The sequence below is a fragment of the Tepidibacillus infernus genome, from assembly GCF_048898065.1.
Classification (GTDB): Bacteria; Bacillota; Bacilli; order Tepidibacillales; family Tepidibacillaceae; genus Tepidibacillus_B; species Tepidibacillus_B infernus.
On sequence record NZ_JBLWFI010000001.1, the window covers coordinates 1585266 to 1642936 of the forward strand.

Annotated in this window: 62 protein-coding genes and 1 other annotated feature (1 of these 63 only partly in view); of the genes, 15 read left to right on the forward strand and 47 right to left on the reverse strand. The window is 35.3% G+C overall.

The window, feature by feature from the left end:
* Positions 1-289: 289 nt before the first annotated feature.
* The 3 genes from TEPIDINF_RS07975 to TEPIDINF_RS07985 all read right to left on the reverse strand — a co-directional run bounded on the left by TEPIDINF_RS07975 (position 290) and on the right by TEPIDINF_RS07985 (position 1612).
* Positions 290-577, reverse strand: coding sequence for a magnetosome magnetite crystal formation protein family (locus TEPIDINF_RS07975; protein WP_421691714.1), 288 nt, complete (start codon positions 575-577; stop codon positions 290-292).
* Positions 578-656: 79 nt separating this feature from the next.
* A complete protein-coding gene (locus TEPIDINF_RS07980; RefSeq protein ID WP_161937318.1) occupies positions 657-1112 on the reverse strand; it encodes a CBS domain-containing protein in 456 nt (151 codons plus the stop codon).
* 110 nt (positions 1113-1222) lie between these two features.
* The gene (locus tag TEPIDINF_RS07985; RefSeq protein WP_421691715.1) at positions 1223-1612 is read right to left on the reverse strand and encodes a hypothetical protein; all 390 of its coding nucleotides are present in this window, start codon (positions 1610-1612) and stop codon (positions 1223-1225) included.
* A 205-nt stretch (positions 1613-1817) separates the two neighbouring features.
* On the opposite strand from TEPIDINF_RS07985, the gene TEPIDINF_RS07990 reads away from it, so the two are divergent.
* Positions 1818-3392, forward strand: coding sequence for a hypothetical protein (locus TEPIDINF_RS07990; protein WP_421691716.1), 1575 nt, complete (start codon positions 1818-1820; stop codon positions 3390-3392).
* 50 nt (positions 3393-3442) lie between these two features.
* Here TEPIDINF_RS07990 and TEPIDINF_RS07995 read toward each other — a convergent pair whose 3' ends face one another.
* Together TEPIDINF_RS07995 and TEPIDINF_RS08000 are read right to left on the reverse strand one after the other, a co-directional pair.
* Positions 3443-5128 carry a glycoside hydrolase family 13 protein gene (locus TEPIDINF_RS07995; protein ID WP_421691717.1) on the reverse strand — a complete coding sequence of 562 codons (1686 nt, stop codon included), beginning with the start codon at positions 5126-5128 and terminating at the stop codon, positions 3443-3445.
* Between the two features lie 140 nt (positions 5129-5268).
* On the reverse strand, positions 5269-5547 hold the full coding sequence (locus TEPIDINF_RS08000) for a hypothetical protein (protein WP_201024173.1): 279 nt from the start codon (positions 5545-5547) through the stop codon (positions 5269-5271).
* 163 nt (positions 5548-5710) lie between these two features.
* On the opposite strand from TEPIDINF_RS08000, the gene TEPIDINF_RS08005 reads away from it, so the two are divergent.
* On the forward strand, positions 5711-6778 hold the full coding sequence (locus TEPIDINF_RS08005) for a type III polyketide synthase (RefSeq protein ID WP_068725507.1): 1068 nt from the start codon (positions 5711-5713) through the stop codon (positions 6776-6778).
* Positions 6779-6792: 14 nt separating this feature from the next.
* Positions 6793-7353, forward strand: coding sequence for an isoprenylcysteine carboxyl methyltransferase family protein (locus tag TEPIDINF_RS08010; protein WP_068725510.1), 561 nt, complete (start codon positions 6793-6795; stop codon positions 7351-7353).
* A gap of 97 nt (positions 7354-7450) precedes the next feature.
* On the opposite strand, the gene TEPIDINF_RS08015 is transcribed toward TEPIDINF_RS08010, so the two are convergent.
* The 12 genes from TEPIDINF_RS08015 to TEPIDINF_RS08070 all read right to left on the reverse strand — a co-directional run bounded on the left by TEPIDINF_RS08015 (position 7451) and on the right by TEPIDINF_RS08070 (position 21021).
* Positions 7451-8743, reverse strand: a complete 1293-nt coding sequence (locus TEPIDINF_RS08015; protein WP_068725512.1) for a Na+/H+ antiporter family protein — start codon at positions 8741-8743, stop codon at positions 7451-7453.
* Between the two features lie 177 nt (positions 8744-8920).
* Positions 8921-9247 (reverse strand): ArsR/SmtB family transcription factor, encoded by a 327-nt coding sequence (locus TEPIDINF_RS08020; RefSeq protein WP_068725514.1) that lies wholly within the window; start codon positions 9245-9247, stop codon positions 8921-8923.
* A 48-nt stretch (positions 9248-9295) separates the two neighbouring features.
* Entirely contained in the window at positions 9296-9775 is a 480-nt protein-coding gene (locus tag TEPIDINF_RS08025) for an NADH-quinone oxidoreductase subunit B family protein (RefSeq protein WP_421691718.1), read from the reverse strand.
* A 16-nt stretch (positions 9776-9791) separates the two neighbouring features.
* Positions 9792-11366, reverse strand: coding sequence for a hydrogenase large subunit (locus tag TEPIDINF_RS08030; protein WP_082732464.1), 1575 nt, complete (start codon positions 11364-11366; stop codon positions 9792-9794).
* Entirely contained in the window at positions 11363-12844 is a 1482-nt protein-coding gene (locus TEPIDINF_RS08035) for a hydrogenase 4 subunit F (RefSeq protein WP_421691719.1), read from the reverse strand. The genes TEPIDINF_RS08030 and TEPIDINF_RS08035 overlap by 4 nt, the downstream gene beginning before the upstream one ends.
* A gap of 5 nt (positions 12845-12849) precedes the next feature.
* Positions 12850-13485: a hypothetical protein gene (locus TEPIDINF_RS08040; RefSeq protein ID WP_068725519.1), complete on the reverse strand. Its 636-nt coding sequence runs from the start codon at positions 13483-13485 to the stop codon at positions 12850-12852.
* A gap of 15 nt (positions 13486-13500) precedes the next feature.
* A complete protein-coding gene (locus TEPIDINF_RS08045) occupies positions 13501-14445 on the reverse strand; it encodes a respiratory chain complex I subunit 1 family protein (RefSeq protein WP_068725521.1) in 945 nt (314 codons plus the stop codon).
* 13 nt (positions 14446-14458) lie between these two features.
* Positions 14459-16486 (reverse strand): proton-conducting transporter transmembrane domain-containing protein, encoded by a 2028-nt coding sequence (locus TEPIDINF_RS08050; protein ID WP_421691720.1) that lies wholly within the window; start codon positions 16484-16486, stop codon positions 14459-14461.
* A gap of 162 nt (positions 16487-16648) precedes the next feature.
* Positions 16649-18007, reverse strand: coding sequence for a sodium-dependent transporter (locus TEPIDINF_RS08055; protein WP_421691721.1), 1359 nt, complete (start codon positions 18005-18007; stop codon positions 16649-16651).
* A gap of 205 nt (positions 18008-18212) precedes the next feature.
* Positions 18213-19718: a leucyl aminopeptidase gene (locus tag TEPIDINF_RS08060; protein ID WP_068725525.1), complete on the reverse strand. Its 1506-nt coding sequence runs from the start codon at positions 19716-19718 to the stop codon at positions 18213-18215.
* Positions 19719-19812: 94 nt separating this feature from the next.
* Complete coding sequence (locus TEPIDINF_RS08065; RefSeq protein ID WP_421691722.1) at positions 19813-20193, reverse strand: DUF309 domain-containing protein; 381 nt, start codon at positions 20191-20193, stop codon at positions 19813-19815.
* Positions 20194-20325: 132 nt separating this feature from the next.
* Positions 20326-21021, reverse strand: coding sequence for a 3D domain-containing protein (locus TEPIDINF_RS08070; RefSeq protein WP_068725529.1), 696 nt, complete (start codon positions 21019-21021; stop codon positions 20326-20328).
* A gap of 177 nt (positions 21022-21198) precedes the next feature.
* Between TEPIDINF_RS08070 and TEPIDINF_RS08075 the strand changes: the two genes are divergently transcribed.
* Positions 21199-21897, forward strand: a complete 699-nt coding sequence (locus tag TEPIDINF_RS08075; protein WP_421691723.1) for a chlorite dismutase family protein — start codon at positions 21199-21201, stop codon at positions 21895-21897.
* A 99-nt stretch (positions 21898-21996) separates the two neighbouring features.
* Here TEPIDINF_RS08075 and TEPIDINF_RS08080 read toward each other — a convergent pair whose 3' ends face one another.
* The 4 genes from TEPIDINF_RS08080 to TEPIDINF_RS08095 all read right to left on the reverse strand — a co-directional run bounded on the left by TEPIDINF_RS08080 (position 21997) and on the right by TEPIDINF_RS08095 (position 24787).
* A complete protein-coding gene (locus TEPIDINF_RS08080; protein ID WP_235589094.1) occupies positions 21997-22128 on the reverse strand; it encodes a YuiA family protein in 132 nt (43 codons plus the stop codon).
* 128 nt (positions 22129-22256) lie between these two features.
* The gene (locus tag TEPIDINF_RS08085) at positions 22257-22733 is read right to left on the reverse strand and encodes an NUDIX domain-containing protein (RefSeq protein ID WP_068725531.1); all 477 of its coding nucleotides are present in this window, start codon (positions 22731-22733) and stop codon (positions 22257-22259) included.
* A gap of 107 nt (positions 22734-22840) precedes the next feature.
* Positions 22841-24043, reverse strand: a complete 1203-nt coding sequence (locus TEPIDINF_RS08090; RefSeq protein ID WP_421691724.1) for an NAD(P)/FAD-dependent oxidoreductase — start codon at positions 24041-24043, stop codon at positions 22841-22843.
* A 312-nt stretch (positions 24044-24355) separates the two neighbouring features.
* Complete coding sequence (locus tag TEPIDINF_RS08095) at positions 24356-24787, reverse strand: RrF2 family transcriptional regulator (RefSeq protein ID WP_068725536.1); 432 nt, start codon at positions 24785-24787, stop codon at positions 24356-24358.
* Positions 24788-25017: 230 nt separating this feature from the next.
* Here TEPIDINF_RS08095 and TEPIDINF_RS08100 point away from each other — a divergent pair, with 230 nt between their 5' ends.
* The 3 genes from TEPIDINF_RS08100 (at position 25018) to TEPIDINF_RS08110 (ending at position 26737) form a co-directional block, all read left to right on the forward strand.
* The gene (locus TEPIDINF_RS08100) at positions 25018-26007 is read left to right on the forward strand and encodes an NAD(P)/FAD-dependent oxidoreductase (protein WP_068725539.1); all 990 of its coding nucleotides are present in this window, start codon (positions 25018-25020) and stop codon (positions 26005-26007) included.
* Between the two features lie 265 nt (positions 26008-26272).
* A complete protein-coding gene (locus tag TEPIDINF_RS08105) occupies positions 26273-26464 on the forward strand; it encodes a hypothetical protein (protein ID WP_068725541.1) in 192 nt (63 codons plus the stop codon).
* Positions 26465-26479: 15 nt separating this feature from the next.
* On the forward strand, positions 26480-26737 hold the full coding sequence (locus TEPIDINF_RS08110; protein ID WP_068725543.1) for a hypothetical protein: 258 nt from the start codon (positions 26480-26482) through the stop codon (positions 26735-26737).
* Here the strand turns inward: TEPIDINF_RS08110 and TEPIDINF_RS15240 are convergent.
* Complete coding sequence (locus TEPIDINF_RS15240; protein ID WP_476471654.1) at positions 26706-26888, reverse strand: hypothetical protein; 183 nt, start codon at positions 26886-26888, stop codon at positions 26706-26708. The genes TEPIDINF_RS08110 and TEPIDINF_RS15240 overlap by 32 nt on opposite strands.
* A 382-nt stretch (positions 26889-27270) precedes the next feature.
* Between TEPIDINF_RS15240 and TEPIDINF_RS08115 the strand changes: the two genes are divergently transcribed.
* Positions 27271-28113 (forward strand): helix-turn-helix domain-containing protein, encoded by an 843-nt coding sequence (locus TEPIDINF_RS08115; protein WP_421691725.1) that lies wholly within the window; start codon positions 27271-27273, stop codon positions 28111-28113.
* A gap of 587 nt (positions 28114-28700) precedes the next feature.
* Here the strand turns inward: TEPIDINF_RS08115 and TEPIDINF_RS08120 are convergent.
* On the reverse strand, positions 28701-29438 hold the full coding sequence (locus tag TEPIDINF_RS08120; protein ID WP_068725545.1) for a hypothetical protein: 738 nt from the start codon (positions 29436-29438) through the stop codon (positions 28701-28703).
* A 76-nt stretch (positions 29439-29514) separates the two neighbouring features.
* The gene (locus TEPIDINF_RS08125; protein WP_161937320.1) at positions 29515-29652 is read right to left on the reverse strand and encodes a hypothetical protein; all 138 of its coding nucleotides are present in this window, start codon (positions 29650-29652) and stop codon (positions 29515-29517) included.
* A 388-nt stretch (positions 29653-30040) separates the two neighbouring features.
* Here TEPIDINF_RS08125 and TEPIDINF_RS08130 point away from each other — a divergent pair, with 388 nt between their 5' ends.
* Positions 30041-30937 carry a helix-turn-helix domain-containing protein gene (locus TEPIDINF_RS08130; protein WP_421691726.1) on the forward strand — a complete coding sequence of 299 codons (897 nt, stop codon included), beginning with the start codon at positions 30041-30043 and terminating at the stop codon, positions 30935-30937.
* Between the two features lie 218 nt (positions 30938-31155).
* On the opposite strand, the gene TEPIDINF_RS08135 is transcribed toward TEPIDINF_RS08130, so the two are convergent.
* From TEPIDINF_RS08135 to TEPIDINF_RS08145, 3 genes are all read right to left on the reverse strand, one after another.
* Positions 31156-31794: a hypothetical protein gene (locus tag TEPIDINF_RS08135; protein WP_068725547.1), complete on the reverse strand. Its 639-nt coding sequence runs from the start codon at positions 31792-31794 to the stop codon at positions 31156-31158.
* A 336-nt stretch (positions 31795-32130) separates the two neighbouring features.
* A complete protein-coding gene (locus tag TEPIDINF_RS08140; protein WP_421691727.1) occupies positions 32131-32751 on the reverse strand; it encodes a VanZ family protein in 621 nt (206 codons plus the stop codon).
* Positions 32752-32843: 92 nt separating this feature from the next.
* Positions 32844-33179: a hypothetical protein gene (locus TEPIDINF_RS08145; protein ID WP_068725555.1), complete on the reverse strand. Its 336-nt coding sequence runs from the start codon at positions 33177-33179 to the stop codon at positions 32844-32846.
* A 198-nt stretch (positions 33180-33377) separates the two neighbouring features.
* Between TEPIDINF_RS08145 and TEPIDINF_RS08150 the strand changes: the two genes are divergently transcribed.
* Positions 33378-34235, forward strand: coding sequence for an alpha/beta hydrolase (locus TEPIDINF_RS08150; RefSeq protein ID WP_068725557.1), 858 nt, complete (start codon positions 33378-33380; stop codon positions 34233-34235).
* On the opposite strand, the gene proC is transcribed toward TEPIDINF_RS08150, so the two are convergent.
* The 6 genes from proC to TEPIDINF_RS08180 all read right to left on the reverse strand — a co-directional run bounded on the left by proC (position 34226) and on the right by TEPIDINF_RS08180 (position 41582).
* A complete protein-coding gene (gene proC, locus TEPIDINF_RS08155; RefSeq protein WP_068725560.1) occupies positions 34226-35062 on the reverse strand; it encodes a pyrroline-5-carboxylate reductase in 837 nt (278 codons plus the stop codon). The genes TEPIDINF_RS08150 and proC overlap by 10 nt on opposite strands.
* An 11-nt stretch (positions 35063-35073) precedes the next feature.
* Positions 35074-36318: a glutamate-5-semialdehyde dehydrogenase gene (locus TEPIDINF_RS08160; protein WP_421691728.1), complete on the reverse strand. Its 1245-nt coding sequence runs from the start codon at positions 36316-36318 to the stop codon at positions 35074-35076.
* Positions 36315-37448: a glutamate 5-kinase gene (proB, locus tag TEPIDINF_RS08165; RefSeq protein WP_068727597.1), complete on the reverse strand. Its 1134-nt coding sequence runs from the start codon at positions 37446-37448 to the stop codon at positions 36315-36317. Before proB ends, TEPIDINF_RS08160 begins: the two co-directional genes overlap by 4 nt.
* Positions 37449-37533: 85 nt before the next feature.
* Positions 37534-37747: a binding site (T-box leader), on the reverse strand.
* A gap of 213 nt (positions 37748-37960) precedes the next feature.
* Positions 37961-38665 carry a formate dehydrogenase subunit gamma gene (locus TEPIDINF_RS08170; protein ID WP_421691729.1) on the reverse strand — a complete coding sequence of 235 codons (705 nt, stop codon included), beginning with the start codon at positions 38663-38665 and terminating at the stop codon, positions 37961-37963.
* Positions 38658-39389 carry a 4Fe-4S dicluster domain-containing protein gene (locus tag TEPIDINF_RS08175; RefSeq protein ID WP_068725566.1) on the reverse strand — a complete coding sequence of 244 codons (732 nt, stop codon included), beginning with the start codon at positions 39387-39389 and terminating at the stop codon, positions 38658-38660. The genes TEPIDINF_RS08170 and TEPIDINF_RS08175 overlap by 8 nt, the downstream gene beginning before the upstream one ends.
* Before the next feature lie 3 nt (positions 39390-39392).
* Positions 39393-41582: a molybdopterin-dependent oxidoreductase gene (locus TEPIDINF_RS08180; protein WP_421691730.1), complete on the reverse strand. Its 2190-nt coding sequence runs from the start codon at positions 41580-41582 to the stop codon at positions 39393-39395.
* Between the two features lie 370 nt (positions 41583-41952).
* Between TEPIDINF_RS08180 and TEPIDINF_RS08185 the strand changes: the two genes are divergently transcribed.
* Positions 41953-42855, forward strand: coding sequence for a LysR family transcriptional regulator (locus tag TEPIDINF_RS08185; RefSeq protein ID WP_068725570.1), 903 nt, complete (start codon positions 41953-41955; stop codon positions 42853-42855).
* Between the two features lie 57 nt (positions 42856-42912).
* On the opposite strand, the gene TEPIDINF_RS08190 is transcribed toward TEPIDINF_RS08185, so the two are convergent.
* Both TEPIDINF_RS08190 and TEPIDINF_RS08195 read right to left on the reverse strand, forming a co-directional pair.
* Positions 42913-43170, reverse strand: coding sequence for a DUF1450 domain-containing protein (locus TEPIDINF_RS08190; RefSeq protein ID WP_421691731.1), 258 nt, complete (start codon positions 43168-43170; stop codon positions 42913-42915).
* 5 nt (positions 43171-43175) lie between these two features.
* On the reverse strand, positions 43176-43514 hold the full coding sequence (locus TEPIDINF_RS08195; protein ID WP_068725576.1) for a DUF1462 family protein: 339 nt from the start codon (positions 43512-43514) through the stop codon (positions 43176-43178).
* A 261-nt stretch (positions 43515-43775) separates the two neighbouring features.
* On the opposite strand from TEPIDINF_RS08195, the gene TEPIDINF_RS08200 reads away from it, so the two are divergent.
* Positions 43776-44006 carry a NifU family protein gene (locus TEPIDINF_RS08200; RefSeq protein ID WP_068725577.1) on the forward strand — a complete coding sequence of 77 codons (231 nt, stop codon included), beginning with the start codon at positions 43776-43778 and terminating at the stop codon, positions 44004-44006.
* A 78-nt stretch (positions 44007-44084) separates the two neighbouring features.
* On the opposite strand, the gene TEPIDINF_RS08205 is transcribed toward TEPIDINF_RS08200, so the two are convergent.
* Genes TEPIDINF_RS08205 through TEPIDINF_RS08215 form a run of 3 tightly spaced genes read right to left on the reverse strand, consistent with a single transcriptional unit; the run spans position 44085 to position 46137 of the window.
* Positions 44085-44318, reverse strand: coding sequence for a DUF1450 domain-containing protein (locus TEPIDINF_RS08205; protein WP_421691732.1), 234 nt, complete (start codon positions 44316-44318; stop codon positions 44085-44087).
* On the reverse strand, positions 44302-45294 hold the full coding sequence (locus TEPIDINF_RS08210) for a 2-hydroxyacid dehydrogenase (protein WP_421691733.1): 993 nt from the start codon (positions 45292-45294) through the stop codon (positions 44302-44304). The genes TEPIDINF_RS08205 and TEPIDINF_RS08210 overlap by 17 nt, the downstream gene beginning before the upstream one ends.
* A gap of 51 nt (positions 45295-45345) precedes the next feature.
* Positions 45346-46137, reverse strand: coding sequence for an SDR family oxidoreductase (locus tag TEPIDINF_RS08215; protein WP_068725582.1), 792 nt, complete (start codon positions 46135-46137; stop codon positions 45346-45348).
* Between the two features lie 144 nt (positions 46138-46281).
* Between TEPIDINF_RS08215 and TEPIDINF_RS08220 the strand changes: the two genes are divergently transcribed.
* Positions 46282-46785, forward strand: a complete 504-nt coding sequence (locus tag TEPIDINF_RS08220) for a phosphatidylglycerophosphatase A family protein (protein WP_068725584.1) — start codon at positions 46282-46284, stop codon at positions 46783-46785.
* 150 nt (positions 46786-46935) lie between these two features.
* Positions 46936-49017 carry an HD domain-containing phosphohydrolase gene (locus tag TEPIDINF_RS08225; RefSeq protein ID WP_421691734.1) on the forward strand — a complete coding sequence of 694 codons (2082 nt, stop codon included), beginning with the start codon at positions 46936-46938 and terminating at the stop codon, positions 49015-49017.
* Positions 49018-49036: 19 nt separating this feature from the next.
* Here the strand turns inward: TEPIDINF_RS08225 and TEPIDINF_RS08230 are convergent, their stop codons facing one another.
* Together TEPIDINF_RS08230 and TEPIDINF_RS08235 are read right to left on the reverse strand one after the other, a co-directional pair.
* Positions 49037-49672, reverse strand: coding sequence for a helix-turn-helix transcriptional regulator (locus TEPIDINF_RS08230; protein WP_069800530.1), 636 nt, complete (start codon positions 49670-49672; stop codon positions 49037-49039).
* Between the two features lie 109 nt (positions 49673-49781).
* Positions 49782-50219: a DUF86 domain-containing protein gene (locus TEPIDINF_RS08235; RefSeq protein WP_068725591.1), complete on the reverse strand. Its 438-nt coding sequence runs from the start codon at positions 50217-50219 to the stop codon at positions 49782-49784.
* A 156-nt stretch (positions 50220-50375) separates the two neighbouring features.
* Here TEPIDINF_RS08235 and glpX point away from each other — a divergent pair, with 156 nt between their 5' ends.
* Complete coding sequence (gene glpX / locus TEPIDINF_RS08240) at positions 50376-51344, forward strand: class II fructose-bisphosphatase (protein ID WP_068725593.1); 969 nt, start codon at positions 50376-50378, stop codon at positions 51342-51344.
* A 42-nt stretch (positions 51345-51386) separates the two neighbouring features.
* Here the strand turns inward: glpX and rbsB are convergent, their stop codons facing one another.
* From rbsB to TEPIDINF_RS08275, 7 genes are all read right to left on the reverse strand, one after another.
* Positions 51387-52325 carry a ribose ABC transporter substrate-binding protein RbsB gene (gene rbsB, locus TEPIDINF_RS08245; protein WP_068725596.1) on the reverse strand — a complete coding sequence of 313 codons (939 nt, stop codon included), beginning with the start codon at positions 52323-52325 and terminating at the stop codon, positions 51387-51389.
* Between the two features lie 48 nt (positions 52326-52373).
* On the reverse strand, positions 52374-53315 hold the full coding sequence (gene rbsC / locus TEPIDINF_RS08250) for a ribose ABC transporter permease (protein ID WP_068725599.1): 942 nt from the start codon (positions 53313-53315) through the stop codon (positions 52374-52376).
* Between the two features lies 1 nt (position 53316).
* Complete coding sequence (locus tag TEPIDINF_RS08255) at positions 53317-54819, reverse strand: sugar ABC transporter ATP-binding protein (RefSeq protein ID WP_068725601.1); 1503 nt, start codon at positions 54817-54819, stop codon at positions 53317-53319.
* 14 nt (positions 54820-54833) lie between these two features.
* The gene (gene rbsD, locus TEPIDINF_RS08260) at positions 54834-55229 is read right to left on the reverse strand and encodes a D-ribose pyranase (RefSeq protein ID WP_068725604.1); all 396 of its coding nucleotides are present in this window, start codon (positions 55227-55229) and stop codon (positions 54834-54836) included.
* Positions 55226-56140, reverse strand: a complete 915-nt coding sequence (gene rbsK / locus TEPIDINF_RS08265) for a ribokinase (protein WP_068725606.1) — start codon at positions 56138-56140, stop codon at positions 55226-55228. Before rbsK ends, rbsD begins: the two co-directional genes overlap by 4 nt.
* 17 nt (positions 56141-56157) lie before the next feature.
* Positions 56158-57141, reverse strand: coding sequence for a LacI family DNA-binding transcriptional regulator (locus tag TEPIDINF_RS08270; protein WP_068725608.1), 984 nt, complete (start codon positions 57139-57141; stop codon positions 56158-56160).
* Between the two features lie 193 nt (positions 57142-57334).
* Positions 57335-57671, reverse strand: partial view of a M20 family metallopeptidase gene (locus TEPIDINF_RS08275; protein ID WP_068725611.1) — the 3' end only. 866 nt of this gene lie beyond the right edge of the window; the window shows 337 of its 1203 coding nt (coding positions 867-1203); its start codon lies off the right edge, out of view; its stop codon occupies positions 57335-57337.

The following is a 57671-nucleotide window of genomic DNA, read 5'->3' on the forward strand; positions in this document are numbered from 1 at the left end:
CTTCAATGGGCGCACCACCCGTTGTGAGTAAGCAAAAGCTTCTCAACATCGTGATTCCATTCTACTAAGGAAATATTGTAATTTTCACCCAGTCTAATTTCATTGATATATCAGCCTTTCATTTATATAAGACTGATTATATCATGCAAAAAAAGACAACTTTAGGCTACGCCTAACCGAAATTCATCTCCTACTTTCACTGGTGCTGGCACACCTTCACGTTTAGAAGTGGGAGACTTCTTTCGGAGGGAAGTTAAAATTTTCCACTTTTTTTAATGAAAAAAAGAGATTACATCAATACTTTTATTCCTTGAATCACATTCCAAATGACAATAAAAAAGTTTAAAATCATAAATAAAATCATTGAGCCAATCACAGAACCAGTGGAACCACTTATCATGCCAAAGACAACAATGATAAACGTTAAAAAAGGTAATATATGAGAAATCAATGCTCTCTTAGCATGATGTTTGACTTCATCATCTTGAACAATAAAATATACGGCTAGCGGAAAAATAAATCCAGCAAAAAAGATACTAAAATAACTTAAAGCTGCAAAAATTCGATAATCCTTCATGTAGTCCCCCTTAATACTTTTTCTTAATTATAAATACGTGTAAACATTTAAAAAGTTACACTTTTTTGGAGGGTTCCTCTTACTCATTTACTTCTTCATAAAACACTTTTAATAAATAATCCAAAACGGATCTTCGAGTAAGAATTCCACTAAATTTCTTCTGTTTGTTAACAATAGGCAAATATGGCCAATCAACCAATAATTCAATTCCATAACGTAAAAGGGTATCTTCACTTAAAGTAGGAACGTGACTTTGCATTGAATCATGAACTAATTTTCTTTGAAAATCATGGTAAAAAGGTACTCTTTCTAATCTAGCGTGTTCTAAGATTAACGTTTTACTTATAGTCCCTTCTACTTCGTTTTGATCATTTAATACAGGAACAGAAGACCAACCTGATTCAATTAATTTATTCAGCGCCTGTTCCAAATTCCATTTAGAACGAATCACAATTACATTTTTTTTCGGGATAATCAATGTCCCTATTTCTTTTGACATGATTTCATCTCTAAATTGATTTACTTGTTGTAGCATAATCATCTCCCCTATCTATATACATTTTATGTTTTTTACGAAAAATAATGAAGAGCAAAATAAAGGAGGATGAAAGATGGGGGAAGTGAGAAAGAAACCCGCAAAAGTAATCAGAATAAGCTATACCAGGGTTTTTGATCTGCGGGATCTTCTTCTAATACATACAACCCACCAATTTCCAAATAACAAAATAATTCCTGTTGATTCTGGAGGTTTTGTAGCTGTATTTCTAATAATTCTAGTGACAAAGCCGCATTTTGCAAGCGTTCAATTCTTTGTTGAAAGATATTAAATTGGGGTAGTGGTTTTTGTTCCGGTAACTTTAAAATTCTATAGGTTAGAAAATACCTCGCATATTTTTGCGGTTTGAACCGCTCATCTAAATGAATATCTCGGATCATGATCATTTTGGCTTTTGCAACAGCTTGTTTAAAAACAGCTAGATCTCTAGATGAATATTTGATAAAAAGGTCAACTGCTAATTTTTCTTTATTTTCCATCCTCTCTCACCTTTCAATGCTACATACCTGTTTTTCTTTTTTATTTTATCATGATTCCAAAACGTGTATCAAATTAAGTCTATATTGTTTATATAATCGAGGAAATCATACTTTTCTAGATAAAATATCTTAAAAGGATTTTTAACTTGAAATGTAGAATTTTTTACATTGACTGAAAATTCGTTAGATAGGAAGTTGGGGAAACGTGACAAAAGACAAACAACATAAACAATTAAAGCCTTGGTTTATACCAATCTTGGTAACTATTGCACTATTATTATTACTTTTTGCACAAAACTTACAAGAAGAAAAAGCTTTACCAAGTGATGGATGGAGCCGTTCTATTTCTTTACCTCTTACTACAGCAAATGCAAAACCTTTTTGGGTTAAAACAACAGATGGCTATCACATCTATGCCACTACTGGAGAACATATCAATCAAGTTGTAATCAATGATCAACTGAAAGTAAGCAACCAATCAACAATTCCTATTAAAATCCCAACCTTAGAACCCTTTTGGATAGACAGACAAAACGTCATTTATATCAAAGAGGGAAAATTAGTACACGTTAACGGAGAAAAGGAAAAAGAATTAGCACCTGATGTGGATGGAATGATAGCCAATCAGGATCTGATTTTATATTGGCAAGGAAAACAACTGTTTTCAGTGGATAGGAATGACTTCTCTATTGTTTCTGTTGGCCAAACTCAATACAAGATTGAATCGATTATTTTAAACGAAGATTCTTCTTTCATTACCGTAGAAAATATCAATGCCAATGATTTGCAATTAGAACTATTTAATCCTTCCAAGCAGAAAAAGGGTTACGAGATCATTTCTTTGTTTTCTTTATCTGAGTATGCTGGGGAATCGATTGCGGATGTTCAATATGTATATAATCAGCAAGAAAATAAACTTCATTTTATTTACTCGATCTCAAGTACAAAACAAGGTGTTACTACTTATAGGGCATTCTATACAACAATGTTACTAGATGCAATTGCAGAAAAGCCACAGTTTGAACAGGTCAAAATTAAAGAAGAATTAAGCCAAATTCCTATAGAGAATCCGCAGTATCTTAATTTATCCTTAAAAGAAAATCAACCTGTTCTTTTATTTTCAGCTGAAGGGTTGATCGCCCCAAAGAAAAGTGCCGTAAATATTTATGAAGCAAAGTATGAAAATAAACAATGGTTAACAAATAAAAGAAGTACGACTTCTGAACTATCTGTTCAACCCTTTTGGATTGATGATGGTTTAATTTTGTGGTTAGACTATCTTACAAAAAACAAGTATGAACTGATGGGAACGACAACAGACCCAACTATCTTACAAGAGAGTCAAAAATTAAATACAAATGACTGGATCAATGCGTTATCTGATTCATTATTAGCTTTCGCAGTCTCTTTACTCGTAATATTTAATGGTATGCTATGGGTTGTTCCACCTACTATCTTTCTCGTCGTCTTACTCTTCTACAATTTTAATCTTGTAGAAAAAGGTGTGAGCTGGGTTAAATTAACAAGTATTTTGTTGTATTTAGGAACACAACTATTGTTTATCCAAAAGATCTTTAACTCATCCTTTTATACGTATGCACCAAACTATTTAACCTTCACAGGAAGTTCTTTCATCATCCCACTTCTTTTAGCATTGTTTACATGGTTTGCTGTAAAAATAGGTAAAAACAAAGAGTGGTCTGGGTTACAAGAAATTTCCTACTATATTGGTATCAATCTATGGTTGATTATTATCCTCTTAGGGCCATATATTATTTAGCAAAAAATATAGCACCTCTTTATTGAGGTGCCTCTTTATTGTTGATTAACTTAACTTACTAAATATACCCTTGCTTCATAGGGTTGTAACGAAAACTGTTTGATCTCTTGAGCTTCATTTACTGAATAGTTGCTGATAAGTAATTCTTTGCTGTTAAATTGAACTTCTTCTGGCAAATGGAATGGAACCTGATCTTTACTGAAGTTCAGAATCACTAACAGCTTTTGCTTACCAAAGCTTCTCGTATAAGCATAGATTTTTTCATCATCCTCTAGCAGAAGCTTATAATCTCCATAAACGATAATAGGATGTTCTTTCCTTAATTGAATTAACTTTTTGTAGTACTGAAAAATAGAATCTGGATCCTCTAATGCTTTTTTAGCGTTAATCTCTTTGTAGTTAGGGTTGACAGCAATCCACGGCGTTCCCGTTGTAAAGCCTGCATGTTCACTCTCATCCCATTGCATTGGTGTTCTTGCATTGTCTCTACCTTTTACATAGATACTCTCCATGACTTTTTGTGGATCGATGTGACGTTCATTTACATACTCTTTATACATGTTTAAGGTTTCAATGTCTCGATAGTCATCAATCGTGTCAAAACGAACGTTGGTCATCCCGATTTCTTCCCCTTGATAAATATAGGGGGTTCCTTGTAAAGTATGTAAAAAGGTGGCTAACATTTTAGCAGATGGTATGCGATATGTCGTATCATTGCCAAAACGAGAGACCATTCTCGGTTGGTCATGGTTGTTCATGTATAGACTGTTCCAGCCTTTTCCGTTTAGTTCATTTTGCCATTTGGACATGATACGCTTGATCTCTGTCAATTTCCAAGACTTTAAGTCCCATTTCCCATTTGGGCCACTATCTACATCCATTAGCTCAAATTGAAAGACCATATTAAGTTCATGACGGTCTTCTCCTGTATAAAGGACAGCATCTTGCGGAGTAACACCTGGCGTCTCTCCAACCGTCATAATATCGTATTTGGATAATACTTCTCGATTCATTTCTTGTAAAAATTCATGGATTCTTGGACCATTTACGAAAAATTGTCCACCCGATTGGTAAGGTTTGTTTGGATTTTGAATCGGTGCACTAGGTAGATCTTCAACCTTTGAGATAAAGTTAATCACATCCATACGGAAGCCATCAATTCCTTTATCTAACCACCAGGTCATCATTTCATATACTTCTTGACGAACTTTTGGATTTTCCCAGTTGAGGTCTGGCTGTTTCTTAGAAAAAAGATGTAAGTAATATTCATCTGTTTTCTCATCATATTGCCAAGCAGATCCACTAAACGCGGATTCCCAGTTGTTTGGTTCTTTACCATTTTTACCTGAACGCCAAATATAATAATCACGATAGGGATTATCTTTAGAAGACCTAGATTCAATAAACCAAGGATGTTCATCAGATGTATGGTTGACAACAAGATCCATAATCAACTTCATTTCTCGGGAATGTAAGCCATCGAGAAGTTGTTCCCAATCCTCCATGGTACCAAACTCATCCATAATCTCTTGATAATTGCTAATATCGTAACCGTTATCGTCATTTGGTGATTGATAAACAGGAGAAAGCCAAATTACATCTACACCCAGCTCTTTTAGATAATCTAGTTTGGAGATGATTCCTTGTAAGTCCCCAATTCCATCTCCATTGCTATCCATGAAACTACGTGGATAGATCTGATAAATAACGCTTTCTTTCCACCACTTTCTTTCCATTTGTATCCTCCTCAAACTTGATTGGTTTTGTCTACTTTTTCTTACTTTTTCTATTCTATCATGTTTTTATGATAAATGTTAACGTTTGCATAATAAAAAAGGCACCCATTTTAGGATGCCTTTGCGAGGAATTAAAATTTTTAGGCTTGGTTTTGGCTCTGTTGAACAGATTGGGTAGCCTGCTGTAATTGCTGTGTCGCTTGTTGTAATTGCTGTTGAGCCTGTTGCAATTGTTGTTGATTTTGGCCCGCCATACTGCTTACAGCTGACTGAACCTGTTGAGTTGCCTGTTGTAATTGTTGCTGGGCTTGCTGCAACTGTACAGGATCATTTTTACTCGATGCTTGTTGAACCGCTTGTTGAGCCTGTTGAACTGCTTGCATGGCTTGTTGTAATTGTTGTTGCTGTTGTTGAGCCACTAATAAACCCCTCCTAAAAATTTTGTGATGTAAGCCAATCGCTTACTTTTTCATTTTGCTCTTTTTTCTTTTCGCCATACGAGTTAAATTCTGGTTTATAGCCTTACATATCTTTTTATTTTTTTGGGAATAATTAGGAAAAATAGGTTTTGGAGATGATGATGTGTCATATATAATTTCTGTTGGAACAGCCGTTCCTCCTTACGAAATTAGCCAAGAAACAGCTAAGAATTTTTCCAAAATATTATTTAAAGATCATTTTAAAGATATAGATCGATTATTACACATTTTTGACCATACTCAGATTACAAAGCGACACTTTTGTGTCCCCATCGAATGGTTTGAAGTAGAACACACATTTGAAGAAAAAAACATGATTTATGTAAAAAATGCGATTGAGTTATCTAAACAAGCTATTTTTCACTGTCTAAAGAACACCCCTTTTGGTACTGAAGATATCGATCACATTCTATTTATTTCTAGCACTGGACTATCTACGCCAAGTATCGATGCCTATTTGTTTAATGATCCAGACATTCATTTTAATCCTCATATCAAACGAACACCCATTTGGGGGTTGGGTTGTGCAGGGGGGGCTGCAGGTCTATCAAGAGCAATGGAATATTCCAGAGCTTTTCCTAATGATAAAGTTTTAGTCGTTTCCCTAGAGATTGGTGAACTCGCTTTTTTACGAAACGATCTTTCAAAGAGTAACTTAGTGGCCACTTCATTATTTGGGGATGGTGCTGCTGCGGTATTAATTGTAGGTGATGAGGTTTTACAAACAGACGCAGGATTGAAAATGATTGACTCACAAAGTACGATCTGGAAAAATAGTTTAGATGTAATGGGATGGGATGTAAGAAATAATGGACTTAAGGTGATTTTTTCAAAGGATATTCCAAGCATCGTACAAAACGAATTGAAGCCAAATGTGGATCAATTCTTATTAAACCACCATTTAACTCTATCCGATCTTCAGTTTTTTATTTTGCATCCTGGTGGAACCAAAGTAATTGAGGCCTATGAAAATGCCTTTCAGATTACTGAGCAAGAAACGATGATCACTAGACAGATATTAAACCAATATGGCAATATGTCTAGTCCAACCGTGCTTTTTGTTTTACAAGCGTTGCTTAAAAATCATCCACCTAAGAATGGGCATGGTATCTTAATTGCCTTGGGTCCCGGATTTAGTTCCGAAATCATTCTATTAGAATGGATGAAATAAAGGAGTGATTTCTAATGACCTTTTTATCTCTTTTTCTTACTTTTGTCATCCTACAACGCATTTTTGAATTGTATATTGCAAAGAAAAACGCTGTCTATATTGAATCGCTTGGTGGGTTCGAAGTAGGGCAAAAACACTACCCATTTATCGTCATGCTACACATTACTTTTTTATTAAGTGTCTATATTGAGAGCTCGGATCTTACTTTCCTTCCTACGTGGTGGCCAATTCCTTTCACGATTTTTGTATTGGCTCAAGGGATGAGGTTTTGGACGATGGCTTCCTTAGGGCGTTTTTGGAACACAAGAATCTATATTCTTCCCAACAGCAAACCTATCCATAAAGGTCCATATCAATTTATCAGACATCCTAATTATTTGATCGTAATGGTAGAGATAATTACGATTCCACTTATCTTTGGAGCTTATTACTCCGCTATCCTGTTTCCTATTTTAAATACCTTGCTATTAACTATACGAATTAAAGTGGAAGAAAAGGCACTTTCCGCTTGTACTTCATATAAAGAAGAGATGGAAACCATCCCTCGATTTTTTCCACAAAAAAATAATCAGTAAAATAGGTTTGTATATGGCAAGTGAAAGAAAGTTATATTTTCTTATTTTTAAAAAAGCAGGAGTTTAATCCCCTGCTTTACTCATCACTATATCGACTTTATAAAATCATTGCAGCAATCCAACCAAAGATGATGATCGGAATGTTAAAGTGGATAAACGTTGGAACCGTTGTATCCCAAATATGATTATGCTGGCCATCAGCATTTAAACCGGAAGAAGGACCTAATGTGGAGTCAGACGCAGGTGAACCCGCATCACCTAATGCTCCTGCTGTTCCAATGATAGCAACGGTAGCCAATGGACTAAAACCTAATGCCGCTGCTAAAGGTACATAAATAGGAGCTAAGATAGGAACTGTTCCAAAGGAGGTGCCAATTCCCATCGTCACAAGTAAACCAACTAGAAGCATCATAAAGGAACCTAGTAATTTATTTTGGCCAATTAAATCAACACTTGCTTTTACAAGGCTGTCAACTTGACCAGTAGCATTGATCACTTCAGCATATCCGCCAGCGACCAACATGATAAATCCAATAAAGGCCATCATCTTTACACCATTTGTGAATAACTCGTCAGATTCTTTTATTTTTATCGCGCCAAGAACATACATCACTACTAATCCAGATAATCCACCAAGAACCATTGATTCTGTTTGCAACTGCACAACAAGAGCAATAAGAATAGCAATAATAGCAGCTAAATGTTTAAAGTTAAAACGAATCGTTTCTTGATGTTTGGTTTGATCAATCTCGATCTCCTGATATTCTCTAGGTTTACGATAGGTAATAAAAATTGCAACAAATAGTCCAACAACCATTCCTAACGTTGGAAGTAGCATGGCAAATGGTAACTGGTTAAGTTCAATACTTAGTCCGTACTTCTCCACATTTTCTTGGACAATCTTATGAAAGACTAAGCCAAATCCCGCTGGAATAAGCATGTAAGGTGCTTGCAAACCAAATGTCAAAGCAACTGCAACAGCACGACGGTCAATTTTTAATCGATTGAACAATGCTAATAAAGGGGGGATCAAAATCGGAATAAAGGCGATATGCACAGGTATTAAGTTTTGTGAAAAAGAAGAGATCACCGCTATGACGACCAAAAGAAATCCCCTTGCCCCTTTTAACACTCTAGATAAAGATTGAACAAATAATTGCATTAATCCTGTATGGGCGATTGCCACTGCCAAAGCACCAAGTAATGCATAGCTTAAAGCAATTTCAGCATTTGAACCAATCGCACCAATAAATGTATCTAATGTCCCTTGCCAACCAAGGCCACCTAGCAATCCTCCAGTAAATGCTGCAATTATAAGGGCCAAAATCACGTTTACTCTTAGTAAACTAAGCCCTAACATGACTAATACGGAAACAACAACTGCGTTCATTCATATCCTCCTCATATTATTTTATCTTTAATTTATTACCAATTTACCAAACTAAAGCAAGCAAAAACGGGCTTTTATATTTTAAAATGTTTTTCGACATTCGTCAACAAATTTTTTGAATAGAAAAAGAGAGGTTTGTCAGTCAAGCCTCCCTTTTCTCTAAATTTCATTTAATGATTAGCTATTTTTCATTTTTTTTAATAAAGAGATCGTATCAACAAGATGATTGTTAAATACTTTTTTGGCTACCTCTAACAATTCATAGATGGCAGGGTCTTTAACCGAATACGTGACTTTATTTCCTTCTTTGATACCAATTACAATATTCTTCCTTCTCAATATAGCCAATTGCTGGGATACTACAGCACTATCCACTTGCATATGTTCTTGTAACTCATGGACATATTTATCACCATCTCGAAGCAATTCTAGTATTTGGATTCTTAATGGATGTGCTAAAGCTTTAAAAAATTCCGCTTTAAACTCTTGTAATTCTAAATCCAAAAACTTCCCTCCTAACATAACGAACAAGCTATTTCTTTCCTTACTTTATCATACTTTAGATTTTTTTGACATTTTTCTTACAATCGTATCAATAATCTTTTTAGGTGACGGAGGACAACCTGGTATTTCGATATCTACTGGTAGAACTTCATTTACAGATGAATATTGAGCATAATTACTGCCGATTATTCCTTTTCCACAAGCACAATCCCCTACAGCGATTACTTTTTTAGGCTCAGGAACTGCTTCATAGGTTTTTTTGATCGCTTCATAAAGGTTATGTGTTACACTTCCTGTGACCAATACTCCATCCGCATGTCTAGGTGAAGCGACAATATCTAACCCATATTGTTGAATATCATAGATCGGATTGCTTAAGTGTGCAATTTCGAAATCACAACCGTTACAAGAACCAGCATCTAAATGGCGTAAATGAAGGGATAGCTTTTCTCCTTGACTTATCTTCTGAAGATGTTCATCTGTTTCTGTTACTTTTCCCGTTTTCCAAATCTTATTGAACATTCCCATTTTATCACTCCCTTCTTTAACGGTCACAACATGCATAACAAAGCTCAAAACTTTTATTAATGAGTGGGAAATCTGGAATAATATTGCCTGGTACTGTTAAAGGTACGGCTGGCCAATTCATATAAGGAGCTGAACGAATCCGATAACGTTCAATGGTTTGGTTAGGTCCAACCATAACCCAGTGAACATTTTCACCTCTTGCTGATTCAGTTACTCCTAAAGCCCATTGGTAAGAAGGCAATTCCCCATACGCTATTTGGATCTCTCCTTCGGGGATAGATTTCACCCATTGCTTAATTAAAGAAAAGCTTTCTTTGATTTCATCCACTCTAATCATTGCTCTAGCAAAGACATCCCCCTCATTATAAATAGAAACGTTAAAATCGATGTCCTTATACATGTCATGCGGGTAATCTCTGCGTACATCAAGGTTTCTTCCTGAGGCTCTTGCAGCAATTCCTACTGTTTCTAAATCATTCGCCTCTTTCAATCGTAAAATTCCCGTATTCTTCATTCGATTAAGGACGATTTCATGTTTCATCATCACATCGGCCATTTCTCTAAAGTCTTGTAAAAGAAAACCTATCTCATGAACCATCTGTTCCAATGCTTGATTTGAAATATCCTTTTTCACTCCACCAATAGCAATCAAATCTCTTAGATAACGATGGCCTAAATACCTTTCATTTAAACGTAATAGCTCTTCCTTTATTCTTAATCCCTGGCTAACTGCAAAAGCAAAACCAACACCAGCCCCTAAATTCCCTACATCACCTACATGATTATATAAACGTTCTAATTCAAGATAAATACTTCGTAAGTATTGAGCACGTTTTGGAATTTCAATCTTCCCTATTTTTTCGATTGCTTGTGAGAATGAGATTGCATGAGAAATTACATCTACTCCACAAATTCTTTCTGCTAATTGTAATGCTTCTTCAACAGATAATCCTTCACTCGTCTTTTCTATCCCGCGATGGGTGTAAAATAATTGTGCATCCAAGTGAAGCACTGAATCTCCAATCGCCCCAAAACGAAAATGTCCTGGTTCAATAACGCCTGCATGAATAGGGCCTACAGGAACTTGAACAACATCATCACTCTCATATTTAGTAAACTGTAGCGGAAGATTTGCATAGGTGATGGCTGCATCTTTTGCTGTATCCTTTCGTAAAGGATAGCCTTTTTTTAAATCGAAACCATGCAGTACAAGTGGGCTTGGATTCGGATGACCTATTGCCTTTAGTCCAAATAAATCTTGAATCTCCCTTTCAAACCAATTTGCTGCAGGAAGATAAGGTGTAATCGATGGAAAATGTTCTTCTTTTTCATCAATCCGATAAGCTAGAACAAGATGTTCCTGTGCTGCGTCTATACCAAAAACATAATAAATCATAAAACCTTTATCTCGTAAACGTTGATCTGTTCCTACAATGGTGATTAAACGGCCAAATAGATTTTCTTTAATCACCTTGACAATTTCGATTAAATCCGATTCGGTGATTTCAATATAATAACAATGTTCCCTTATTTCATTTCCTTGCTTTGCTTTTGACCAATAGGAAGATAATTCTGCTAACCAATCAATCATGATAATCCTCCCCCTTGTAGAATTCTAATCGTACGTTGAATAAATTGATCAATAGGTGCTGGAATATAAGTTCCAAATAAAATAACTAAAAATCCAAGAATGAGCATAGGAGAAACCATCCATCTATTTTCTTTCCTTATCTGTTTATTCAGGTTTTCTTCTTGATTTTTACCTAAGATCATTTTACTGCCATAATAAAACATACCTGCAAAGATTAGAATAATGCTAAAAAAGACGATAATGGTCCAAAGAGCTAAACCAGAGTCAATTCCTCCTAGTAAAATATGATATTCACTAATAAATGCATTAAATGGTGGAGAACCAGTAATTGCAAAGATACCAATTAAAAATAGAACTCCTGAAATAGGCAAGTTGTGATAAACCCCTCTGATTCTATTCATCCATTTGCTACGATATCTTACTACCATATGTCCTGCTGAGAAAAATAACATCGACTTGATCAACGTATGATTTAACATATGTAGAATTGCACCATACCAAGCAAATGGTGTTGCTATCCCTAACCCAAAGAAAATAATTCCAATATGTTCAACACTAGAATAAGCAAGTAATCGTTTTATATCTTTTTGGATTAAAAGAAAAGGAACTGAAATAACAACAGTAAACACCCCAAAAAGGATTAACCACCATTGAACAGGATGATAAACTTGATAAAGAATAGAATAGACTCGCAATACGCCAAAAATCGCTGTATTGAGTAATACCCCTGATAATAAAGCACTAATCGGCGTTGGAGCCTGACTATGTGCATCAGGTAACCAAAAATGCATAGGTGCCAGTCCAGCTTTGGTACCAAAACCAATCAATATAAATAAAAAAGCATATTTTAAATAATTTGGATTTAAGATATTGGCCATTTCATATAAATTAGTCCAGTGAAGCGCACTAGCGGTTCCACCTAATTGATTGACTGCAGCACCATATAGGAAAATAACCCCAATCAGAGCAAAGGAAATCCCTACACTGCCAATGATTAAGTATTTCCAAGCTGCTTCTAACGATGTTCCTGAACGATCATGTGCGACAAGTAACGCAGAAACAAGGGTTGTTAATTCAATTGCCACCCACATAATCCCTATATTATTACTTACCACAGCCAAAACCATTGTCATCAAAAATAAATGAAAAAATAAATAGTACCTTTGATATTGTTTTTCATTTAAGGAGTGTCTTTCTTGCTCCTCACGTATATAGCCTATTGAATAGATGGAAGATAAAAAACCAATAACGACAATCATCATCATAATCCAAGAGCTTAATTCATCCACATAAAAATATTGGTTTTGACTAATCATAGGTCCCTTTTGATAGACTTGATAGATGATTCGTATCCCAACAAAAAAGAATAGGATCGACCCCCAAAAATGGATTCTTTCTGTTTCCTTTAAATTTGGAGATATCCATGAAAAAATCCCTATTATTAACGGTAGTAATAAAACGAGATAAACCCAAAACATGTTGATCATCCCTTCAATTTCTGCAGTTCCTCAACATTCATACTAGAAAAGGTGAGGTGAATCCGATAGGAAAATATGCCAATAATGACTACTGAAACGAGAACATCAAAAAAAATGCCTAATTCGATCATAAAAGGAATTCCATTCGTTATAGCGATAGAACTAAGAAAAATGGCATTTTCAATCGTCATCAGCCCAATTCCTTGCATCATCGCATTTTGGTGGATCACCATCATATATGCACCGAAGAACAACATATCGATCGCTAATTGAATCGTTTCAAAACTTGAATGATCTTGTTGAATATTCATTCGGTGAACCACAATAGATCCAACCATTAATAAGGCAATACCGATAACAAAAGAATAAAAACTCCTTAACCGACTACAGGCATTGCTATTATTGTTTGCTTTGGAAACCGTAATAGATAAGATAAATGGAATAACAACCACTTTGATCACTATCGTTAATAAAGCAACCCAAAATAAATGAAAATCTTTATCTTCTATTCCAATTTGAAAGACTATCCCTGCGATAAATAAAGATTGCATCGCGAGAAACCATACAGCTGAATGTAATTGGCGTATTACCAATAACAGTAGCGTACTCGTTAATAACCCCAATGATAACCATGTAATCATGTGTTTCTCACCTCGTTAAATAACATACTGTGATAAGAAGGTAAAAATAGAAAGAATCATAGACATCCCCAATAAACGCGGAATTCGATAAAAGCGCATTTTTGCTAAAGCTGTTTCTACCACACCAAGAAGAATAGCAAGTCCTATTATTTTGGCAAAATAAATGATGAAACTAGTAAAGATTCCTAGAAAAGTGTAGTTGAATGAAATATATGGAAAGAAGAAACTAGCAATGATACTTAATAAAATCATTTGTTTGATCCATTGTGCCCAAGTCATCAGTGCCAAGTGTCTACCTGTAAACTCTAATAACATCCCTTCGTGAATCATCGTTAACTCTAAATGAGTATCCGGATTATCTACAGGGATCCTACCTGTTTCCGTAAGCAGAATGATGAATAACGCTAAAAATGAAAAGAGAATCGTAGGATTTAACCATTCGATGTTTGAACTGTTTAATTGTCGTACCACTTCGTCAAAAGAAGTAACTTTAAGCGGATAGACATAAGTAAAAACAGCTAAAATGAAGGCTGGTTCAGCTAATGCTGAAACTGCTAATTCTCTGCTAGAACCCATTCCACCAAAAGAGCTCCCTGCATCCAATCCTACCAATGTTAAGAAAAAGCGTGCCAATGTAAATAGATAGATAATCACCAAAATATCACCAATTTCCCCACGGGTAGGAGAATAGAAAAAAGTAACGACCAAAATCGAACTCAACCCAATAGCAGTAAAAACGACATAGGGTGTAATCTTCGTGATCCAAGATGCATCCTCAGATAATACGATAGATTTATGAAAATACTTCTTTAAATCATAGTATCCTTGCCAAATCGATGGCCCTTTTCTAGATTGTAGCCTTGCTTTCGTTTTTTTAATGATCCCTTGGATAAAAGGCGAAACGATTAAAAATAGAGCAAATTGGATAAATATCCATACAAATTCAGAGAATAAGTTCATTTTAGTTCGCCTCCTATTTCACGAATAATAAAAACAAGATCAGTGTGACAAACATAAATGTTAAATAGGTTTGAATGTTCCCATTCTGTATCTTTTTGATCTTAGAAGCTAGCCATAATAATCCTTGTAAAATAGGTCGATAAATCATCACATCAAGCATTTGTTTTACAAGGAGCTTATACTGAACGTGATGAGGAAAATATCCCTCTCTACTATGCTGAACCATTTGACTAGAGGGAATCACCTTTTTAAAAATATATAAAAATGGATGCGTAAAGGAAGATGCAGTATATTCCATTTTCTCATCAAGTTGAATGCCACATCCCCAAGTAGGACTGATTCTTACCGTTGGACGATGAAAGAAGAAATGAATCAATCCATATCCCAATAACAACCCAATCAATAGCAAAACACCAAGAGACAAAGGTTGAATCGTAAATGAATGTGCTGTATCCTTAAGCGTTAAAACAGGCAGTTTTGAACCAATAATAGAACCATTAAAAATTAAACTTTGAGCATGAAGAAATAACCACTGACCTATCCATTTTGAGCCAAGCCCCAATATAAGAATCAAACTAGCCAAGATGCCCATTGCCCATCTCATTGATAAAGGTACCTCTTGTGCTTCTTTTGCATGTGAAGAACGGGGGCGTCCCAAAAATGAAAGACCAAATAGATTAACGACTCCTGCAACGGTTAAAGCCCCTACCATCCCTAAAACCGCTAAAAGTACTAGTCCCACCAAGGCATAAAGAGTTTGAGAATTCGACATCAAATATATGAAGCTTTTCAACATCATCCATTCACTGATAAATCCGTTAAATGGTGGTATTGCAGCCATTCCCATAACTCCAATTAAAACCATAACACTTGTCCAAGGCATTCGATGAATGAGTCCACCCATATGGTTCATATTTTTTGTATGTATGGAATAATCAATTGATCCAGCACCTAAAAATAATAAACTCTTAAAAACAGCATGGTTCAGTAAATGAAATAGTAACGCTGTAAAGGCAAAAATTCCCCACACCCATTCTTGCTGCTGAATCAAAAGCATAGAAACACCAAGTATCATCCACATTAATCCCATATTTTCAGAAGAGCTATAAGCCAAATAGCGTTTGATATCTTTTTCTACAACACCGAATAAAACTCCATAAATGGCCGATAAGATGCCTAAAATAATTATTACCCATGCCCACCAGGTCTCTCCAAATGAAAAATCTTGAATAAGAAAGCGCAAAATTCCATATAATGCTGTTTTTATCATAATTCCTGACATCAAGGCTGAGATATGGGAGGGAGCGATTGGATGCGCTCTTGGTAGCCAAACATGTAAAGGAAAAATACCAGCTTTTGTTCCAAAACCAATAATAAAAAGGAAAAATAACAGATTTTTATAAAAGTCCGAAATCTGTTTTGCTTGTTCATAAAGCAAAGAAATCTGTTGAGTTCCAGTCCAACGATATAAATAGAAGAACCCTAGAATAATAAAGAATGTCCCAATATGGGTCATGACCAAATAAACGTAACCTGCCCTTTGAACAGGGGTATATTCATATTCAGTCACAACGAGTAGATAGGATAAAATCGACATGCTTTCCCATGCAATTAAAAAAGTAATAAAATGATCAGCAGTAACAACGGCAATCATCATCAAAACAAAACTATTTGCCAATGCCCCCATAAAATCCAATCTTTTTTTACCTATAAATTTTTGTGTATATCCAAATCCATAGATAAAGGAAACAAAACTAATAAGTGAAATGACCAAAACGAAAATAGCCGATAACTGATCCATGCGAATGAGCATGTTAAGGTTCGGAGTAATGTTCCAACCTTCTATGTAAATTGAACGTTGTGTCGTTAAAACCCACAACGAACTTAATAATGCAAATAAACTGCCTAAACCACCAGTAAAAAGAGTGATCCATCTTGCAAATTGTTGTTTTTTGCTCCAAAAAATAACCCCTACACTACCAAGGAAAAGGAAGGTAAAGGCTAATAATAATAAATCCTCACCAAACATTGACAAACTCATTTTTTCTCCCCCAATGAAGTATATTAAAATATATGAATTTTAATATATAGCAATATAGATATATTTTAAGTTTGACATTATCTCTTTGCAATCATTTTTTTAAAAAAATTTGTATAAAAAAAAGCCGGGGCATCTATCCCCAGCTTTGAACAGTTAATTCATCTAATATATACCCAGTGCTTTAAAAACCCCAGTGACTTGAAGCAAAACAAAGAACACGATAATTGGAGCAATATATTGAAGAGAAATTCCCCAAGCTTTTGCAAGTTTGTCTTGTGGTGTAAAACCAACACTTGCCATTGCCTTCTTCATCCCCCAGACAAAGCCCACATAAAGCGCTAGAAGAATTCCACCAAGAGGCAACGAAATATTTGAGGCGAAGAAATCCATCAATTCAAAGATGGATAGACCAAATAGCTTTACTTGACCTAATGCTCCAAAAGATAAGGAGCTTGGAATACCAAAGATTAAAATAAGAATACTTAAGATGGCTCCACTCTTGATTCGACTATATCCTTTCCGATCGACAAATGTAGCTAAAGCAATCTCAAGGATATTAATTGCTGAAGTTAATGCTGCCACAGTGACCAATGCAAAGAATAAAGTAGCAAAAAACGATCCAAATGGAATCTTCGTAAAAATGGCTGGTAAGGTAATGAATACAAGGGGTGGCCCAGCTGCCGGTTCAAAATTAAAGGAAAAGATCGCTGGAAAAATAACTAGGCTGGTCAATAATGAAAAAATCGTATCGTAAAGTGCAATTTGTACGACTGTTTTCTTAATTGGCATTTCTTTAGGCAAATAACTTCCATAGGTAAGCATTCCCCCCATTCCTAAACTCAAAGAGAAAAATGCCTGACCCAATGCTGCTAAGATCATTAAAGGTGTCAACTTAGATAAATCAAAGTTAAATAAGAAATCTAAACCTTTCGTTGCTCCAGGTAAAGTTAAACTGCGGAACATGAGAATCACTAATAATAGTGTTAATAACGGCATTAATATCTTATTAGATTTTTCTATTCCCTTTTCTACTCCTCTTACCGCAATGAATACAGTTAGGAGTAAAAAGATGATTTGAAAGATAATGGGCTGAAAGGATTGTGAAATAAAGGAACCAAAATATTGGCCAAATTGATCTGGAGTCAACCCTGTAAAATCACCCTTAATCGCAGCGAACATGTAAAAAATCGACCATCCACCAACCATGGTGTAAAAACCTAATACAACAATGGAAGTAAAGACACCTAAATAGCCGACACCCTTCCAACGCTTCTTTTTAGAAAACGCCTCAAATGCCCCAACAATGCCGGTTCTCGTTTCTTTGCCTAATGAAATTTCTGCTAATAATAATGGAATTCCCAAAATAACAACACTGATTAAATAAACAAGCAAAAAAGCTGACCCTCCGTATTGCCCTGCCATATAGGGGAATTTCCATATATTCCCCAATCCAGCAGCAGCACCTACAGCAGCCAGCAGAAATCCTATTTTTGACGTAAAACTACCCCGTTCATGATTCATTTTCTCTCCTCCGCTCTTCTCATTCTCATCAAGCTGTTCTCTACTAAAATTCTAAAACTTAATCCATTCGTCTACTATTTTATAGTATATAGTTTAACGACAAAAAGTGTTCCAGTAAAGAAGTTTTTTCATTTATCCATTTATAGCCGGAGTAACTTGATTCAAAGAAAGACATGTACGACGGAGCATGTTATAAAATTCAAATTTATCTCATTCCATATTTACCATAATGTTTTGCGATTTGGACTAAAGAACGCACCATCACACCTGTTCCACCTTTTTGCGTTGTGGCGGTTTCTTTATTCGACCATGCAGTTCCAGCAATATCAAGATGAATCCATGGCGTCTCTTCTGCAAATGCTCCGACAAACAATGCAGCGGTGATACTTCCGGCTAAACGGCCACCCGTATTTTTCAAATCAGCAATTTGGCTCTTAATTTGTTCCTTATATTCATCAAAGGTAGGTAATTGCCAAACTTTTTCTCCTGCCTTTTTCGCCGATTTCATAAAGTCCGCTAAAAATTCTTCATTATTCGTCATTGCGGCAGTGGTTACATCGCCTAGAGCAATTAAGACCGCACCTGTTAAAGTTGCCAAATCGATAATTCGTGAAGCACCTAAGTGTTTCGCATATGTGATTCCATCAGATAGGATTAAACGACCTTCTGCATCTGTATTTAGCACTTCAATCGTTTTTCCACTCATTGTCTTAATGACATCACCGGGCTTATAAGCTTTTCCAGAAGGCATATTTTCTGTTGAAGGAATAACCGCAACAACATTAACTTTTGGTCTTAAACGGCCAATCGCTTCCATCGCTCCAAGAACAGCAGCGCCACCACCCATATCCATTTTCATTTCATCCATATTGGCTCCTGGTTTTAATGAGATGCCCCCCGTATCAAAAGTAAGTCCTTTACCAACAAAACCAAGAACATCATCCCATTGTTCCCTACCACGATATTTCAATACGATCATCTTTGGTGGTTGTTCTGAGCCTTGAGCCACGGCTAATAAACCACCCATACCTAAACGCTCCATTTCATCACGCTCAAGGATTTCATATTCCATCCCATAGCGGCGGGCAATTTCAATCGCTTTTTCAGCCATATGGGTTGGAGTCATCTTATTGCCAGGTGTATTAACAAGATCCCTAGCTAAATTTGTTCCTAATGCGTAAGCTGTTCCACATTCAATCCCATATTTAAGTTCATCAGAAACTTCTTCAGCGATCAGTTGAATCAGTTCAACCTGATGTTGCTCTTCCTTTTTTGAACTATATCCATCAAAACGATAATGAGCAAGATGAGCTCCTTCTGCAAATGAATGTGTCACATGATGCTCATGTATATTTGGATGCTTGATTCCAAATGGGCAAGAGGCTACTTTTTTAGCTTTGACTTTAATCGCTGTTTTTACAGCTACGGCAGCAATTTCGCGAACCATATCTTGGTCAAACGCATCTTTCTCACCCAAACCAATGACCAAAATCCGTTTTGCAGAAATTTTACCAAAGGTATGTATCAATGTTGTTTCTTTAGCCTTTCCAGTAATTTCTCCTTGTTGAATGAGATCAGAAATAGCTCCATCTAGTGCTTGATCCACATCAGCCAATTTACCTTGTGGCTTCGTATTTTCACTATAATGTCCTAATACAAGAAGATCTGTTTGAATCGATGTAACTGGTTGATTTAAAAATTCGATTTTCATTTCAGCACCCCCAAAATTTTTATTTTTAAACCTTACTGTTGCCCATTATACCTCGTTTACAATGAAAAATAAATTATTTCGATTATCTAAGTTTTCACTCCCCTTCGTCTAAGTGTAATTTTACAAGAGGGAAATTGATTTTTTTCACTTCCTCAATCGTGATGCGTTTCTCTTCTGGTAAATAAGTTAATGCTTTTTCAATGTAGGCAATGACTGGTTCTAAATCTAAATCCCAGTATTTAGGACGATAAGGTTGTAAGTATTTATAGGCAGAATGAAAAAGTAGTCGAGAGCCGGAGATATTACCTGTTTGAAAATGATAAATGGCAACAGCTACTTGTAACAACCCCTGTAAAAATTTATTCTGTTTGTCTATCATCCAAATCTCTTCAAGAAGATCATGGCATTCGTAATATTCGCCTTCATTGAATTTTTTAAAAAATTGATAGTATTCCTCTGGATATTTGCGTTGCATTTCGTTCACACTCCAAGCTCGCTCAATTTTGACTATATCTTTAATGTAGTAATATGATCATATCAAAGGAACCTGAGCCATGATAAGCAGAGAAGTGCAAAGAAAAAAAGAAGCAAGGAGATTCCTTACTTCTTACATTTCAGCATTAACCATTGCGACACGGTCGTACTGTTCTAATACTTTTTCCGTGACTTTTCCATTACCACGTTTGATCACATATACATCGACTCGTTTTTTGCCCCACTGATCATAAACATCTTGAACGGTTTCAAAGTATAAATCAATCCGGTTTCCTTTTATTGCAGAACCTTTATCTGCTACGATTCCGTAACCATATCCATCAATATATAGAATTGTTCCTAATGGAAACACTTTTAAATCTGCGGCAATGGTTGAAATCCCCTCTGGATTTCTTCTTACTTTAACACCAGAGTAAGTAATTCCATATTCAGGATGGGAAATATCTTTTCCTGTTGATTCTACACCCGCTGTGTAGCCAGTCGCAACAACAGTAATTTTCTCATACTGTTTTTCCATTTTTGAAACCATGACAGCTTGTTTAGATCTTATAACTGATATTGAACGAGTTTCATTTTGATTAATTGTACTTATTTGGTTTTTTCGATTTTCGATTTGTAATTGTCTGATTTCATCTATATCAGTTGTAATTGCTTCCATTTTTGCTGGCTGTTCTTGTTGATTTAATTCTAACACATTAATTTGTTTTACTTCATTTTCACCAAACATCAATCCCATCGTTACAATGGGTGATATGACGAGTAACAGCAGTAATGCTATTTTTACTCGTCGATTTATATAGGTAGACATTTTGTTATCTACCTCCTCTCCTAGTCTCATCTTTTCCTAGAAAAAAATTTTTTATACTTGTTTGATGAAAAAATAGGAAAGAAAGTAAATAAAACACTATAAAAAAAGTTAATATATTGTTAAATGATTCAATATTGTCTACAATAAAAATAGCTATTAAAAAAGGAGGAATCATTTATGCAACAAACATTACCCACCCAATTTGTTAGTTTTATTTTTTTTAAATTAGACCCAGCCTTTCGACGTTTGCCAATAGAAGAACAACAAAAACGTAAAGAAGAATTTCGGAATGTTGTAGAGGAGTATAATCATCATCCTGAGATGATGGTACTGACATATTCTTTAGTTGGACTTCGAGGGGATACAGACTTTTTGCTTTGGAGAATCTCCTATCAATTAGATTTATTTCAGGAAATGACTACAAAATTATTACATACAGGTCTAGGACAATACCTTACCATTGCTTATTCTTATTTGTCCCTAACAAAGAGAAGCATCTATGTCGATAAAGCCAATCCAGAACATCAAAATTCAAGAGCTCATATCGTGCCTGGACAAGGTAAATATTTATTCGTTTACCCCTTTATTAAAACAAGAGATTGGTATCACCTAACCTTTGCGACAAGACAGGGAATGATGGATGAACATATTAAGGTAGGAATGAAATATCCGTCTGTTAAATTAAATACAACATACTCTTTTGGTATTGATGATCAGGAATTTGTTGTTGCTTTTGAGTCAGACCATGTTCAAGACTTCTCCAATTTAGTTCAAGAACTAAGGGAATCAGAGGCAAGCCGTTATACGCTTCGTGATGTTCCGATGTTTACATGTATTCGTAAAGAAACTGTATCCGAAATGTTAGATACGATATAGGAATAACCCACAAAATTAAAAATGATAAAAATAAGGGGTGAGAATCGTTGTTGATTCACACCCCTTCATAATTTTCCGTTTTATATTGTAGTGGATCACTTATGCTACTTCCTCTTCTCCTTGTTTACCAGTTCCTTCACATGCTGGACAAGTTTCAGAGCCACCTTCTAAGAGATCGTAGTAACCTTGCCCTTCACAGTATTCACAGATATGATCGCTATAACCTTTCATACCCATCGCCTCCGTTCAGATAGATTACTAAAAATATATCAATAATTCAGAAAATTATAAAGCTTTATTTTATCGCTTATTTGTCCAATTTCCTTCATGTAAGCGAAAACATCAAACTGTTAAAGTTATTATTTAAAGATTTTATAACTGTTGTAACCATAGTTCCTAAAGGTTTGAAAGGGTAAAATTTCTAGTCGATGCCTATTCACTTGAAACGTTTTTAGAAAATTGGCCATAAATTCAGTCGTGTTAGGATCGTTAATAAGTTCTTCAATCGGCAGAAAAATAGCCTCTTCAATTTCACCAAGTCTTGGCTTAGGATCTCCACCTAAATATTCAAGATAAAACAGAATCAAATGATCGCTAATACCTGTTTTTAATACACCAGTTCTCCCACCAACGATTCCTAAAATTTTGGCATCAATAGACGTTTCCTCTTTAATTTCCCTTATAACCGCCTCATCCATCGTTTCGTTTGGGCCGACAAAACCTCCTGGAAAAGTCCATAGCCCTTTGGTTTTGCTATATGATTTTTTAACAGCTAATACTTTCCCTTCCTTTAAAACAAGACCCCCAACTCCTAGCCACACATCTTGTTTTCTCATGTTCGTTTCACCTCATTTTTTAGCATATCATATAGAAACAATAAAAAAAATAAAGAGTCATTTTACTAACGACTCTCATGGATAAATGAAGATTTGTTTATTTCATTTTAGCCTAACAGTTTGCCTTTTTTGATGACTAATGGTAACCCACCTATTGAGTATAGATATCGGTTATCAATGAGTTGTTTCATTATTAAAGCTGTATAACCAGTCATTTTACGATTTCCTACTTTTCCGATTGCTTCTCCTTTCCCTAGGGAAGCTACGGTTCCACGGAGATTAAACTTAAACGGTTTTAAGTCCATTTTACCATTTCGGACATAAGAAGTAATTTGTTTTGCTAGATGTTCTCCTTGTTGAACAGCAATTTGGGCTGTTGGTGGATAAGGTCTGCCTTCTTCATTAAAGACAATTGAATTATCGCCGATAATAAATACATCTTGATAACCAGGTGCTCGCAGAAACTCGTCTACTTTTATGCGCGCTCTCATGGTTTCAATACCTAACATTTCAATCAATTTATTACCTCTAACTCCACCAGTCCAAACTACCGTACCCGCCTTTATTTCTTCCCCATCAGCCAGTGTGACGCCTTCCTCTGTGCATGCTTTAATAGGTGTATTGATTTTAAATTCTACCCCTTTGTTCTTTAAAACTTCAATCGCATAATCCACTAACTGAGGATCAAAACCTGGCAATGCACTTGGAGCAGCTTCAATATTAATAATTCTAACCTTTTTGGGATTCACTTCAAATTGTTCACAGAGTTCTGGAATACGGTCAGCCAATTCTCCAACAAATTCAATACCTGTAAATCCTGCACCTCCAACGATAAAGGTAAGATATTCAGGATGTCCAGGCTCATTTTTATACTTCGCAAACATATATTCAATATGTTCCCTGATTAGTTGCACCGAATTAATACTACGAATGGTAAAGGCATATTCTTTTAGCCCCTCAATTCCAAAGGTTTCAACTTCGCTTCCTAAAGCAATAACCAAGATGTCATAAGTTAATCCTTGCCCATTATCCAGTGTAACCTTTCGTTCATTCTGAATATCAATCGCTACAACTTCTGCTTTAATAAAGTTAATCCTGTCTTTATCAATTAACTCATCTAAATCAATTTTAATCCTGCGAGGATCTACAGTTCCTGCAGCTGGTTGGTGTAAATGCGTCGTAATATAGTGGTAATCATGTTTATTGACCAAGGTAATATCGGCTTCATTATAATGTAATTCCTTTTGTAAACGTAATGCAGTGGTTAGCCCGCCGTAACCGGCACCGAGTATTAGAATCTTTGGTGTCATACACTCACATCCCCATCATATAATCTTTTTCTTTTCTTTATGTGTTTTAGCGTTCCCCAATTCCTTGCTTTTTAAAGTGGAACGTACCTGTTATGTTTTGGATTGTACATCATTTCACAAATTAAGACAACATAATTTAACATTGTTATATTTTTCACTATAAAAATAGTGTTAATATATGAATATCATACCATGCTATTTGTTAAATTTAAAGTATAATTAATCCCATAAAAGTGACGATCCCTCCTTCGAAGCGCATTCTGACTACTTTTGTGGGAACCCATCATAAAATCCTAACCAATAAAAAAAGAGCTAAAGCGAATCAATCATCGCTTTACCTCCTATTGTTAAATCAGCCAAATTAAGTGCATCTAATACACTAGCCATCGATTCTCTAACTTTTTCCCAAACCATCTTTGTTGAACAGTCTTCGGTCTTGTTACAGCAATTTCCGTCTTCATCTTCAAGACAATCAATAATATTCATTGAACCTTCTAGAACACGGACGATATCACCTACAATCACTTTTTCAGGTTCATTGGCTAAACGGTAACCACCTTTTGCACCACGAACACTTTTGACTAAGCCAGCTTTTCTTAAATCAACAAAAATTTGCTCCAAAAAAGGTTCAGGTATATGTTCATCTTTTGCGATTTGACGCAATGGGATAGGCTTTGTAAGTCCTGATTTTGCTAAATATACCATTGCTCGAAGTCCATAATGACCACGTGAAGAAAGCCTCATCAGGTACTCCTCCCTCAATAGGAATAAGTTCCTATTTCATTATACTTTAGGTCTTTACAATTAACTTTTTCTTAACGTATTTTTATTGTATTCACTCTAATCCAGCGTGTCAAATAAAGTTAATTTGGAATTTTGCAATTGTTCTCACAAAAACTTCTTTAAAAACCATCTTTTCCAGTTTATAATTGACTAGGGGATGTGTAAAAATCATGCAAAGGTGGGGAAAAATCATGTTACATGATGAAAAGGTTTACGAAATCACTGTAATAGGCGGAGGGCCTGCTGGCTTATTTGCCACATTTTATGCAGGGATGAGGGGAGCAAGTGTTAAGTTAATTGAAAGCATGCCTCAACTTGGCGGACAACTAGCTGCGTTATATCCCGAAAAATATATTTATGATGTAGCTGGATTTCCAAAAGTACTTGCTGCTGACTTAGTTAAGCGCTTAGAAGAACAAGTTTCACAATTTGAGCCAACCATTTGTTTAGAAGAAAAAGTGGTTAACGTTGAAAAAAATAGCGATGGTAACTTTGTTTTAACTACAGATAAAGGCACTCATTTATCTAAGGCCATCATTATTACTGCAGGTATTGGTGCTTTCGAACCACGTAAGCTTGAACTTGAAGGCGCTGAAAAGTATGAAAAGAAAAACTTACATTATTTTGTTAGCGACTTAAATATATTTAAAGATCGTAAGGTACTTCTATTTGGTGGTGGGGACTCTGCAGTCGACTGGGCACTTATGCTTGAAAACATCGCTAAAGAAGTAACGATTATTCACCGTAGGGATAAATTCCGTGCACATGAGCATAGTGTAGAAAGATTGTACGATTCTAAAGTAAACGTTATCGTTCCTCGTGTTATCACAAAATTAGAAGGTGACAACGTCATTGAAAAAGTAACCATTGCAAATCCTAAAGGTGGAGATGAGCAAGTGATTGAGGTTGACGATTTAATTGTTAACTTTGGTTTTGTTTCCTCATTAGGGCCAATTGCGGAATGGGGATTAGAAATTAAAAACGGTGGAATCGTTGTAGACTCAACAATGAAGACAAATATCGATGGAATTTATGCTGCTGGAGATATTGCTACATATGAAGGAAAAATTAAATTGATTGCTTCAGGATTTGGTGAGGCACCTACAGCTGTCAATAATGCCAAACACTATATTAACCCTGACGAAAGAGTACAACCAGTTCATAGCAGTAGTAAACACTAATCTTTTGAGAGGTAAGAAAAAAAGGTCGTTTAAAAAACGGCCTTTTTTATACGTTAGGAAGGTATAAATTTTAGCAAGAGGTAACTCGACGTTGCTAAAAATTTTAAGTTCCAAGTATAAGTGCAACTTAGGCTTCTGCCTGCATCAAAGATTTGGCATAAGCCAAGTTTTCTTTATTTGTAATAGAAAGTATTTTTCTCTTGTATATTTTATTCCCCATTACACAAAATAAGAGATATATGATGATGATAGGGGGACTTCTTGAATGAGAACGTTGATCAATACACTTTACACGCTTCTCTTATTGGTGTTAACGATCATTCTTCCACTAAGTATTCTTTTTAGCCGCGTTCCAGTGGGTAGCCATATTGACGCGATTGTTGGTGCGATCTTTGCTTTTATTCTAATGGTTAGTTATATCGTCTATACCTATTGGTTAGGTTTTTGGAATTCATGATGTGGAGGGGTCACGATGTCGTATATTTGTCCAGTTTGTAATGGGTTAATGTCATTAGAAGCAACCTGTCCCCATTGTCATCATCAATTAGATGATTTTGGTCGAATTGACCAGCTTTGGGGTCCATATTCACCCTATAGAGAAATTAATGAATTAAGATTGATAAACGGCTATCCCGATGATGAACAAAACCACCAATGCATCCATATTACCTCTTGTCCTGCATGTGGCCAAGATCAAATCATACGTATTGATGAGATATTTCAAGGATAGGGAAATCTTTGTTTTTCTTTTGTTGATAGACCTTTTGGAGTTGGATCTTTACGATTTTCGTATGAAGCCGATCAATCTTTTGGCTTAATGCAAGGACAAGGGGATGATGGAAACCAAGTTTCATCCCTTGTACTTCCATTTCCCTTCTCAGCCGTTTTTATCTTTGAATTACAAGGGAAAGAAACTTTTATACAATAGCATACAGGAGGCGCTTTTCTTTTTCAAACCTCAATTTAATTCATTACATGAATGGAACCCTTATTTAAACTAGAAATTTAAGGATAAAATAATCCCTAAAACTACCTTTTTCATTTATCTGCACCTCCTTTTTTGTTGCCATCATTATATATAAATACAAAAATTCCTGTATTTGCCTTTATTTGCGATCTAACCTGATTAATGCGCTATTTCCTCATAAATTCTCGCTCACTTATTAAAAATGATAATAATAAGAATATTTATAAATCTATTATTTGTAAATTTAAGTAGTTTTTCCTATAATAGACTTAAAAATCACTAATTTTCGGGTGATTATGATAAGTTTCTCAATTGAAAGATTAGGGAAGGGGATTAGCCAATTACGTACCTCTCTAAGCCTATCGCAAGCTGAATTAGCTAAAGGGATTTGTACACAAGCACAAATTAGTAAAATTGAAAAAGGTCAAGCTATTCCCTCCGCTGAAACCATCTATTACATCTCAGAACGCTTAGGGGTTGATGTCAACTATTTTTTTGACATGGCGAAAAGTTCTCGTGAAGATTATGTAAAGGAAGTCATGTCACAAATTCGTAAAACTATACGAAATAGAGATTATCTAGAAGTGATGAATACTGTTCTTGAAGTACAGGGTCATCCTTTGTTTCAGTCTAGTATAAACAAACAATTTCTGATGTGGCATCATGGTATTGCGACTTTCTATTTAGAAAGTGATTCTGAAAAAGCCCTCAATTTGTTGCACGATTCTCTTCTACTCACTGCTAAAAATAAGGAATTTTATTCCGAACGTGAAGTAGAAATTCTAAATAGCATCGGGATTATTCACAGTGAACTTGGAGATCACATAGAGGCAATATCTTTCTATCAAAAAGGAATTGAACATTTAAAACACCTTCCATTCCTACATGATCAATTATTAAAAGTTCGTTTAATGTACAACTTAGCAAAATCTTTAACCAAGATCGGTTCATACCGTGAATCACTAAAATACTGTGAAAAAGGAATAAAAGCCTGTTTAAAAAATGAGTCCCTCTATCTTCTAGGTGAATTTTATTATCAAAAAGGGTATAATTTGTTTCATGTACACAAAAACGATGAAGCAATTGCGTATATGAACAAAGCTATTTTTATCTTTAAAATAGGCTTTCTTGTCTTATAATAGGCATAGGGAGTCTTCCTTAAGTCTTGGAGTTGGTGTAGTTACTTACTCATTCGACATTTTGGGAGGTACTCCTTTTTTGGCTTTTAAAAGCCTTGAGCCTGTAAGGCTCATAATTATGAAATTGATTCAATTTGTTGAAAAAAGTATTCTTCGCCTTGTGCTGAATCATATGCAACCGCCCCTAAAACCAGTATATGCCGTCCACCAAAAAAGTGTATTCCCATTGTGTAACCACTCATTTTCCCGCCAAAGAAAGTAAGTGGTTACATCCTATGGAAATATTATATCGGAAAAAGAAAGAATAAGAATACCGTAATATGCCAGGGCATATTTATTTTTTTTTGATTAATTTTATTAGTAAATAGACTATTACTAAATTAGACAAAATAAGAATAACAGATGGTGATCCTAAATCGAACATAAATTTCACCCCTCTTATATGTATGTAGATTGTTTTTTAACTTAATTATACTTTATCTCATTGTAGATAGACGTTAAACTCCAAAAGCACTAAAGAATTGGATATATGGAAAAATCCAATTCTTTAGTGTCAAAAATTTTAATTCTTTTCCGTTTACAATATATTACATTGAACCATCAGAATAATAATTGTCATCTTCTACAAATAACTTAAGATAAGAAGAACAACCACATCCAACTGAAATTGTATCCCAAGTTAATGCTGCATAAGCAGGACGATTATAATATAAATCTTCTTTCTGTCTCATAATTGAAAGACTTTTATTTTGATAAGTACCTCCTATGACCATTACTCTATCATCATAGACTTTTGAAATATAATCTGCGCCACCTTGAACAAAAGTGAAGTCTGCATAGAATTCAGCAGATTGTACTCCACTCGTCCCATCAATAAGAACTTCATAATAAGTACAATATCCTGAACCACAACTACTATAAAATTGAGAACTAACGTCTCCTTTTAATTCCTTTTCAGGTTTCATTTCAGTTTTTTTTAGTACTTTAACTTCTAATTTTAAAACGGAACCATCTGGGAATGTAATTTTCTTTAATGGATTCTTAAGACTGACTGATAAAGCATTTTCTGGAAGCTTTGCTAGTACTTCTGGATTCATGGCGTCAATCAATTCTCCGTTTTTATATTTATTAATAAGATTCTTTCGTGTTTTACTATCAATACCCAATTCTTTAAAATTTTTATCCAGTAATTTTTCTTCCTCTGGGGATAGGGTAATTTTGGAAGTAGTTTCATTAACAATTGTGTTGCCTGCAAAAGTGATCTCAGAAAAAACAACGAACAACATAAGAAAAATGCTCATAAATATTAAAGATTTTCTGTACATTATAGTCTACCTTCTTTCATTAATTAAAGTTGTTATTTTTACAAACAAAATAAAAATAAAATTGTAAAAATAAAATCTAATGCTGATATGGCAAATCGGTAGATTCATAGATTGTTGTCTCTATAGCTGTATACTGCTTGTTCGAAATTTGACTAATCTGAGTTGCACTAAAAAGTAGTAAAGATAAAATTATCCCTAAAACTACTCTTTTCATTTTCGCGCCTCCTCTCCCTTTGCAATCATTATATATAAATAAAAATATTCCTGTATTTGCCTTTATCGGCAATCTAACCTAATTAATACACTATTTCCTCATAAATTCTCGCTCATTTATCAAAAATTATAATTATAGGAATATTTGCTAATAAAACACATCGCTTGTACTTGCGAAGTGTAGTAAATCCTTTTTAAGTTTTTTACCTTTTATTTCTTAGCTGATGTGAAAACCATAATAGAAGACCGATTATGATGGAATATTTGTGGATTCCGATCCTGAATATTCATAGGATAATGAATATCTCCCTCTATAATGAATCTATTATTTGTAAATTTAAGTAGTTTTTCCTATAATAGACTTAAAAATCACTAATTTTGGGGTGATTATGATAAGTTTCTCGATTGAAAGATTAGGGAAGGGGATTAGCCAATTACGTACCTCTCTAGGCCTATCGCAAGCTGAATTAGCTAAAGGGATTTGTACACAAGCACAAATTAGTAAAATTGAAAAAGGTCAAGCTATTCCCTCCGCTGAAACCATCTATTACATCTCAGAACGCTTAGGGGTTGATGTCAACTATTTTTTTGACATGGCGAAAAGTTCTCGTGAAGATTATGTAAAGGAAGTCATGTCACAAATTCGTAAAACTATACGAAATAGAGATTATCTAGAAGTGATGAATACTGTTCTTGAAGTACAGGGTCATCCTTTGTTTCAGTCTAGTATAAACAAACAATTTCTGATGTGGCATCATGGTATTGCGACTTTCTATTTAGAAAGTGATTCTGAAAAAGCCCTCAATTTGTTGCACGATTCTCTTCTACTCACTGCTAAAAATAAGGAATTTTATTCCGAACGTGAAGTAGAAATTCTAAATAGCATCGGGATTATTCACAGTGAACTTGGAGATCACATAGAGGCAATATCTTTCTATCAAAAAGGAATTGAACATTTAAAACACCTTCCATTCCTACATGATCAATTATTAAAAGTTCGTTTAATGTACAACTTAGCAAAATCTTTAACCAAGATCGGTTCATACCGTGAATCACTAAAATACTGTGAAAAAGGAATAAAAGCCTGTTTAAAAAATGAGTCCCTCTATCTTCTAGGTGAATTTTATTATCAAAAAGGGTATAATTTGTTTCATGTACACAAAAACGATGAAGCAATTGCGTATATGAACAAAGCTATTTTTATCTTTGGGTTACAGGGAAATGAAATTTTTATACAATATGTTCAAGAAGAAGTTGATCAGTTTGTAAAGAAGCTACAAAAATAACACTTCGATTTCTGCGAAGTGTTATTTTTTCAATGATTCTTTTATAACTCTTTGATTACCTGAGTCGTCAAACAGGATAACTTTTACATTTTCACTATTTATGTTGTTTAATTCTTTCGTGGGTATTACATAGTTTTTAACATGTGAAATAACACCACTATAAGCAGTGAAAAAGGAGAAAAAGCGATATCTTTCCTTTTTTATGTTATTAATTTTCTTTATTCAACTAAAGTACCAATTGATTTAACAGTATTATCAACTTCTTCATTATACTTTTGAAGAAGAACCTTCATATCATTGGTAGAATATTTCTCTTCTAACTTTGGAATTAATTTTTCCCAAATTAAATTCTTTTCATATAGATCTCTATCGTAACGATAATTTAAATTTTCAATAGATAGTCCTAATACATCGGCATAAGCCTTCATCTGTTTTGGTACATCAACTGTATCAAGACTATCTTTAATATATTGATCAATTTCATTGTCTTTTAATTTTATACCATACTCTTTCGCAGCAATTTCTTTCCAAGCTTTTTCTTTATTCATTTTCTCTTTGGACAATTGCAGAACTTGTTCTTGTGTTAGGTCAGTTTCATAGTTTAATTTTTCTTGAATGAGTGTTCTAATCACCCATTTTTTTAATTTAGCATCTTTTATATCAAATTTTTCAGTTTCCAATAGAACCTCTTCATAAACGTGTTTATAATCATCATAGGTATAGTTGTTTTGAATTTGCATTTGCTCTTCTTGACTCTTCATCTTGATCGGTATTTGTTTATCTGTATTCGATTGACAACCTGTACTTAAAGTAATAATAATTATGCTTATTAATGAGATTATTGCAAATTTCTTCAATAGTTGTTCCCCCCTTTTTTTATCATTACTCAATTTTAGCACAGTAAATTTTTGATCTAATTCAATCTGTGACTGAGTTTGACCAAAATAAATTTGTTTATTGACAGAAAAACGCCTTTTCAGAATTGGTAAAATGGAAGTAACTCTTTCAAGGTCAGAATTTGTTTAGACTCCTTAATGGAAATCGAGCAGAATCCTACCCTGGAAAAGATGTGATTTATCTTTTCCTAATAAAACCCGTTATACCTAGAGACGTTTCTACTACTGAGTCTAAAAAGAAGCAAGAGTATAATTACCCCAAAAACTACCTTTTTCATTTATCTGCACCTCAAGTGATTATTTCTTATTAACATTGACATTGACTGCTTTCTCAGAAACTTTATGTATGTACTCTAATAATGTATTTAATTTGATATCAAATTTTTTCACGGACATAATGAATAAAAATGAATAGATTTTAAAGATTTTGTAACCAATAATTGTTCCAATAAAATTCAATATAAGATCATTAACGTCAATACTTCTATATGGAAATCCTAAGAATAAAGAGATCAGTAGCTGCAGTCCTTCTATTATGATTCCAAACATGATTCCAAAGAAAATTAACTTTTTTCTATTGATGCTAATTATATATGATATTCCAAACCCAAAAGGAATTGATAATAAAATATTATAAAATACTTGCTTGCTTAATAAATAGTTAATTGAGTCAAAATTAAAAGGAATAATGTTAATACCTGTTGAAAAGGCCAACTCTTCCCTAAAAATTTCCACCATACTACCAGATATAGATATGGGAAATATTGTGTATTTAAGAACATATAATAAATAGATATAAAAAATAGATAAGAAAATAAGATAAACATTATCCTTTTTGAATTTAAACTTTAAAATAATAAATAATATCCCCAGAATTATAAAACCAGTAATTAATGTTAATATATCAAAATCCACCATTGATTTACTCTCTCCTTAGGTAAATAATACTAGATAAAGTAACCTCAAAAATTTTTTGAGGCTACTTTATCATTAAACAAATATCGAAATATTTATTCTGTACTAATTGTTCCAGATGCCGCTAAGTTCCAACCATCATCATTTACTTTATACGCAACTATATAGTATTCACCAGCTGCTTGTAAGCCAAAACTACCCGAAAAATTTGTTATTTTTCCGAGTTCAGAATCTGGTGTTACAGAAGTTACACCTACGTATCTATCTGACCCCCATACAGATTCATAGATATCGAAGTAAACCTTATAAGGGCTACCTACAGCGCCTCCGTCCTTCGATGTTGCCCATATTCCTCCATCTATTAACATATCTCCTTCGTCCATACTATGAAACTGACCATTATCTGCACCACTAACATATCTATAATTCATAGTCAACTCCCAAGTATCACTATTCGCAGATACAGGAATATAAATCTATTATTTGTAAATTTAAGTAGTTTTTCCTAGAATAAAATTAAAATTATTTTGCTCAATTCTTTCATTGATAATGGTATAAGCGAGGCCTGTATGTAAATACTATATAAAGTATTGGCAAGGGTAAACGCATCAGATAAAGAGGCTAAGAACATGAAGTTTCAATCATATGACACATATTATCTAGGAGCACAAAGAACAAAATTATATCTTCGGTATTGGATCCCAGATCAACCTAAAGCGCTTGTTATTTTAGTTCATGGCGCTGGTGAACATTCTGGGGCATTCTCCCATGTTGCAATGAAAGCTTTACTAAACCAGATCGCTTTCATTGCACCTGATCTTCGAGGGTTTGGCCAGTCTGAAGGACCTCGCGGCCACGTTTCTCGTTTTACGGAATATCTAGAGGATTTAGATATCTTAATTAAATTAGTAAAAATTGATTTCCAAAAAACCCCTTTATTTTTATTAGGGCATAGTTTAGGTGGCCTTATTGCTATTCGTTATGTTCAAGAATATTCAAATCATATCAATGGAATCATCTTATCTTCACCTGCTATAGCTCTTAAGAAACCACTACCAAAATCAATAAACGTGCTTATTGAATTATTTTCTTGGTTAACCCCTGACTTAACAGTTAACCCATTTAGATGGTACATCCATCTGAAAAAAATTAGCTGGTTGGATCCCATATTACCAAAGGGGTCTATGCAAATGTTAAATGACCCATTAGCAAACAAACTTTATACACCCCGTTGGCTTACGGAATTATTACATCATGGGAATCATGCAATGGTAAAAGTGGCTAATATCACACAACCAACATTTTGTTTATGTGGAAAAAAAGACCCTATCATCGATCCAAAGATGATAAAATCTTTTGTTGATGCCATTCCTTTGCAAGATAAGGCTTACGCGGAAATAATAGATGGCGGCCATTGCCCTTTATATGAACCATATCAAGATCAAGCGATTAATCTAATCTTTCGGTGGGTAGATCATTATTTATAAAACTCGGAATAGATGGCTCCCAACTCCTTTGAGCGTTTTGTTGCTTGTTTAATCGCGCTTTTGATTGCTTCTTGAAAATGATATTCTTCTAAAATTTTTAATCCTGCCATCGTTGTTCCCCCGGGACTTGTTACCTTTTCCCTTAAAATTGTAGGGTCTATTTTGGTTTCCAATAACATATGACCAGCACCGATTAATGTTTGAATCAATAATTCCCTTGCTTTATGATGTTCAAATCCAAGTTCTACAGCCGCTTGTTCCATTGCCTCAATCATATAATAAAAATAAGCTGGACCACTGCCAGATAATCCGGTAACGGCATCGAGTAGCTCTTCATCAACAATCGATACCGTTCCGATAGACTCTAAAACAGAGATCACAATTTTTAAATCTTCTTCCTTGGCATAGGTTCCTTTAGCTACCGCAGTCGCAGACATACCAATCATCGCCGAGGTATTTGGCATGGCACGAATGACAGGCCCATGATGTTGAAGTAAATCACTAATGTAATCTGTCGTTACACCTGCTACAACTGACAGGACTAACTGTTTTTGATGAGTTGCCTCACGAATGTTAAGCAAAGACTCTGCAATATCCTTTGGTTTGACAGCCAAAATCAATATATCGGCTTCACTAATCGATTGTTGTTTGTTAGCAGAAGAAATTACTCCATACTTCTTAGTTAGTTGAAAAAGTCGTTGCTGATTTTCTCTATTTAAAATCGTTATGTTTTCAAGAGGTATCAATTTCTTTTGGGCTAGACCGGCGATCATTGCTTCAGTCACTGAACCTGCACCAATAAAACAGATTTTTTTATCTTCAAACATTTTCTTGCCTCCTAACGAATTTGACCATCACCATAAACGATATATTTATAAGAGGTTAAAGCCTTTAATCCCATTGGTCCTCTTGCATGTAGTTTTTGTGTACTAATTCCTATTTCAGCCCCAAACCCAAATTCAAACCCATCTGTAAAACGGGTTGATGCATTGTGATATACGGCAGCAGCATCCACCATTTGTAGGAATCGCTCAGCAGTTTCTGTGTTATTGGTCACGATCGTTTCCGAATGTTTTGTGCCATATCGATTGATATGAGCTATTGCTTCTTCAACATCATTTACGACTTTGACCGCCATAATGTAATCTAGATATTCTGTTTCCCAATCTTCCTCCGTTGCCTTTTTGATTTCAGGTACAATGCTTAGGGATGTTTCACATCCCCTAAGTTCCACATTCTTTGCTTTTAATTCGGCAAGCAGCTCTACCAGATATTTTTTAGCCCAATCTTTTTGAACCAATAATGTCTCTGCAGCATTACAAACCGATGGCCTTTGCGTTTTGGCATTCACAGTGATTCGTTTTGCCATTTCTAAATCCGCATCTTTATCAATGTAGACATGAACATTACCGGCACCTGTTTCAATCACCGGAACGGAAGCATTTTGGACAACAGTTTTAATCAATTGCGCTCCCCCACGTGGAATCAATACATCAAGATATTCATTTAGCTTTAACATCTGGTCTACTGTCTCCCTGTTGGTATCTTCGATCAGTTGTATAGCTTCCATTGGTATACCGGTTTGCTTAAGCCCTTCATGAATGATTTTTAGAATCGCTTGATTTGAATGGATGACAGATGAACTCCCCCGAAGAAGAACAGCATTTCCTGTTTTTAAACATAATCCTGCTGCATCTACGGTTACGTTGGGACGAGCCTCATAGATCATGCCTATCACTCCCAAAGGAACTGTAACTTTTGTAATTTGTAACCCATTGGGTCGTTCCCAAGATTCTATTTGTTCTCCAATTGGATCAGGAATCTCCACTAATAATCGAAGACCCTCTGCCATTTCATGAATGCGTTTTTCATTCAGGATCATCCGATCAAGCAATGCCTGACTTACATCTGCACTTCTTGCCTCCTCAATATCCCTTTTATTTTCATGAATCAGATATTCAGATTGTTTTTCTAATTGATCAGCAATCATCAGTAATGCTTGGTTCTTTGTTGCTGTTGAAAGAATACCTAATGATTGAACAATCTCTTTTGCCTTTTTTGCTTTTATCATCAATTCATTCATTTTGTTACAACCTCCTGAATCTTTTCTTGTAAAGCAACCCAATCATCACGGTGAATCACTTCAATCCGCTCGATATCCAAATGATTTTTAGCATATTCTGTAGAATTCCCTTGAACTTCCTTTAATTGTGCCGATGAGTAATTGATCAGTCCTTTACCTAGCAAATGGCCATCAATGGAGTAAACCTCCACAACTTCACCAGGTAAAAAATTCCCATCAACATATGTCACACCTGCAGGAAGTAAACTTTTCCCGCCGTGAATAAGAGCAAAAGCAGCTCCTTCATCAATGATGATTTGGCCATTGGTATCAGAATGAAAAGCAATCCATTGTTTTTTTGATTTTAATGTACTTAACAATGAATGGCCAAAATAGGTACCTTTTCCTTTTCCTTCTAAAATATCGGTCAACGTTTCTTTTCCATTCCCAGTTCCTATAAAAACATGAACTCCTAAAGATAAAGCTAATTTTGTCGCTAAGATTTTTGATTTCATTCCCCCTGTTCCAACTGAAGAACCTGAGGCGGTTGCTAGTGCTTCTATTTCAGGTGTAATTTCATCAACCTGTTTAAACTTTTTCGCATGAGGATGAACACGCGGATCGGAATCATAAAGCCCGTCCGCATCTGTCAAAATCACTAATGTATCTGCATGAATCAAACCGGCTACAAGAGCAGATAACATATCATTATCTCCAAATGTCAATTCATCAATTGCGACGGTATCATTTTCATTGATAATTGGAATTATGCCTCGCTTTAGTAAAACAGATAAAGTATTATAGACATTGTTATATTGCTGTCGTTTAGAAAAATCGATACGGGTAATTAATATTTGTGCTACTGCAAGGCCATATTTACTAAATGCATCATTATATGCTTGTATCAATAGTCCTTGCCCAACCGCTGCCGCTGCTTGCTTCCCTTCGATGGTTGCAGGACGGCTAGGATAACCTAGTAAAGTAAAACCTGTTGCAACAGCACCTGATGAGACAAGTAGGACTTCATGCCCTTGTTTTCGTAATGCAACTATTGCTTTTACGTGTTTATTTAATTTATCCTGTGAAAGTCCACCATGACTATTCGTCAAGGAACTGCTCCCTATCTTAACAACTACTCTTTGTTTTTTGATATTACCATTCATTGTTGTAAATCCTCCTGATACTATATTCATGGTCTCATGCCAATTGAAAAAAAATAACTCTTTCATCCTATTAAATAAGGACGAAAGAGTTTTCTTCCGTGGTACCACCTTGATTGGCTATTAAGCCCACTTTCTTCTTGATAACAGGCAGAAGATCCCTGTCTAGGTTAAAAAAGTCCCTAGCCGCTCCGAGGTGGGTTCGGAATCCCTTGTGGTAAGCCTTACAGCCAAGGGTCTTACTCTCTGTTTCACAGGAAAGACCTACTAATCCTCTTCAACACATTGTTCATTTTTAATGAATCATTGTAAGTTTCTATTATTATATTATGCTTTAACGTAGTAGAGAATGTCAAGTTTTGTTATAAAATATTTTGAAACCAACGATTAAATTAGTATTATTGCAGGATTCTGATAGCTTAGTTAAAGATCTCAGCAGCGAATATGCTTGTCTTAAAAAACCCTTATGGTTATAACCATAAGGGTGTAATAAAACTGAGGAATTATTTCATTAAATGTGAAAATCCTGCTGTCTTAAAGGATTTTGGATTTTTCTTCTCATCAATTGTAACGAGATTCGTATCTTTTACCTTGTCATACCATAGCTTATGATGGTGTTCAGCGTACTCCTGATCCATAAAGCCAGTTGCCATAGCCTCAAATGAAACCCGTTCTCTTGGATGGATAGCGGATAAATAAACATGGACAAAGAAGAAAGCAACAAGCGTAATAGCACCAATATCATGCAAAATTAATATGATGAATCGATTCTCTTTGAACCAATCAAACCAAAGCGCAAACCCTGTTAAGGCAAGAATCGGTCCAAATATCACGACAAACAAATAATATAGTTTTTGCCCTGTATTGTATTTTTCCTGTGGCGGCATTCCATCCCCACCAAAGAAATAATGCTTTGGAGCAGCCTTTAACCAACCAAGATCTTGCTTACTCCACTTAAATACACATAACCAACAAAATCTGTTATGGGAGAAAATCAAATAGATCATGGGTGCAGCTACAAAGAAGATTGCACCGATACGGTGTACAATCCGAACCCCAATTCCTAATTTAGTCGATAGTAATGCGGCACTTCCTTGAAAGAAAATAATAAATCCACTAATCGCTAGCAAGACAAATCCAAATGCGACTGCCCAATGCATGATTCTATCAGCTTTTGTATATCGAAACACTTTGTTCTTCTTACTCATTTTCTTCTCCTCCTTCTTGATGGTGATTCTCTTCTTTATTCTTAGAGATTGCAGCGACAGCATAATTACCCATTAATCCTAAAGCAGTTGCTCCTAGTAGCACGCCTCCAGCTGGTTTAATCAGATCATCACGCCAATCGGCTAGTTTTGAAACCTGCTCATTGATACTTGATTTCGGATTCATAACACTCACATAATAAATTTTAGGTTGAGTTCCTTGATTTGCTAGAATAGGCTTAGCATTACGTTTTTGAATCTCTTGATTAATCGTACTTGATGGATCGTCCAAATCACCAAAGATTCTCGCCTCTGGAATGCAAGTTTTGACACAAGCTGGTTCTCCGCCTTTTTGTAATTCTGACGAACAGAAGTTACACTTTTGAATCGTCTTCGATCGTTTCACTTCAATACGTGCATTATAAGGGCAAACCGCTACACAATATTTACAGCCAATACATTTGCCTTCATCCACTAACACAATTCCGTCCTCTGTCTTATACGTTGCACCTGTTGGACATGCTTTCATACATGGAGCATCCTCACAATGCTGACACTGGATTGGGAGAATATTCACTTTTACATTAGGATAAGTCCCTTCTTCTTTTTCAAGAAAGTGAATAAATGCTTCATCTTGTTCTAGTTCATTTTTCATTTGACAAGCAAGTCGACAAGCATAACAGCTTACACATCGAGTTGTATCAATTAACATTCCATATCGTGCCATCGACTACACATCCTTTCGAACTGTTACAGCAGTTTCCATCATTAATCCATTCCCAGATATTGGGTCAGTTCCTGTTTTTACAAAATCATTTGGACATAATCCAAATCCGTTTGATATTTTGAGATTCTTAGCAAAAGCTCCATATCCCCCAGGTAAGAAAATGGCATCGGGAAAGATCCGTTCCGTAACTTTTGCTCGAATTTTTCCTTTAAATAAATTGTTCTCAATGATCACGAAATCACCGTCTTTAATTCCTAATTCCTTAGCCTTTTTCGTGTTAATCCAAACTCTTTCTAAGTTATAATCCTTTGTCACTTGCATTAGCTGAGGAATATTTGCAGTAGAAGAATGAGAATGAACATTTTGTTTTCCCCATATTAGACGGTATTCTCCTTGCTTTGGCTCCACTTTTGGTGCAAGCCAAACCGGAATTGGCGAGAATCCAGCTTTTTTATAAGCCTCTGAATAAAATTCAATTTTTCCTGATTCGGTTTTTAACTTAGGAACTTTCCCAAATTCCACCGATTCTTTTGTCTTTACGACACCTTTTTCTTTTAACTCTTTATAAGAAATTCCAGTTGGTTTTAATAGTGCCTCATTTAATTCATCGATCGTAAAATTAAAATATTGGCCTAATCCCATTTGCTTAGCTATACCAATAATGATCTCACTAAATGGTTTAGTATTCGGATGGACTTTATCAATCACTTGTTGACGTATTGTCACAGCTCCTGTTTTTCCTGAAAGCGGTTCTACTATTTCTGTTCTTTCTAGATAGGTTGGCTCTGGCAAAACATAATGAGCTAGCTCGGCACTTTCTGACATCCAGATATCACAAACAACTACCAACTCTGCCTTCTTATAACCATCAATGTTGTATTGGCGATCTGGGGTATTTCGAACAGGATTAAAATGGTTAATAAAGACGGCTTTTACTTTACCCTCGCCAATTAATCCAGGTGTTCGGTGGGGCATACCTTTTGAACTTGGAACAAGTGGATATTGCCCCTTCACTCCGGATCCATCGATATGGTCTACTTTTGGCTTTTCAGGAGATGGATGTTTAGTAGAATCTAATTTTCCTAATTCAGGCTCAACCGCAAAATATATACCACCCTTTTGATTAAGGTTACCTAACATTGCATTGACCAATCCAACCATTCTCGCTGTTTCCGGACTATTCATATAGTTACAACCAAAAGCCCCTTTCCATGATGGATCGATAAAGGCATGTGGTTTTGCAGCTGATAAATCCTTTGCAATCTCAATGATTTTTGCCGCTGGTATCGTTGTTATTTTCTCCGCCCAATCTAGCGTGTAGTTTTGAATCTCTTTTTTAAATTCTTCAAATCCGATGGCATTTTGCTCAATAAATGCTTTATCATACCAATCGTTCTGAATCATTGTATTCGCTATAGCTAGCAATAACGCAAGATCTGTTCCTGGTTTAATCGGTACCCATTCATCGGCAATGTTGGCAGTAGCATTATGTCTTGGATCCACACATACTATCTTTGCTTTCTGATCTCTTCCTTTGATCATTCCTTGCAAATGACTCGGTTTAATTCCATCCCCTACACTTCGACCAATGTATAACATATACTTCGCACTCGAACTGTCTGCAGCTGGTGTTTTTCCAAAAGTATATTCAAATCCGACATCTCTCGAAATATAGCAAACCGAATGGTGAGTCTGAATACTATTACTACCAATCGCCTTCATAAATCGGCCACCGTAAAACTTTCCTACATCTTTTGGATTATGCATATACATCACACTTGCCGGGCCATATTTTCCGATAATTTCCTTTAATTTATCTCCTATTTCTTTGTAGGCTTGTTCCCATGATATTGGTACAAATTGATTGTCGACTCGTTTCATTGGCCCTGTTAAACGATCAGGATGGTAAGTTAACATTGCGGCTCCATAAGCTCTTCCGCACAATGTTCCTTTATTTGTCGGGTGTTCCGGGTTTCCCTCAATATTGATTACACGTCCATTCTTTACTGTTGCGATGATTCCACAACGACTGGTACAGCCATTACATAGTGTTGGTATTTTCTTTATCTCTCCCTTTTCTTCTGCTTGTGCCCATTTGTTCATGCCAAATTTGAAATCGACTGCTAAGATTGCTCCTGTTGCTGCAGAGGCTTTTAAGAAAGCCCTTCGACTAATCCTTCTCTGTTCACCCATTTATAACTCCCCCTAGCTGATTAAAAAAACTAATTTTACTAGATTCGAAATTCGAGTCCATTTGTAATATGTGAAAATAATCACATACATTTTCTGATTTCATTATAAACCAACTTGATTCTAATTAGCTATTTCATCTTTTTATATGAGTATAAGAATTCTTTTATATCCATATTGTGATTAAATTCACAAATAGTCATAATATTTTATTTTTTCAGTTTGTTTATATTTAAAGAAATTTTAAATTGTGTACATTATTTGTCTAATCTATCAAAAAACTATGAAATTATTTGAAAAGCATTTAGAATAATGATAGATACGTTTTGTTTTGTTTTGTTATCATATACTATCAAAGAAATGAGGGCTAGTTTTGAACATCCATGTGTTAGAGGTTTTTATTACCGTAGCTGAGGCACGGAGTATATCAAAAGCAGCAAAACAACTTCATCTCACACAACCAGCAGTTAGTTCCCTCATTCAATCATTAGAACAGTATTATGGTCATCAACTTTTTTTTCGAACAGTGAAAGGTGTTCAATTAAATCCAGCGGGTGAAATCGTTTATACCAATATCAAAAAAATCTTTGAAATTCATGCAGCAATGAAAGAGAAATTAAACGAGTTGAGACAGAATGAAAATCTAATACATATTGGTGCTACTGAAGCGTTTGGTAACTTTTTATTGCCTTATACAATGGGAAGCTTTCGAAGACAGTATCCCGAAGTTCGGATTGATGTCTCCATTTTTCAAAAGGAAGAGATATTTCAACAACTTCAAGAAAAAAAGATTGATCTTGGAGTAATTGAGGATGGTAGTACTGGTCAGGTTGGAATTGAATCTGTAAAGATTGGAACAGATCCTATTATTTTAGCCGTATCCTACCATTCATCCTTTGCAAAAAATGAGGCGATCTCGCTTAATGAACTAGAGAGTATTCCCTTAATTTTGGCATCACCTTCTTTACCGATTCGTCGCTCAATTGAAAATAAACTATCCCAGATGAAATTTCCAATCCAAACCTTAGATGTAGTTTCTGAAATGAGTAGTATACAAGCATTAAAAACCTCAGTCATTTCTGGATTAGGGGCATCTTTCTTCTATAAGTCTTGTATTGAGTACGAAGTTGAAGAAGGACTCTTACACCCCTTGACGATCGAAGGATTAGAATTAGAGACTTCCTATTACTTACTCTATCAACCAAAAAACATCTCAGCGATTGGCCAGCAGTTCTTGTCTTACTTATTAGAAACAAAAGATTTGATTAAATGCTAAAACCCCTTGATTGTTCAAGGGGTCATAAGAAAATCCTATATAATGGAAATTACACCGCTACAATTGATCAAACAAATCATCAAATGCCTTACGTTCTTCTATTGTTTCTTCAATCAGATCTATTAGATCGTCTGGATCATCTGCTTCAATGAATTCTCCTTCTACAGCTGCAAAAGGAGTAACGGCACATCGTTCACAGTGTCCTAGACAATTATATTCTATCACATCGTATTCTTGATTATCTTCTAGCTTTTGTTTGATGTTGTCTGTACCATGGACATAGTTATTCGTACAAAATTCGATCATTGGATTCATTTTGTCTACTCATCCTCAATAGGCTTTATTCCTAATTGGTCTAATTTCTTAAAGATCTTCTTAAGATTAGGATTCCCTTCTGTTACAATTTCATCCTCTATTAAGACTACAGGGTACCATAAATCTTCAAGCATCATTCTTCTTGCAAAGGCCTTCTCTTCTTCGTTTGTTGGTTTTTGAAAATCAATATATCTGACATGGATTTGCTCTCCATATTTTCGGTTAAATAAGGATTGTAACCAAGAAGCCGTTTCTTCACTGGAAGGTGCATTGACACAACTCGCACAAATGATTCCTGTACCATATACAAATACTTCAAGCTTTCCATCTTCAGTTCTTCTCATACAAACATCTCCTATACCCACTTGCATCTTTTTATCTATTTTACACAAATATTTGCAAAATGATGATATTCAAAGTTTCACAAAGTATTATCATATAGTTAAAAAACTTTTCCTATGTTACAATACCTTTAGCTTATAAAATAGCCCACAAAAGTGACGTTCTCTTTCGAAGCGTATTCCGATTACTTTTGCGGGGTTCCATTTATCATCATGTAAAGAAAGTTATACTTTCTTTCATAATCTTATTAGGAGGTCAATCATATGTCATTATTTGAAGAAGTACAAAAAATTATTGATCAATTACGTCCTTTCCTACAACGTGATGGTGGCGATTGTGAATTAGTGGACGTAGAAGATGGAATTGTAAAATTGCGTTTAATGGGAGCCTGTGGTGCTTGCCCTAGTTCAACCATCACCTTAAAAGCTGGGATTGAACGTGCATTGATGGAAGAATTGCCTGGGAAAATCACTGAAGTTCAACAAGTTTGGTAAAAAACAATGTCTTCTATCTTACAAAAAACGGCGCCAATGTAATTAAGGTACCTGATGTAAAATAGAAGACTGTCTACATTATTTATCCTTTACTCTTTTCATAATCTCTACGTATAATACCTCTGCTGATTCAGCTGATACATATTGATCATCTACCATAGCAAATAGGGTTCTTACACATTGACGACAATGGCCTAAACAACCAAACTCATATAGGTTTATTTTTTCTTTTTCTTTCAATTGGTCATAGACCTTTTTTGAACCATTAAGTAGATTGGCACTACAGAACTCAATACTATGCTTTTTCTCCATTGTTCCATACCTCAGGATTCACCATATGATTTGGCTTTTTCCCGTTCATTGCATCAATGAGTCCGTTAGCTGCCATCATTGCCATTCTTTTTCTTGTTGATATACTTGCACTCCCAATATGAGGAAGGACCACTACATTTTCTAATGTTAATAAAGGATGATCCATTGGAATCGGCTCTTCCCGAAATACATCCAAACCTGCCGCCCAGATATTTTTCTGGACAAGGGCTTCATACAACGCCTCTTCATCAACAGTTGCCCCTCTTGAAACATTGATAAAGATCGATGAAGACTTCATCAACGAAAATTCCCTTTTACCCATGAGCTTTTCTGTTTCTGGAGTTAGAGGAGTTAGTAACACAACAAAATCTGATTCTTTTAGTAAATCTTCTAATGAGCGATACTCTGCTCCTAATTGTTCTTCTACCTCTATACGACGCTTTCGGTTATGATACAGGATTTTCATATCAAATCCTTTTGCACGTTTGGCTACCGCTTCACCAATCCTTCCCATCCCAATAATACCAATCGTTGCACCATATACATCTTGTCCTGCCATTAACATTGGACCCCAGCTATCCCATTTCCCTTCTAAAACATACCGGTTTGCTTCCGTAATCCTTCTTGCTGTTGCCATCAGTAACGCAAAAGTAAGATCTGCTGTCGTATCACTTAATACTCCTGGGGTATGAGTCACCACAATTCCTTTCTCTGTTGCCAAGGGAAGATTGATATTATCATAGCCAACAGCCATAATCGAAATCGCTTTAAGGTGTTTGGCTTGATTTAATAAATCCTCATCAATTCTCTCAGTTAACATGATGTAAAACCCATCAGCTTTTTTAGCTTCCTCTAATAAACGTTCTCTTGGTACTGGACGATCTTCTTCCCAAACACTTACTATAAATACCTCTTTTAATTTTTCCAATGCTTCTTCAGGAATTTTTCTAGATACAAACACATACGGTTTATTCAACCTTATTCCCCCCATAATGATTCGCAATATTTATCTCAAGTCTAACATAGCCTAGTCTATTTTTTTAGGATTTTGTTTAGACACTGGATAAATAATATCAAGTCCACCGCTTACACTAATCGTATTGCCCGTTACAAAATCTGAATCTTTTTGGCACAAAAATTCAATCACTCTAGATACATCTTCCCCAGAACCTGGCCTCCCTCTAAGAGATTCTTTATCCTTTAAAAGCGCTACATCACGTATCATTTTTTCCTTATTTTCACCAATAATATCACTAGGGCATATCATATTGACAGTAATCCCATAGGGGGCTTCTTCTACTGCTAATGTCTTACAAAAGGAGACCAGCCCAACTTTTGCCGCTGCATAAACAGAACGGTCTGGCCAAGAAGGAGCTTCATTTGCTCGATGGAAGCCAAAAAAGATAATTCGGCCAAACTTTTGTTTTCTCATTAAAGGTAATGCAAGAGAAGTTGTGTACATGGCACTAAGTAAATTACCATGAACCATTTGCTGTATTTCATCAATCGACATTTGATAAAAGTTTTTTCGTTCTCTGATAAATGGACCTGCAGCATGAACCAAAACATCTAATCTCCCAAATTCGCTATTTACCTCTATAAATAATTCCTGCATCTTTTGGTAATTCGTTGCATCCCCTTGAAATGCAAAAACCTTTCGTCCTAGATGATTGACTTCGGAAACGACTTGTTCTGCAGCCTTATGATCGGTCAGATAGTTTATGACTAGATCGTATCCTGATTTTGCCAGTGCAAGCGCAGTGGCTTTGCCTAAACCTTGTGAACCGCCTATAATAAGGGCAACTCCTTTAGCTGCCATGATCAACCCTCCATTCATCTAACGATATGTGTATAGTATACAAATCCAGATTTTATAATACAATGTATTCATAGTGTGAAAAGTGCATTGGATGAAACCTAAGACTTAAGGCAAAACTATTGATCATAAGAGGAGGTAGTTATAATGAAAGAAAATTTTGTCCGCATTTCAGATGAAAAGCTCTATCAACGGACATTACAATTATTAGATGAACGAGGGGTCACCATACACGATATTGCAGAATTAGTTTATTTTCTTCAGTCAAAGTATTTCCCAAATATTACCCTTAAAGAATGTGAATCGCACATCAACAAGGTGTTAGAAAAAAGAGAAGTTCAAAACGCTGTAATCACAGGAATTGAATTAGACAAATTGGCAGAGAAAAAGGCATTAGAATCCCCTTTACAAGAAATCATTTTCCAAGATGAAAGCCTTTATGGTATTGATGAAATTATTGCTTTATCCATTGTCAATGTCTATGGAAGTATTGGTTTTACCAACTATGGATTCATCGATAAAATGAAACCGGGAATATTAGAAAAACTGAATGCCCATGATGGTGTACATGTGAATACCTTCCTTGATGATATTGTAGGAGCAATTGCAGCTGCAGCATCTAGTCGTATCGCTCATAGTCAAACACGGTAAAGCTGAACTTATTAACACATTCTGATGAGAAATGACATTTTCTCATCTTTTTTTGAGAAAAGTGGACGTTTGCATGAAGGAAAAAGGCAGTTTAAGTAGAAATTTATCAATTAAGTTCAAAAAATGGCTATTATTTTAAAGGAGAATAAGATGATGGATTCCTTTCACTCAAAATTAGAAACGTTATACCATATAAGCCATTCGTTTGTGACAAGCTATGATCTTAACACTGTCTTAACTTCTATTATCAATGAAATCGAAAAACTAAACCAATTTGACCTCGTCTGTATTTATATGTTAGAAGGGAACAAATTATATTTAAAAAGAAAGACTGGTTCTCTATCTGATCGTATTATAGGAAATCATTCTATAGAGGTTGGCGAAGGAATAATCGGGCGTGTAGTAAAGGTAAAAGAACCCTTATTAGTAAACAATCTCTCTACCTTTCCAAATGAAGTCAATCATTTTCAAGTCCCTATTCAGTCCCAATATTGCATTCCACTTATTATGAACCAGCAACCATTAGGAGCCATTTACTTTGGTTCAAAACAGCTTCATGCTTTTTCACAAGATGATGTAAACTTTCTTCTTTCCTTGGCAACCAGTTCAACCATTGCTATATATAATGCGATAAATTATAATATCCTTCATGCCATTAGTAGAATTACTACCGTTACCTCAAGAAACCGAGAAGTGATTCATGCTTATCCAGAATTAGTAGAAGAACTATTAAAAGTGATGAGATTTGATGGATTGAAAATAACTTTCCCCCATCCATTTCGAATTGGAGAGATGATTTGCTTCCCCATCTATTTAAACCGTGAAGTAGTTCCATTAATGAAAAAAATCCTCCCCTTAGATGGGTCAGCGACAAAAGGGATATTAAAGAAACGAATACCACAAGTAACCAATCAAAATGAATTCTATAATGAAGATCAATTTACTTATCCTTTAACTTTTAAGACGACGTTAAGAATTCCATTTATCGTTAAAGGAAGACCGATTGGAGTTATTCATATTTATAGTGAAAGAGAAAATGCATATAATGAGTGGGAAATTGAAACGATAAGCCAACTCATTCTACAACTAAGTCCTTCCCTAGATAATATTATTGAGATTGTCTACCAATCTGAAGTAAGAAGAATAAAAAAAGTGGTTAAACAGTTGTCTACCGAATTAGGTTATACTGATCAATTGGAACAAACTCTATTAAAAAACGCCCGATTAGCAAAACGTTACCTACATTACTCAGAAGTTTATGTATGGCTTTTAGATCAAGAACGTTTAACATTAAAGCTCTTAAATCAACCTAACATTGAATTAGCGATTACTGATAACTCTATCATTGTTCGTAGCTTTATGGAAAAACAAACATTGGCGATAAACGAATCCTTTGCCCTTTCTGATATCCATCCGAAACTTGGTAAAAGAGTTGGAAAATCAGGTTTGATGGTTCCATTATGTGATGAAGTAGAAAATCAATGTGTGGGCGTTTTTCTTTTAATTGATCGAAACTATCCGATCCGTTTCAGCCAAGAGTCAATATACATAGCAAATGAATATATTCGTCCTTTAGGAACACATATCTTAAGACATTTGAAAAATGCCCAGTTAGAAAAAACCAATTTGATGATGATTCAGGCTTTAACCGTTGCGTTGGATAAAAAGGATGCAGAAACTCAAGGGCATTCTAGGCGAGTAACGTCCTTTAGTTTGGCAATCGCCAAAAGATTAAATGTGAATGAAGCTCTAATGAAAAGAATCCAGTGGGGAGCACTTCTTCATGATATTGGTAAGATAGGCATTCCTGATGCTATTCTTCTTAAACCAGGAAAATTAACAGATGAGGAATGGAAAATCATGAAGCAACATCCTCAAATCGGTTATGAAATGATTCAAAATATCGAGTTTTTAGAAGGAGCTGTAGATGTTGTCCTTTATCATCATGAACATTTCGATGGTAAAGGTTATCCTTTTGGCTTAGTTGGAGAAGAAATACCTCTACCTGCAAGAATTTTTGCGATCGCTGATGCCTTTGATACGATTACTAGTAAAAGGCCTTACAAAGAACCAAAATCGATTGAATTCGCGAGAGAAGTCATTAAAAACGCAATTGGAAGTCACTTTTGCCCGATGTGTGCACAAGCCTTTTTAGAGATTCCAATTGATGAACTTAAGCAAATCCAATTGGAACATAATGAAAAAATCTTAGCAAAAAGCTACGCTTTGTAATGAAAGCGTAGCTTTTTCTCTAGCTATTCACTTTTTGTTTAATCTTATAGATACAACTATGGTCTCCTCTAGCCATACATTGAACAGACTCTACTTCAGTTCCTAATACATTTTTAAATAATTTCTTCTCACCTTCACAGGCATGATTATAGTCCCTAGCAATTTCAGCAATAGGGCAATTATACTCTTTAATTAAAAAACCATCTTCGACTTTTTCACAATCTACCATATAACCCTTATCATTTTGAATATCTACCAAAGCCTTAACTTTTTCATCTAAGGAAGTTCGACCAGCCATTTTTTCGAGATATCGCTTACGAAGACGTTGTTCTCTCTTATCAAATAAAACTTCTATCTTTTCTATTCCTTCTGATTCTGCGATTGCATCTAGTAGATCTTTGGCTAAATCTCGATAGGTTTTTGGAAACTGATCCTCTGCTTTTTCCGTTAAAGAATATAAATTCGTTGGTCTACCCATTGCTTGACGAACTAATGTTGATCGAATCAGTTCGTCACGTTCTAACGTATTTAAATGCCGTCTAACAGCCATCTCTGTTATTCCTAATTCCTTAGATATTTCACTTACGGTTAAAGAACCATTTGTTTTCAGCATAAAAAGGATTTCATCTCTGGTTGACAAGTGGTCATTTGCCATATTGTCACCACCCTTCATGTTGTTTTCATACATTTATTTTAGCCGATTATTCAATATAAGTAAATTACTAAACATTTAAATATAAAAAATGTAGTAATGTATATTCTCATTATATGCCTAATTCCTTAGATAAATACCTGCGTAAATGACCTTCAAACTGCAATATCGTTGCAAACACTTTTTTTAGTAAATGATGTAATTCAATGGAATTGGTTTTAGTATACTGATGAGCTAAAATCTTACGATAAGCCACAAATTCTTTCAAAAGAATAGCATCTTGTTCAGGAATCACTTGCTCATCCCTAAGAATTTCTATAATATCTTCGTAACTGCCTGGATCTCTCATAATAAACCCATCAATTAGTTTATTTCCCACATCTACAATCGCTTCAATCGCTAAATGTGCTGCTCTTTCCAAAGCAAGAATAAGAAGTTCGTTCTGAACCAATTCTTCTTCAGTAATATGTAGCCAAGGTTGAATTGCTTCTAATTTTTGTCTGCTATATTTTAATACTTCGTCTATTCCTTCACGATCAACATCATACATCCTTGCTCCCCCTCTTTTATATCTTGCTATTCACATTCGACAGATAGAGACAAAATTCCTTTTCATTCCCAATTATATTTTTCTAGAAACTTCACAAAACAAGAAAGATTTTTGTTAAAATGGTCTAGGAAATTACAACAGAAAGAAGTGACTTAGTTGGAACGAGAGCTTGCATTAGAAATCGTTCGTGTGACAGAAGTAGCTGCTTTAGCATCTGCCCAATGGATGGGAAGAGGTAAAAAAAACGAGGCTGATCAAGCAGCAACTAGTGCGATGAGAGCAATGTTTGATTCTGTGGCCATGAATGGAACAGTCGTTATTGGTGAGGGTGAGTTAGATGAAGCACCTATGCTATATATTGGTGAAAAATTAGGAAATGCTGCCTCTCCAGAAGTAGATGTTGCTGTAGATCCCCTTGAAGGAACAAATATTGTTGCCAAAGGGACAGCAAATGCGATGGCAGTTATCGCTATTGCAGATAAAGGTAATCTTCTTCATGCACCAGATATGTATATGGAAAAAATTGCGGTTGGGCCACGAGCCGCTGGCCAAATCCATTTGGACGATCCCCTTGAAAAAACATTAGAGATTGTTGCAAAAGCAAATAACAAACGGATACGGGATTTGACTGTTATTATCCAAGAACGTCCACGCCATGATGCATTGATTGAAATGGTAAGAAGTGTTGGGGCGAGAGTTAAACTTTTTGGTGATGGAGATGTTGGTGCTGCGATTGCTACTGCTTTCCCAGAGACAGGAATTGATTTGTTCATTGGAACAGGTGGTGCTCCTGAAGGGGTAATTTCAGCTGCCGCAATCAAGGCATTAGGTGGGGAAATGCAAGGACGACTTGTTCCCATGAATGAACAAGAATATCAAAGATGTATTCAAATGGGGTTAAGCAATCCTAGACAGATCCTTATGATGAACGATCTAGTTAAAGGTAATGATGCTATTTTTGCAGCTACCGGCGTTACAGATGGAGAACTATTAAAGGGAGTTCGTTTTATGGGTGGTGACTTAGCTGAAACCCACTCAATCGTGATGCGGGCCAAAACCAAGACAGTCCGTTTCATACGTGCGGTTCATAGTCTACCTAATAAACCTCATTTGGTAATGGTATAGGGGAGCATAATAAGCTCCCCCTAAAATATTACTTTTTCTTTATTATTTTTTAATTAACTCTAGCTCAACTGGAATAAATTTCTCAACAGTTTCCCCTTTAATTACTTTTAATGCAGCCTCTATCGCTTTTTCACCCATTAGAGCAGGCTTCTGAGCAATCGTTGCCGTTAGTGTTCCTTCTTGAACAGCTTTAACAGCATCATCTGTCGCATCAAATCCCACAACAATCACGTCATTTAAACCAGCTGCTTGTAATGCTTGTAGTGCTCCTAATGCCATTTCGTCATTATGCGCAAAAACCGCGTTAATTTCTTGTGTACCTTGTATTATATTTTCCATTACAGATAAACCTTTCGCGCGATCGAAATCTGCTGCTTGTTTTGCCACAACTTCAATATCACTTACTGTATCTACTGCTTCATGGAACCCTTGACCGCGTTCACGTGCTGCTGAAGAACCAGGAATTCCTTCAAGTTCTACAACTTTTCCTTTGTTCCCAAGTTTTTCGAGAATATATTCACCTGCCATTTTACCACCAGCAACATTATCTGAAGCAATATGGGTAGCAACAACACCGCCATCAGCACTTCTATCTACTGTAATTACAGGGATATTTTTACTATTGGCTGATTCAATAGCAGAAGTAACAGCAGCAGAATCAGTAGGGTTAACAATAATCGCGCTAACACCTTGTTGGATTAAATCTTCAATATCACTAATTTGTTTTGCAGAATCGTCCTGAGCATCTACTACAATAAGGTCTACCCCTTGTTGTTCAGCCGCTTTCACAGCTCCATCACGTAATGTAACAAAGAAGGGATTGTTTTGGGTAGAAACAGAAAGGCCGATTTTAATTTTCTCACTAGACCCCGCTATTTTATCAGCATCCTTATTTTCACTTCCTGTTGGCTCTGTCGAACATCCTACCAATAAGACAATACTTAACATCATGACTAAAAACAAAGAAAACCATTTTTTCATTCTTTGACACCCCTTTAATTTATTAATGTCTTGCAATAAAGATAAATGCTAAGAAGCTTCTCTTCTATCAAGCAATACCGCTAAAAGGATGACACCTCCCTTCGCTACTTGCTGGTAGAAGGAAGATACATTTAATAAATTTAATCCATTGTTTAATATGCCAATAATAAGTGCGCCAACTAATGTTCCGAATATTTTCCCTCTACCTCCAGAAAGACTTGTTCCTCCTAATACAACTGCAGCAATAGCATCTAATTCATAAGCGACACCTCCAGTAGGTTGAGCAGAATTTAAACGAGAAGTTAATATAATTCCAGCTAATGCAGATAGTGCGCCGCTTAATGAATACACCCAGATTTTTACCCGATCAACTTTGATTCCTGAAAGAATGGTAGCCTCTTCATTACCACCAAGTGCATATACTTTTCTACCAAATACTGTTTTACGAAGTATGAAAAATAAAATAAAATAAGCGATAATCATAAAGATCACGGGCATTGGAATTCCTAAAAAATATCCCCTTCCAAGCATTGTAAAGAAAACGCTATCAGAAAAACCTGTAATTGGTCTTCCATCGGTATAAACCAAGGTAAACCCACGATATATTGTCATGGTTGCAAGTGTAGCTATAAAGGGGGCGACTTTCCCTTTAGCAATAACGATTCCGTTAAACGCTCCAAAAATTGCTCCTAATAATAACCCTACAAGAAAACCTAAAATTGGGTCAATTCCGCTTGACATCAGTCCCGCTGTTAACGCACCTGTTAAAGCTAAAATAGAACCTACAGATAGGTCTATTCCTCCAGTTAAGATAACAAAAGTCATCCCAAAAGCGATAAGAGCGTTGATAGAAACTTGTCGTAGTACATTTAAAAGATTATTAGTTGTTAGAAAGTTGGAGTTAAGAATAGATAAAACGATGACTAAAATAATTAGACCTATTAATGGACCTAGATTTTTAAATAGCTTTGCAATCCGTTTTTCCCCCATTTTATTTTCCTCCAGTAGCGTAATACATGATTTTTTCCTGATCTGCTTCTTTTTGAGTTAATATTGCAGTTATTTGCCCTTCATGAACTACAATAATCCGATCACTCATTCCCAGTATTTCAGGAAGTTCAGATGAAACCATAATAATGGTTACCCCTTGTTCAGTTAACTGATTCATGATATGGTAAATCTCTTTCTTTGCTCCAATATCTACTCCCCGAGTAGGTTCATCTAAAATCAAAATCTTCGGGTTAATACCTAGCCACTTACCAATTACAACCTTTTGTTGGTTTCCACCACTTAATGATTTTACAACCTGTTCGTGACCAGATGTTTTGATAGATAATTTTCCAACAAGATCATCAACAAAAGCTTCTTCTATTTTGTTATTAACGATTGACTTAGTTGAGATTCGATCTAAATTTGGAAGGACAAGATTTTCTCTTACCGATAGCCCTAACACCAATCCTTCTTGTTTACGATCTTCTGTTACAAAACCAATTCCAGAAGCAATAGCATCATAAGGACTTTGAACCTTTATCTTTTGCCCATCGACATAAATATCACCACCATCTTTATTTATTCCAAAGATGGCCTCCACTATCTCTGTTCGTCCAGCTCCCATTAAGCCAGCAACTCCGATGATTTCTCCTTCGTAAGCCTCAAAAGATAAGTTTTGAAACTTCCCTTTTCTTGTTAGACCTTCTACACGAAGGCGTTCTTTTCCAATTTGAACATTTCTTTTGGGATAACGTTCTCCTAATTGCCTCCCTACCATCATTTTTACAATATCATCTAAATGAACCTCAGAAATGAGTTTAGTTCCAATATATTGACCATCTCGCAAAACAGTAATTCGATCACATATTGTAAAAATTTCTTCCATGCGATGTGAAATATAAACTATTCCTACCCCTTGATCCTTCAATTGTCGAATGACGGTAAATAAAGTTTTAATTTCTTTTTCTGTTAGTGCAGCAGTGGGCTCATCCATGATAATAACCTTTGCATTGAGAGAGATTGCCTTGGCGATTTCTATCATTTGTTGCATTCCAACAGATAATTCACCTGCAGGTATATCTGGGTCAATCTCAATTCCTAATCGTTTTAGGTATTCTTCAGTTTTTTGTTTCATCTCCTTATTGCGCAAAATTCCAGTTTTCACTAACCTTAGTTCTCTTCCTAAAAACATATTTTCTGCGACAGTAAGGTGAGGAATAATATTTAGTTCTTGATGAATGACAGCAATTCCAGCTTGTTCTGCTTCCTTTGGGCCCTTAAAATGAACTGCTTTTCCCCTAACAAAAACTTCCCCTGCATCTTTCTGATAGATTCCAGTTAAAATTTTCATTAAAGTAGATTTTCCTGCGCCATTTTCTCCCATAAGGGCATGGACTTCTCCTGAACATATAGAAAAATCAACATTCTCCAAAACTTTTACATGAAAAAATGATTTATAAATCCCTTTCATTTCAATAAGGAGCTGGTTTGATTGATTTTCCATTTTTTCTCCCCCTTTTAGAAGATAACACCTGCGTGTAAAACAATATTGGCATATGGTGTTGCTTCTCCAGTTCGGATTACAGCTTTGGCCCTTTTTGTTAACTCTTTTAATTCTTCATGACTAAGATAATTTAGTTTTTGTTGATCAAATCTTTTTTTAACCTCAAGGTCTAGTGTTGGATTTTGATCCTTGATCTCATGTGCCAAGGTAACCTTTTCAACTACAATATCTTCTAAAATCACATCTAAAGTTTTGAGAAAACTTGGAAGACCTTGTTCTAAGGCTAAATCGATCCGCTTAACCTCATCGGGAATGGGTAAGCCGCAATCAGCAATAACGATCATATCAGTATGACCCATTTTAGATAAAACCGTTGCAATTTCACTATTTAAAATGCCTCGCTTTTTCATATTTTTTCTTCCCCTCTAGTACGTAAAAATTGCTCTACTTCTATTTGCGTTGGCATACCATTTTGCGCTCCAAATTTTGTAACTGACAATGCACCAACTGCATTCCCATATTTGCATGCTTCTTTTAAATCTAATCCTTTACTTAATCCAACGGCTAAAGCACCATTGAATGAATCACCAGCACCTGTTGTATCAACGACATCAACAGAATATCCTGGAATGTGTATCAATTCACCATCCTGGTAAAAATAGACACCATCTTCTCCTTTGGTTACAATAAACTGACTTCCTCTTCTTTTCATAAAAGAATGTAAGTCTTCAACTGAAGAATCAAAAAAATACATTAATTCATGTTCATTTGGTGTAATGTAATCAATTAAATGAATTAACTGATCAGGAAGAGGCTTTATAGGTGCTGGATTTAGAATGACCGGAATCTTATATTTTTTCGCAATCTCTGCCGCCTTCATCACAGTTTCTAAAGGAATTTCAAGTTGAAGTAAAACAATATCACTTTTTGCAATAACATCTTCTAATAATTCAATCTTTTCTGGTGTTAAAGCAATATTTGCACCAGGTATAACTATAATACTATTATCTCCCTTTGAAACTGTTATAGTAGCTGTACCTGTAGTTAGTCCTGTAATTACCTCAATATTATCTATTATTACTCCCTGTTTTTTTAGGTGAGAAATTAACTCTTTTCCAAAAGGGTCATCACCAACACACCCAATCATTCTGACTTCTGCACCTAATCTAGCAGTTGCGACAGCCTGGTTTGCTCCTTTACCGCCTGGAATCATTGAAAAATGTTTCCCAATTACAGTTTCACCCGTCTTAGGAATGACCATTGTTTCAGTTACTAAATCCATATTGATACTACCAATTACAGTAATTTTTGGTCTGTTCATTCATATCCCCCTTGCTGTCAAGCTCTTTTCGTAGATTCTCTTTTAATTAGTTGTATATCCAATTCATAATAAGTTTGTTTAATTGCTTTTCCTTCAATTAAATTGATGAGTATATGTGTTGCTAATTCACCCATCCTATATATAGGTTGAGCAATTGTGGTTAACTCTGGAATTGTCATTTCCCCTAAGGCAATACCATCAAAACCAATAATAGATAAGTCATCTGGTATTTTTCTACCTAACTGATGCGCAGCTTTAATTGCGCCAACGGCCATTACATCATTTCCTGCGAAAATTCCATCTATTTCAGGAAATTTATTCAATAATTTTTTTGTTACTTCAGTTGCAGTTCTCATGTTGTAATTCCCATGAATTATTAATTCTTCATGAAACCATGGCTCATTGCTTACTTCTTCTATATATCCTTTAAATCTTTGCTCAGCATTTATATTTCTATCAGGCCCTTTAATGTGAGCAATCACTCTGCACCCAATTTCTTTTAAGTATTTTGTCGCTAATTTACCACCTTCATAGTTCTTAGTGATAACTGTTGGAATGTTTTTATTTATTGCTCGATCTACAACAACAATAGGTATTTCCAATCCTTCAACTTGTTGTTTATTTAATGAATTCGTAGCTAGAATAACTCCATCAATATATTTTTGTTTCAAATTTTCAATATAGATCTGTTCTTTCTCTACTTGTTCTTCCGAATTATAGAATAAAAGTGTATAACCACTTCTATTAGCGACATCTTCTACAGCCTTTGCTAATTCAGGAAAAAAGGGGTTTGTAATATCCGGTAATATCAATCCTAATGTTTTAGAACTTTTTTTGTATAAACTTCTTGCTACTGCATTAGGTTTATAATTTAATGATTTAATCACTTCTAAAACCTTTTGTTTGGTTTCTTCATTTACATAACCATTTTTGTTTAAAACTCTAGATACTGTTGCTACGGAAACATTTGCATGTTTAGCCACATCTCTGATAGTAGTCATATTCACCCTCCTTGTGTAACCGGTTACATATATTTTTAAAAAAAATAATATGTAACCGGTTACATGTTTATTTTAAATCATAAATAGGTTTGAAGTCAATGACTAATTTCTAAATAAAAAGGGCTTTCCTCAGTCTACTATAAGACTTTTGGGACAGCCCTTCTTTCATCTCTTACCAAAAGATTTAGCTTTTTCAATTTATTGCTTTTCTTTGCTTGAATTCTTCTTTTATCTCTTGTAACAGGCTTTCATCTACAAGTAATTGTAAACCTGTTAAAGCTAATGCTTTAGCGCCTAGGACTAACGCTTGATCTCCTTCAGTTGAACAAGCAGCTTCACGAAAAGCTACCGTATGCCCAACAAGGTTAGATGGACCAATTTTAATATAGGGATGAATGGTTGGCACCACTTGACTGATATTGCCTGTATCTGTTGATCCTAGCCCTTTTCGTTCCGTCGTATCTACTTGTTCTCCAAGCGATTCCAATTGTTCTTGAAATACTCGATCAAAGCGACGATTAAAAAGTAGG

What these genes read in the sequence shown, in the direction of transcription:
- TEPIDINF_RS07975 (WP_421691714.1), bottom strand. Translation starts at nt 577, where the DNA reads ATGAAGGATTATCGAATTTTTGCAGCTTTAAGTTATTTTAGTATCTTT.
- TEPIDINF_RS07980 (WP_161937318.1), bottom strand. Translation starts at nt 1,112, where the DNA reads ATGCTACAACAAGTAAATCAATTTAGAGATGAAATCATGTCAAAAGAA.
- TEPIDINF_RS07985 (WP_421691715.1), bottom strand. Translation starts at nt 1,612, where the DNA reads ATGGAAAATAAAGAAAAATTAGCAGTTGACCTTTTTATCAAATATTCA.
- TEPIDINF_RS07995 (WP_421691717.1), bottom strand. Translation starts at nt 5,128, where the DNA reads ATGGAAAGAAAGTGGTGGAAAGAAAGCGTTATTTATCAGATCTATCCA.
- TEPIDINF_RS08010 (WP_068725510.1), top strand. Translation starts at nt 6,793, where the DNA reads ATGACCTTTTTATCTCTTTTTCTTACTTTTGTCATCCTACAACGCATT.
- TEPIDINF_RS08015 (WP_068725512.1), bottom strand. Translation starts at nt 8,743, where the DNA reads ATGAACGCAGTTGTTGTTTCCGTATTAGTCATGTTAGGGCTTAGTTTA.
- TEPIDINF_RS08025 (WP_421691718.1), bottom strand. Translation starts at nt 9,775, where the DNA reads ATGGGAATGTTCAATAAGATTTGGAAAACGGGAAAAGTAACAGAAACA.
- TEPIDINF_RS08030 (WP_082732464.1), bottom strand. Translation starts at nt 11,366, where the DNA reads ATGATTGATTGGTTAGCAGAATTATCTTCCTATTGGTCAAAAGCAAAG.
- TEPIDINF_RS08035 (WP_421691719.1), bottom strand. Translation starts at nt 12,844, where the DNA reads ATGTTTTGGGTTTATCTCGTTTTATTACTACCGTTAATAATAGGGATT.
- TEPIDINF_RS08040 (WP_068725519.1), bottom strand. Translation starts at nt 13,485, where the DNA reads ATGATTACATGGTTATCATTGGGGTTATTAACGAGTACGCTACTGTTA.
- TEPIDINF_RS08045 (WP_068725521.1), bottom strand. Translation starts at nt 14,445, where the DNA reads ATGAACTTATTCTCTGAATTTGTATGGATATTTATCCAATTTGCTCTA.
- TEPIDINF_RS08050 (WP_421691720.1), bottom strand. Translation starts at nt 16,486, where the DNA reads ATGAGTTTGTCAATGTTTGGTGAGGATTTATTATTATTAGCCTTTACC.
- TEPIDINF_RS08055 (WP_421691721.1), bottom strand. Translation starts at nt 18,007, where the DNA reads ATGAATCATGAACGGGGTAGTTTTACGTCAAAAATAGGATTTCTGCTG.
- TEPIDINF_RS08060 (WP_068725525.1), bottom strand. Translation starts at nt 19,718, where the DNA reads ATGAAAATCGAATTTTTAAATCAACCAGTTACATCGATTCAAACAGAT.
- TEPIDINF_RS08065 (WP_421691722.1), bottom strand. Translation starts at nt 20,193, where the DNA reads ATGCAACGCAAATATCCAGAGGAATACTATCAATTTTTTAAAAAATTC.
- TEPIDINF_RS08070 (WP_068725529.1), bottom strand. Translation starts at nt 21,021, where the DNA reads ATGTCTACCTATATAAATCGACGAGTAAAAATAGCATTACTGCTGTTA.
- TEPIDINF_RS08075 (WP_421691723.1), top strand. Translation starts at nt 21,199, where the DNA reads ATGCAACAAACATTACCCACCCAATTTGTTAGTTTTATTTTTTTTAAA.
- TEPIDINF_RS08080 (WP_235589094.1), bottom strand. Translation starts at nt 22,128, where the DNA reads ATGAAAGGTTATAGCGATCATATCTGTGAATACTGTGAAGGGCAAGGT.
- TEPIDINF_RS08085 (WP_068725531.1), bottom strand. Translation starts at nt 22,733, where the DNA reads ATGAGAAAACAAGATGTGTGGCTAGGAGTTGGGGGTCTTGTTTTAAAG.
- TEPIDINF_RS08090 (WP_421691724.1), bottom strand. Translation starts at nt 24,043, where the DNA reads ATGACACCAAAGATTCTAATACTCGGTGCCGGTTACGGCGGGCTAACC.
- TEPIDINF_RS08095 (WP_068725536.1), bottom strand. Translation starts at nt 24,787, where the DNA reads ATGAGGCTTTCTTCACGTGGTCATTATGGACTTCGAGCAATGGTATAT.
- TEPIDINF_RS08100 (WP_068725539.1), top strand. Translation starts at nt 25,018, where the DNA reads ATGTTACATGATGAAAAGGTTTACGAAATCACTGTAATAGGCGGAGGG.
- TEPIDINF_RS08105 (WP_068725541.1), top strand. Translation starts at nt 26,273, where the DNA reads ATGAGAACGTTGATCAATACACTTTACACGCTTCTCTTATTGGTGTTA.
- TEPIDINF_RS08110 (WP_068725543.1), top strand. Translation starts at nt 26,480, where the DNA reads ATGTCGTATATTTGTCCAGTTTGTAATGGGTTAATGTCATTAGAAGCA.
- TEPIDINF_RS08115 (WP_421691725.1), top strand. Translation starts at nt 27,271, where the DNA reads ATGATAAGTTTCTCAATTGAAAGATTAGGGAAGGGGATTAGCCAATTA.
- TEPIDINF_RS08120 (WP_068725545.1), bottom strand. Translation starts at nt 29,438, where the DNA reads ATGTACAGAAAATCTTTAATATTTATGAGCATTTTTCTTATGTTGTTC.
- TEPIDINF_RS08125 (WP_161937320.1), bottom strand. Translation starts at nt 29,652, where the DNA reads ATGAAAAGAGTAGTTTTAGGGATAATTTTATCTTTACTACTTTTTAGT.
- TEPIDINF_RS08130 (WP_421691726.1), top strand. Translation starts at nt 30,041, where the DNA reads ATGATAAGTTTCTCGATTGAAAGATTAGGGAAGGGGATTAGCCAATTA.
- TEPIDINF_RS08140 (WP_421691727.1), bottom strand. Translation starts at nt 32,751, where the DNA reads ATGGTGGATTTTGATATATTAACATTAATTACTGGTTTTATAATTCTG.
- TEPIDINF_RS08145 (WP_068725555.1), bottom strand. Translation starts at nt 33,179, where the DNA reads ATGAATTATAGATATGTTAGTGGTGCAGATAATGGTCAGTTTCATAGT.
- TEPIDINF_RS08150 (WP_068725557.1), top strand. Translation starts at nt 33,378, where the DNA reads ATGAAGTTTCAATCATATGACACATATTATCTAGGAGCACAAAGAACA.
- proC (WP_068725560.1), bottom strand. Translation starts at nt 35,062, where the DNA reads ATGTTTGAAGATAAAAAAATCTGTTTTATTGGTGCAGGTTCAGTGACT.
- TEPIDINF_RS08160 (WP_421691728.1), bottom strand. Translation starts at nt 36,318, where the DNA reads ATGAATGAATTGATGATAAAAGCAAAAAAGGCAAAAGAGATTGTTCAA.
- TEPIDINF_RS08170 (WP_421691729.1), bottom strand. Translation starts at nt 38,665, where the DNA reads ATGAGTAAGAAGAACAAAGTGTTTCGATATACAAAAGCTGATAGAATC.
- TEPIDINF_RS08175 (WP_068725566.1), bottom strand. Translation starts at nt 39,389, where the DNA reads ATGGCACGATATGGAATGTTAATTGATACAACTCGATGTGTAAGCTGT.
- TEPIDINF_RS08180 (WP_421691730.1), bottom strand. Translation starts at nt 41,582, where the DNA reads ATGGGTGAACAGAGAAGGATTAGTCGAAGGGCTTTCTTAAAAGCCTCT.
- TEPIDINF_RS08190 (WP_421691731.1), bottom strand. Translation starts at nt 43,170, where the DNA reads ATGAATCCAATGATCGAATTTTGTACGAATAACTATGTCCATGGTACA.
- TEPIDINF_RS08195 (WP_068725576.1), bottom strand. Translation starts at nt 43,514, where the DNA reads ATGAGAAGAACTGAAGATGGAAAGCTTGAAGTATTTGTATATGGTACA.
- TEPIDINF_RS08200 (WP_068725577.1), top strand. Translation starts at nt 43,776, where the DNA reads ATGTCATTATTTGAAGAAGTACAAAAAATTATTGATCAATTACGTCCT.
- TEPIDINF_RS08205 (WP_421691732.1), bottom strand. Translation starts at nt 44,318, where the DNA reads ATGGAGAAAAAGCATAGTATTGAGTTCTGTAGTGCCAATCTACTTAAT.
- TEPIDINF_RS08215 (WP_068725582.1), bottom strand. Translation starts at nt 46,137, where the DNA reads ATGGCAGCTAAAGGAGTTGCCCTTATTATAGGCGGTTCACAAGGTTTA.
- TEPIDINF_RS08220 (WP_068725584.1), top strand. Translation starts at nt 46,282, where the DNA reads ATGAAAGAAAATTTTGTCCGCATTTCAGATGAAAAGCTCTATCAACGG.
- TEPIDINF_RS08225 (WP_421691734.1), top strand. Translation starts at nt 46,936, where the DNA reads ATGATGGATTCCTTTCACTCAAAATTAGAAACGTTATACCATATAAGC.
- TEPIDINF_RS08230 (WP_069800530.1), bottom strand. Translation starts at nt 49,672, where the DNA reads ATGGCAAATGACCACTTGTCAACCAGAGATGAAATCCTTTTTATGCTG.
- TEPIDINF_RS08235 (WP_068725591.1), bottom strand. Translation starts at nt 50,219, where the DNA reads ATGTATGATGTTGATCGTGAAGGAATAGACGAAGTATTAAAATATAGC.
- rbsB (WP_068725596.1), bottom strand. Translation starts at nt 52,325, where the DNA reads ATGAAAAAATGGTTTTCTTTGTTTTTAGTCATGATGTTAAGTATTGTC.
- rbsC (WP_068725599.1), bottom strand. Translation starts at nt 53,315, where the DNA reads ATGGGGGAAAAACGGATTGCAAAGCTATTTAAAAATCTAGGTCCATTA.
- TEPIDINF_RS08255 (WP_068725601.1), bottom strand. Translation starts at nt 54,819, where the DNA reads ATGGAAAATCAATCAAACCAGCTCCTTATTGAAATGAAAGGGATTTAT.
- rbsD (WP_068725604.1), bottom strand. Translation starts at nt 55,229, where the DNA reads ATGAAAAAGCGAGGCATTTTAAATAGTGAAATTGCAACGGTTTTATCT.
- rbsK (WP_068725606.1), bottom strand. Translation starts at nt 56,140, where the DNA reads ATGAACAGACCAAAAATTACTGTAATTGGTAGTATCAATATGGATTTA.
- TEPIDINF_RS08270 (WP_068725608.1), bottom strand. Translation starts at nt 57,141, where the DNA reads ATGACTACTATCAGAGATGTGGCTAAACATGCAAATGTTTCCGTAGCA.